The sequence below is a fragment of the Pedobacter gandavensis genome, assembly GCF_032677645.1.
Classification (GTDB): domain Bacteria; phylum Bacteroidota; class Bacteroidia; order Sphingobacteriales; family Sphingobacteriaceae; genus Pedobacter; species Pedobacter gandavensis_A.
In genome coordinates this window covers 230,686-288,356 of the sequence record NZ_JAVTSB010000001.1, presented here as the reverse complement: position 1 = coordinate 288,356, position 57,671 = coordinate 230,686, and the positions used below count along the sequence as shown (strand labels likewise).

Annotated in this window: 49 protein-coding genes and 2 tRNA genes (1 of these 51 running past the window's edge); 30 read left to right on the top strand and 21 right to left on the bottom strand. The window is 41.8% G+C overall.

Annotated elements, in window-relative coordinates; all coding sequences use genetic code 11:
• Positions 1–15: 15 nt before the first annotated feature.
• From R2Q66_RS01165 to carA, 3 genes are all read right to left on the bottom strand, one after another.
• Entirely contained in the window at positions 16–1,107 is a 1,092-nt protein-coding gene (locus tag R2Q66_RS01165; RefSeq protein WP_316746047.1) for an ABC transporter permease, read from the bottom strand.
• A gap of 9 nt (positions 1,108–1,116) precedes the next feature.
• Positions 1,117–1,887, bottom strand: coding sequence for an ABC transporter ATP-binding protein (locus tag R2Q66_RS01160; protein ID WP_316746045.1), 771 nt, complete (start codon positions 1,885–1,887; stop codon positions 1,117–1,119).
• A gap of 99 nt (positions 1,888–1,986) precedes the next feature.
• Complete coding sequence (gene carA / locus R2Q66_RS01155) at positions 1,987–3,099, bottom strand: glutamine-hydrolyzing carbamoyl-phosphate synthase small subunit (protein ID WP_316746043.1); 1,113 nt, start codon at positions 3,097–3,099, stop codon at positions 1,987–1,989.
• 243 nt (positions 3,100–3,342) lie between these two features.
• On the opposite strand from carA, the gene panB reads away from it, so the two are divergent.
• Entirely contained in the window at positions 3,343–4,158 is an 816-nt protein-coding gene (gene panB, locus R2Q66_RS01150; RefSeq protein ID WP_265840740.1) for a 3-methyl-2-oxobutanoate hydroxymethyltransferase, read from the top strand.
• Positions 4,159–4,211: 53 nt separating this feature from the next.
• Positions 4,212–4,898 carry an RluA family pseudouridine synthase gene (locus R2Q66_RS01145; protein WP_316746039.1) on the top strand — a complete coding sequence of 229 codons (687 nt, stop codon included), beginning with the start codon at positions 4,212–4,214 and terminating at the stop codon, positions 4,896–4,898.
• Between the two features lie 76 nt (positions 4,899–4,974).
• On the opposite strand, the gene R2Q66_RS01140 is transcribed toward R2Q66_RS01145, so the two are convergent.
• The 6 genes from R2Q66_RS01140 to R2Q66_RS01115 all read right to left on the bottom strand — a co-directional run bounded on the left by R2Q66_RS01140 (position 4,975) and on the right by R2Q66_RS01115 (position 15,972).
• Positions 4,975–5,463 (bottom strand): hypothetical protein, encoded by a 489-nt coding sequence (locus R2Q66_RS01140; RefSeq protein ID WP_316746037.1) that lies wholly within the window; start codon positions 5,461–5,463, stop codon positions 4,975–4,977.
• A gap of 141 nt (positions 5,464–5,604) precedes the next feature.
• A complete protein-coding gene (locus R2Q66_RS01135) occupies positions 5,605–7,032 on the bottom strand; it encodes a glycoside hydrolase family 30 protein (protein ID WP_316746035.1) in 1,428 nt (475 codons plus the stop codon).
• A gap of 18 nt (positions 7,033–7,050) precedes the next feature.
• Positions 7,051–9,351, bottom strand: coding sequence for a glycoside hydrolase family 3 N-terminal domain-containing protein (locus R2Q66_RS01130; protein ID WP_316746033.1), 2,301 nt, complete (start codon positions 9,349–9,351; stop codon positions 7,051–7,053).
• A 49-nt stretch (positions 9,352–9,400) separates the two neighbouring features.
• Positions 9,401–10,828 (bottom strand): RagB/SusD family nutrient uptake outer membrane protein, encoded by a 1,428-nt coding sequence (locus R2Q66_RS01125; protein ID WP_316746031.1) that lies wholly within the window; start codon positions 10,826–10,828, stop codon positions 9,401–9,403.
• 12 nt (positions 10,829–10,840) lie between these two features.
• Positions 10,841–13,750 carry a TonB-dependent receptor gene (locus R2Q66_RS01120; protein ID WP_316746029.1) on the bottom strand — a complete coding sequence of 970 codons (2,910 nt, stop codon included), beginning with the start codon at positions 13,748–13,750 and terminating at the stop codon, positions 10,841–10,843.
• Between the two features lie 314 nt (positions 13,751–14,064).
• Entirely contained in the window at positions 14,065–15,972 is a 1,908-nt protein-coding gene (locus R2Q66_RS01115) for a 7TM diverse intracellular signaling domain-containing protein (RefSeq protein ID WP_316746028.1), read from the bottom strand.
• A gap of 145 nt (positions 15,973–16,117) precedes the next feature.
• On the opposite strand from R2Q66_RS01115, the gene R2Q66_RS01110 reads away from it, so the two are divergent.
• The gene (locus R2Q66_RS01110; RefSeq protein ID WP_316746026.1) at positions 16,118–17,053 is read left to right on the top strand and encodes a DNA-3-methyladenine glycosylase family protein; all 936 of its coding nucleotides are present in this window, start codon (positions 16,118–16,120) and stop codon (positions 17,051–17,053) included.
• Here the strand turns inward: R2Q66_RS01110 and R2Q66_RS01105 are convergent.
• The 4 genes from R2Q66_RS01105 to R2Q66_RS01090 form a co-directional block, all read right to left on the bottom strand.
• Complete coding sequence (locus R2Q66_RS01105) at positions 17,040–17,891, bottom strand: methylated-DNA--[protein]-cysteine S-methyltransferase (RefSeq protein ID WP_316746024.1); 852 nt, start codon at positions 17,889–17,891, stop codon at positions 17,040–17,042. The two genes, R2Q66_RS01110 and R2Q66_RS01105, sit on opposite strands and share 14 nt — an antisense overlap.
• A gap of 118 nt (positions 17,892–18,009) precedes the next feature.
• Positions 18,010–18,648, bottom strand: a complete 639-nt coding sequence (locus tag R2Q66_RS01100) for a MarR family transcriptional regulator (RefSeq protein ID WP_316746022.1) — start codon at positions 18,646–18,648, stop codon at positions 18,010–18,012.
• 20 nt (positions 18,649–18,668) lie between these two features.
• Complete coding sequence (locus R2Q66_RS01095) at positions 18,669–20,984, bottom strand: hypothetical protein (RefSeq protein WP_316746020.1); 2,316 nt, start codon at positions 20,982–20,984, stop codon at positions 18,669–18,671.
• 161 nt (positions 20,985–21,145) lie between these two features.
• Complete coding sequence (locus R2Q66_RS01090) at positions 21,146–22,189, bottom strand: hypothetical protein (protein ID WP_316746018.1); 1,044 nt, start codon at positions 22,187–22,189, stop codon at positions 21,146–21,148.
• A gap of 167 nt (positions 22,190–22,356) precedes the next feature.
• On the opposite strand from R2Q66_RS01090, the gene R2Q66_RS01085 reads away from it, so the two are divergent.
• From R2Q66_RS01085 to R2Q66_RS01070, 4 genes are all read left to right on the top strand, one after another.
• Positions 22,357–22,767 (top strand): Rrf2 family transcriptional regulator, encoded by a 411-nt coding sequence (locus tag R2Q66_RS01085; RefSeq protein WP_316746016.1) that lies wholly within the window; start codon positions 22,357–22,359, stop codon positions 22,765–22,767.
• Positions 22,768–22,849: 82 nt separating this feature from the next.
• The gene (locus R2Q66_RS01080) at positions 22,850–23,500 is read left to right on the top strand and encodes an NAD(P)-dependent oxidoreductase (RefSeq protein WP_316746014.1); all 651 of its coding nucleotides are present in this window, start codon (positions 22,850–22,852) and stop codon (positions 23,498–23,500) included.
• Between the two features lie 291 nt (positions 23,501–23,791).
• The gene (locus tag R2Q66_RS01075; protein WP_316746012.1) at positions 23,792–24,379 is read left to right on the top strand and encodes an HPP family protein; all 588 of its coding nucleotides are present in this window, start codon (positions 23,792–23,794) and stop codon (positions 24,377–24,379) included.
• A 177-nt stretch (positions 24,380–24,556) separates the two neighbouring features.
• Positions 24,557–24,898 (top strand): single-stranded DNA-binding protein, encoded by a 342-nt coding sequence (locus R2Q66_RS01070; RefSeq protein WP_316746010.1) that lies wholly within the window; start codon positions 24,557–24,559, stop codon positions 24,896–24,898.
• 121 nt (positions 24,899–25,019) lie between these two features.
• On the opposite strand, the gene R2Q66_RS01065 is transcribed toward R2Q66_RS01070, so the two are convergent.
• Entirely contained in the window at positions 25,020–27,083 is a 2,064-nt protein-coding gene (locus R2Q66_RS01065) for a TonB-dependent receptor (RefSeq protein ID WP_316746007.1), read from the bottom strand.
• Positions 27,084–27,153: 70 nt separating this feature from the next.
• Between R2Q66_RS01065 and R2Q66_RS01060 the strand changes: the two genes are divergently transcribed.
• The gene (locus tag R2Q66_RS01060; RefSeq protein ID WP_316746005.1) at positions 27,154–27,576 is read left to right on the top strand and encodes a hypothetical protein; all 423 of its coding nucleotides are present in this window, start codon (positions 27,154–27,156) and stop codon (positions 27,574–27,576) included.
• On the opposite strand, the gene R2Q66_RS01055 is transcribed toward R2Q66_RS01060, so the two are convergent.
• Positions 27,554–29,431, bottom strand: coding sequence for a DNA polymerase III subunit gamma/tau (locus R2Q66_RS01055; protein ID WP_316746003.1), 1,878 nt, complete (start codon positions 29,429–29,431; stop codon positions 27,554–27,556). The two genes, R2Q66_RS01060 and R2Q66_RS01055, sit on opposite strands and share 23 nt — an antisense overlap.
• Before the next feature lie 279 nt (positions 29,432–29,710).
• On the opposite strand from R2Q66_RS01055, the gene rpsF reads away from it, so the two are divergent.
• The 5 genes from rpsF to R2Q66_RS01030 all read left to right on the top strand — a co-directional run bounded on the left by rpsF (position 29,711) and on the right by R2Q66_RS01030 (position 32,690).
• Positions 29,711–30,073 (top strand): 30S ribosomal protein S6, encoded by a 363-nt coding sequence (gene rpsF, locus R2Q66_RS01050; RefSeq protein ID WP_062550348.1) that lies wholly within the window; start codon positions 29,711–29,713, stop codon positions 30,071–30,073.
• A complete protein-coding gene (gene rpsR / locus R2Q66_RS01045) occupies positions 30,073–30,336 on the top strand; it encodes a 30S ribosomal protein S18 (RefSeq protein ID WP_008244392.1) in 264 nt (87 codons plus the stop codon). The genes rpsF and rpsR overlap by 1 nt, the downstream gene beginning before the upstream one ends.
• A gap of 10 nt (positions 30,337–30,346) precedes the next feature.
• Complete coding sequence (gene rplI / locus R2Q66_RS01040) at positions 30,347–30,790, top strand: 50S ribosomal protein L9 (RefSeq protein ID WP_265840761.1); 444 nt, start codon at positions 30,347–30,349, stop codon at positions 30,788–30,790.
• Between the two features lie 109 nt (positions 30,791–30,899).
• Entirely contained in the window at positions 30,900–31,622 is a 723-nt protein-coding gene (gene mtgA, locus R2Q66_RS01035; protein WP_316745998.1) for a monofunctional biosynthetic peptidoglycan transglycosylase, read from the top strand.
• Positions 31,623–31,661: 39 nt separating this feature from the next.
• A complete protein-coding gene (locus tag R2Q66_RS01030) occupies positions 31,662–32,690 on the top strand; it encodes an isoaspartyl peptidase/L-asparaginase (RefSeq protein WP_316745995.1) in 1,029 nt (342 codons plus the stop codon).
• A gap of 56 nt (positions 32,691–32,746) precedes the next feature.
• On the opposite strand, the gene R2Q66_RS01025 is transcribed toward R2Q66_RS01030, so the two are convergent.
• The gene (locus R2Q66_RS01025) at positions 32,747–33,226 is read right to left on the bottom strand and encodes an ABC transporter ATPase (RefSeq protein ID WP_316745993.1); all 480 of its coding nucleotides are present in this window, start codon (positions 33,224–33,226) and stop codon (positions 32,747–32,749) included.
• A gap of 48 nt (positions 33,227–33,274) precedes the next feature.
• On the opposite strand from R2Q66_RS01025, the gene R2Q66_RS01020 reads away from it, so the two are divergent.
• On the top strand, positions 33,275–33,760 hold the full coding sequence (locus R2Q66_RS01020) for a hypothetical protein (protein WP_316745991.1): 486 nt from the start codon (positions 33,275–33,277) through the stop codon (positions 33,758–33,760).
• Here the strand turns inward: R2Q66_RS01020 and R2Q66_RS01015 are convergent.
• From R2Q66_RS01015 to R2Q66_RS01005, 3 genes are read right to left on the bottom strand one after another with little or no spacing between them, the layout of a single operon-like run.
• A complete protein-coding gene (locus tag R2Q66_RS01015; RefSeq protein ID WP_316745989.1) occupies positions 33,726–34,523 on the bottom strand; it encodes an MBL fold metallo-hydrolase in 798 nt (265 codons plus the stop codon). The two genes, R2Q66_RS01020 and R2Q66_RS01015, sit on opposite strands and share 35 nt — an antisense overlap.
• The gene (locus R2Q66_RS01010) at positions 34,513–35,313 is read right to left on the bottom strand and encodes a (Fe-S)-binding protein (protein ID WP_316745987.1); all 801 of its coding nucleotides are present in this window, start codon (positions 35,311–35,313) and stop codon (positions 34,513–34,515) included. Before R2Q66_RS01010 ends, R2Q66_RS01015 begins: the two co-directional genes overlap by 11 nt.
• A gap of 30 nt (positions 35,314–35,343) precedes the next feature.
• The gene (locus R2Q66_RS01005; protein ID WP_316745986.1) at positions 35,344–36,639 is read right to left on the bottom strand and encodes a 4Fe-4S dicluster domain-containing protein; all 1,296 of its coding nucleotides are present in this window, start codon (positions 36,637–36,639) and stop codon (positions 35,344–35,346) included.
• A 176-nt stretch (positions 36,640–36,815) separates the two neighbouring features.
• Between R2Q66_RS01005 and R2Q66_RS01000 the strand changes: the two genes are divergently transcribed.
• The 4 genes from R2Q66_RS01000 to R2Q66_RS00985 all read left to right on the top strand — a co-directional run bounded on the left by R2Q66_RS01000 (position 36,816) and on the right by R2Q66_RS00985 (position 39,737).
• A tRNA-Phe gene (locus R2Q66_RS01000) sits at positions 36,816–36,888 on the top strand.
• 505 nt (positions 36,889–37,393) lie between these two features.
• Positions 37,394–37,466 (top strand) — tRNA-Phe (locus tag R2Q66_RS00995).
• A gap of 144 nt (positions 37,467–37,610) precedes the next feature.
• Positions 37,611–38,642: a LacI family DNA-binding transcriptional regulator gene (locus R2Q66_RS00990; protein ID WP_316745985.1), complete on the top strand. Its 1,032-nt coding sequence runs from the start codon at positions 37,611–37,613 to the stop codon at positions 38,640–38,642.
• 87 nt (positions 38,643–38,729) lie between these two features.
• Positions 38,730–39,737 (top strand): LLM class flavin-dependent oxidoreductase, encoded by a 1,008-nt coding sequence (locus R2Q66_RS00985; protein WP_316745984.1) that lies wholly within the window; start codon positions 38,730–38,732, stop codon positions 39,735–39,737.
• A gap of 127 nt (positions 39,738–39,864) precedes the next feature.
• Here R2Q66_RS00985 and R2Q66_RS00980 read toward each other — a convergent pair whose 3' ends face one another.
• Positions 39,865–40,845, bottom strand: coding sequence for a hypothetical protein (locus R2Q66_RS00980; protein ID WP_316745983.1), 981 nt, complete (start codon positions 40,843–40,845; stop codon positions 39,865–39,867).
• Between the two features lie 174 nt (positions 40,846–41,019).
• Here R2Q66_RS00980 and R2Q66_RS00975 point away from each other — a divergent pair, with 174 nt between their 5' ends.
• The 12 genes from R2Q66_RS00975 (at position 41,020) to R2Q66_RS00920 (ending at position 56,575) form a co-directional block, all read left to right on the top strand.
• Positions 41,020–41,472, top strand: a complete 453-nt coding sequence (locus R2Q66_RS00975; RefSeq protein WP_316745981.1) for a DsrE family protein — start codon at positions 41,020–41,022, stop codon at positions 41,470–41,472.
• Positions 41,473–41,511: 39 nt separating this feature from the next.
• Complete coding sequence (locus R2Q66_RS00970) at positions 41,512–41,949, top strand: hypothetical protein (protein ID WP_316745980.1); 438 nt, start codon at positions 41,512–41,514, stop codon at positions 41,947–41,949.
• 79 nt (positions 41,950–42,028) lie between these two features.
• Positions 42,029–43,420, top strand: a complete 1,392-nt coding sequence (locus tag R2Q66_RS00965) for a TolC family protein (RefSeq protein WP_316745978.1) — start codon at positions 42,029–42,031, stop codon at positions 43,418–43,420.
• 6 nt (positions 43,421–43,426) lie between these two features.
• A complete protein-coding gene (locus R2Q66_RS00960; RefSeq protein WP_316745976.1) occupies positions 43,427–46,603 on the top strand; it encodes an efflux RND transporter permease subunit in 3,177 nt (1,058 codons plus the stop codon).
• Positions 46,604–46,612: 9 nt separating this feature from the next.
• Positions 46,613–47,818: an efflux RND transporter periplasmic adaptor subunit gene (locus R2Q66_RS00955; protein WP_316745975.1), complete on the top strand. Its 1,206-nt coding sequence runs from the start codon at positions 46,613–46,615 to the stop codon at positions 47,816–47,818.
• A 186-nt stretch (positions 47,819–48,004) separates the two neighbouring features.
• Positions 48,005–48,589 (top strand): RNA polymerase sigma factor, encoded by a 585-nt coding sequence (locus R2Q66_RS00950; RefSeq protein ID WP_316745973.1) that lies wholly within the window; start codon positions 48,005–48,007, stop codon positions 48,587–48,589.
• Between the two features lie 150 nt (positions 48,590–48,739).
• Entirely contained in the window at positions 48,740–49,723 is a 984-nt protein-coding gene (locus R2Q66_RS00945) for a FecR family protein (protein WP_316745971.1), read from the top strand.
• A gap of 134 nt (positions 49,724–49,857) precedes the next feature.
• Positions 49,858–53,205, top strand: a complete 3,348-nt coding sequence (locus R2Q66_RS00940) for a SusC/RagA family TonB-linked outer membrane protein (RefSeq protein ID WP_316745969.1) — start codon at positions 49,858–49,860, stop codon at positions 53,203–53,205.
• 81 nt (positions 53,206–53,286) lie between these two features.
• On the top strand, positions 53,287–54,897 hold the full coding sequence (locus tag R2Q66_RS00935; protein ID WP_316745968.1) for a SusD/RagB family nutrient-binding outer membrane lipoprotein: 1,611 nt from the start codon (positions 53,287–53,289) through the stop codon (positions 54,895–54,897).
• 447 nt (positions 54,898–55,344) lie between these two features.
• Positions 55,345–55,710 (top strand): hypothetical protein, encoded by a 366-nt coding sequence (locus R2Q66_RS00930; RefSeq protein ID WP_316745967.1) that lies wholly within the window; start codon positions 55,345–55,347, stop codon positions 55,708–55,710.
• A gap of 102 nt (positions 55,711–55,812) precedes the next feature.
• A complete protein-coding gene (locus R2Q66_RS00925; RefSeq protein WP_316745965.1) occupies positions 55,813–56,340 on the top strand; it encodes a ferritin in 528 nt (175 codons plus the stop codon).
• A 94-nt stretch (positions 56,341–56,434) separates the two neighbouring features.
• Positions 56,435–56,575 carry a hypothetical protein gene (locus R2Q66_RS00920; protein WP_265840784.1) on the top strand — a complete coding sequence of 47 codons (141 nt, stop codon included), beginning with the start codon at positions 56,435–56,437 and terminating at the stop codon, positions 56,573–56,575.
• A gap of 1 nt (position 56,576) precedes the next feature.
• Here the strand turns inward: R2Q66_RS00920 and R2Q66_RS00915 are convergent, their stop codons facing one another.
• Positions 56,577–57,671, bottom strand: partial view of a two-component regulator propeller domain-containing protein gene (locus R2Q66_RS00915; protein ID WP_316745961.1) — the 3' portion only. The gene runs 3,084 nt beyond the window's last position; the window shows 1,095 of its 4,179 coding nt (coding positions 3,085–4,179); its start codon lies off the right edge, out of view; it ends in the stop codon at positions 56,577–56,579.

The window sequence follows — 57,671 nt, the reverse complement described above, 5'->3', positions numbered from 1 at the left end:
CCGGTTAAAAACCGGTTACTCCCATTTGAATACTTTAACGGCTACTGCATAAACACAGATACCCCAGATGATCATAATCATGATCTGATGTTTCACATCCCATAATCCGGCACCTTCAAAAGCAACTTTTCTCATCGCATCGTTTAGATAAGTCAGCGGTAATGCCCTGCTAATTGGCTGTAACCAGGAAGGGAAGGCATCGATAGAGAAAAATGTGCCCGACAACAAGAATTGCGGCAGGGTGATGATGTTGGAAATAGGGGGGATGGTACTTTCGCTTTTAGCAATACCAGAAACGACGAACCCAAAACCCATAAATACAATCAGCCCGATGATGGCTAATAATAACATATTGATCACGGTAATGACCCCATGAACCAAGGTAAAATGGAAAAAGAAATGACCGATTACGATAATAAACACGGCACCTAGTAAGGCAAAGCCGATTCTGGCAATTCCTTCACCGAAAACAATGCTGGATTTCCTCACCGGTGTGGCAAAGAAACGCTTAATCACTAAAGTCTGACGTAAATTGAAAAAGATAAATGCCGTTCCGAATACGCCGGTACTCAATAGCGAGAAACCAAGCTGTCCGGGTAAGATAAAATCGATGGTGCGGTAGATGCGGCCCTGAACCGTACTTTCATTTAATGCGGCCACAGTAGGCATCACATCTTTAGAATTTAAGCTGTACATCAGGTTATGAATCACCGATTTCAGGACATTCCCTTTATCCACAGAAGCGGAGGTATATTCAACATTGGCTTTGTAAGCCGGTTTTTCTTCGGTATTCTTTTGAACATTGATGAGCCCATCAATATTTCCTTTTTCCAGTCCTTTTTTGATTTCTTCGGCATCTTTATCTCTAACCAGGTGTATCACCGGGTTTTCTTCCAGAGCGATGATGATTGGATTGTGAAGGTCGGAACCCGGCGCAACAGCCAGTTCTACTTTTAATCCACCTTTACCTAAAAATCCAAAAACCAGGATAAATACCAGTGGGAAGGCCAGTGTGAACACTACGGCCGATGGGCTACGCATGATTGAACGAAAACTTGCTTTCGCAAGCGCCATGGTAGCTTTAGTATGATTGTAAGGTTTGCTCATTTGATTCTATTAATTGTCTTCGCGCCATTCTTTGCCGGTTAAATGGATGAAAACATCCTCTAAATTGGCTTTTTTAACTTCTTTTTTTCTTTCAAAACCGGTGCTGATCAGCTGGTCTATCAGGTTGTCTGGCGTGTCTACTGCAATGATTTCGCCGCGTTCTACGAAGGCTACACGGTCGCAAAGCTGCTCCGCTTCATCCATATAATGGGTGGTTAGCACTACGGTAGTCCCGTTTTTCCTGATCTCAATGATCAGGTCCCATAGGTTACGCCTGGCCTGTGGATCCAAACCGGTAGTCGGCTCATCCAGGAAGATGATTTTTGGTGCATTGATCAGGGTAGTGGCAATGGAAAAACGTTGTTTTTGTCCGCCGGAAAGCGCTTTATATTTGGCTTTCGCCTTGTCTTGCAGGTTTACTTTGCCCAGCATTTCCATCGGGTTGATGTCTACACCATAAAGACCGGAGAACAATTCCATCAATTCTACCAGGTTTAAATTCGGATAATATCCGGCAGCCTGTAATTGTACACCAATGATTCTTTTGATCTTATTGGCATCTTTATCTACATCATAACCATCTACCAGGATTTGTCCGGAAGTTTTCTCGCGAAGGGTTTCTATGATTTCTAAAGTGGTGGTTTTTCCGGCTCCATTTGGACCTAAGAGTCCAAAGATTTCGTTTTCATACACATCGAAGCTGATGCCTTGTACTGCGGTAAAGTCGTCGTATTTTTTGACGAGGTTCTTTACACTAATGATGGCATTGGTGTTGTCCATACTATAAATGTAAGAAGGTTTAGAAGAATAGTAAACCTAATCCTTCTAAACCTTCGAATATAACGGTAAAATGATGTTTTAAAGATAATTGTCCCTTAATTACCAGGCCAATTCGCCTTTGATCATTTCAATGAAATCATCAAATAAGTAACGGGAATCATGAGGGCCTGGAGAAGACTCCGGGTGATATTGTACAGAGAATGCTTTTTTACCAATCACGCGAATACCTTCAATACTTTGGTCGTTCAGGTTCAGGTGAGTAATCTCTACTTTATCAGATTTTTTAACGTCTTCGGCAATTACACCGAAACCATGGTTCTGAGAAGTTACTTCACAGTGGTTTTTGATGATATTTTTAACCGGGTGGTTTAATCCTCTGTGTCCGTTAAACATTTTCATGGTACCAATACCATTAGCTTCTGCTAATAACTGGTGACCTAAACAGATACCGAACATTGGTTTGTCGGCAGCAAGAATTTGTTTTACAGTTTCAATAGCATAAGGCATTGCCGATGGATCACCAGGACCATTAGAGATAAAGTATCCGTCAGCACCCCATTTATTCATTTCTTCGAAGCTGGTTTTAGCTGGGAATACCTGAATATAAATGTCTCTTTCGTCGAAATTGCGAAGGATATTCTTTTTAATTCCAAGGTCTAATGCAGCAAGTTTATAGGTTGCATCAGGGTTTCCATAGAAATAAGGTTCTTTAGTAGAAACCTGAGAAGATAATTCCAGACCATCCATAGAAGGAACAGCTGCTAATTTAGCTTTCAATTCTTCCAGATCAGTGATCTCAGAAGAGATGATACCGTTCATTGCACCTTTATTTCTGATGTGACGTACCAAAGCACGAGTGTCGATATCAGAAATTCCTACAATGTTTTCATCTTGAAAGTAGTCCTGAATTGACTCAGATGCTTCTTTACGGCTATAGCCTACGCTGTAGTTTTTACAAACCAGACCAGCGATTTTGATGCTGTCAGACTCAATTTCTTCTTTGTGGATTCCATAATTCCCAATATGTGCATTGGTGGTAACCATGATCTGTCCGAAGTAAGAAGGGTCAGTGAAAATTTCCTGATATCCAGTCATTCCTGTATTGAAACAGATTTCTCCGGTTGTTGTGCCGATTTTTCCCGCAGCTTTTCCGTAGTAAACGGTGCCATCAGCCAATAACAAGATAGCAGGTAACTTGGTGTAGTTAGTCATTGTGTGTATAAAAATGAGAAATTATGGTGAAAAAAGAGAAAAACGATGGATCATGCGTGATATTGATATCACTTCTGTAGTTAACAAATGTGCTGTTAAGTAACCCCTTCATTTCGGGATACAAAGATACATTTTTGAGGTTTTAAATCAAGGATTTTTTTCGATTTCTGTCACATTAACAATAAAACTCGCTTTATTTCGGATGTAAAAAGTAATTTTGCCCAAACTAAAATATAAAAAAAGATGTCTGTAAATAAAGAAGTAAAACGGATCACGACCCATATTTTGCAAGCGATGAAGCAAAATGGAGAAAAGATTGCGATGTTAACTGCTTACGACTACTCTATGGCAACCATCCTTGATGATGCTGGTTTAGATGTTTTATTGGTTGGAGATTCAGCTTCCAACGTAATGGCGGGTCATGAAACTACCTTGCCAATTACTTTAGATCAAATGATCTATCACGCGCAATCTGTGGTTAGAGGTGCTTCAAGAGCTTTAGTAGTGGTAGATCTTCCTTTTGGTTCTTACCAGGGAAATTCTAAAGAAGCCTTGATTTCTGCCATCAGAATTATGAAAGAATCCGGCGCTCATGCCGTGAAAATGGAAGGTGGAACGGAGATCGTAGAATCAGTACAAAGAATCATTACTGCAGGAATCCCTGTCATGGGACATTTGGGATTAACTCCTCAGTCGATATATAAATTTGGTACTTATACGGTAAGAGCCAAAGATGAAGCGGAAGCATTGAAATTGAAAACAGATGCACTTGCCTTACAGGAAGCCGGTTGTTTTGCAGTTGTACTGGAAAAAATCCCTGCGAAACTGGGTAAAGAGGTGTCAGAATCTCTGATTATTCCAACGATCGGAATCGGTGCAGGTCCGGATTGCGATGGACAGGTATTGGTGGTCAATGACATGATTGGTTTAACAAAAGGTTTCAAACCTCGTTTCTTACGCCAATATGTAAACCTTTACGATGGTATTTTAAATGCCGCACAGTCTTATATTAAGGATGTGAAGTCGAGTGATTTCCCGAACGAAAAAGAACAGTATTAAGTTTATCGCAGTATTTTTTATAAGCAGGGCTTTAACAAGCGCCACAACTACAGATGCCAATAACAGCAAAAGATATCCTTTATGAAGACAACCACCTGATCGCGATTTGTAAGCGTGCAGGTGATATTGTACAGGTAGATGAAACAGGGGATGAGCCTCTGGATGAAAAGGTGAAGAAATACCTGGCCAAAACCTATAATAAACCGAATACCGCGTTTTTAGGGGTAGTACACCGTTTAGACCGTCCGGTAAGTGGCGTAATTTTATTCGCAAAAACGAGTAAAGCCCTGGAACGGATGAATCTGGCTTTCAAAAATAGAGAAGTAAAGAAAACCTATTGGGCCGTGGTGAGAAACATGCCGGCTAAACCTTCAGGTACACTGGTGCATTATCTGGTCAAAAACCCACAGAAGAACGTGGTAACGCCGCATAATGTAGAAGTGCCGGGAAGTCAGCGTGCCGAATTGAGCTATCGCCTGATCGGAGAACTGAATGGTTATTACCTGATCGAAATCGACCCGCTTACGGGAAGATCGCATCAGATCAGGGTACAACTTTCTACTATGGGATGTCCGATTGTAGGAGATAATAAGTACGGTTACCCAAGAGGAAGCAGAAAAGGCAGTATTTGTCTTCATGCCCGCCGACTTCAATTCATCCACCCGGTGAAAAAAGAACCGGTAAATATTTTCGCAAAGCTTCCGGTGGATGGCTTCTGGGAGAAGTTTGAAAATATGTAAGCTGGTTTGCCAGTCATTTGAAAACCCAATAAGCGCTGTTTAACAGCATTTATTGGGTTTTTTGATATATACAGGTTTATTTACAGGGTATTGGGCTGAATACGACGTTGTGGTCGAATTTCAGGCTCCCCCTGTGCTCAAACATCACTTTTCCTTTCTCTTCTTTCACAGGGCCGTAACCTTCGTAAAACCTGCCGTCCTTTTTAAGGAGCACCAATTCCCTGACAGACCTCATTCCTTCTGAGTCAAAAGTATACTCTGCAATGAGGGTATCGCCTTTCATTTCTCCGGAAAGCGTCCCTTTATTGGCGTCTTTCTCATAAATATGATAGTCCAGGAATCCGGTTATTTCTTCCCCGTTGATGCGGAGCTGCATATTGGCAGTATCTTTATTTTTAACGTATTGATAGCAGGTGATCTCATGTTTAGGTGCCTCATTTGTCGGGCTAAAAGTAGTATCTACCGCAATCATGGAAGAATCGGTCACTTTCTTTTCTGCCTGATTACTGGTGCAGGAAGCCATGATAACGGCCATACCTGCAAATAGTAAAATATGCTTGTTCATGGTTTTAAGAATTAATTCGTCTGGAAGACTGCAATTGGCTTGCCAAAAAAAACAGGCTAAAATGAAAAAGGGTGACCATAATTAAATGATACACCCTTCCCCAAATGATTTTATAAGGCTGGTCATAGACCCGCCAAAGTATTATTTTGCTCTTGTTTTGCTGTTCCAGGTATATGTTCCGGCAGCACCTGCGGCAAGCGTAGTGCTTACCACCTGACCATTATATTTAATGTTGAACGTTTGCGTTTCAGGGCTGTTGTTCATCGTTACCAATACTAATTTTCCTTCCGGTGTTTTATAAGCCACATTCTGGATTTTGTCGTTTTGGTTCGAAGCAATGCGTACAGAACCAGAGCTTACAAATTTCGAGGTATGACCGATAGAATAGTAAGCGATATTCTTACTCCAGGTTTTACCATCAATGGTAATCGCGCCTAAACAACTTGTGCAGCCACCATCTGGTGTAAAGGGACGGTATTGTGGATCTGCTGCCAGGTTCCATTCTAATACTGTTTTAGCCCAGTTTCTTGGAGCACCAGTCATTAAAGTAGAGACATGCCATTTCAAATCATCAGCAAAATTACCAGGACCACCAACCCATTGCTCTGTGAAATACAGGTTTTTGTTAGGGAAAGCTTCATGTACTTGTGATAGCGCAGAGATTTGTCCGCCATATAAATGGAAGGCAGAACCATCAATGTATTGATTCGCTTCCGGATCATTCAGAATCGTGATCGGGTAATCCGGACGGTCTGCATTATGATCATAAATGATAATCTTGGTTTTGACATTCGCAGCTTTAAATACCGGACCTAAAGCCGTTTTGATAAAGTTGGCCTGATCTTGTGGCGTCATATACATACTTGGATTATTTCCAGGATGTAATGGCTCATTCTGAATCGTTACCGCATCAATCACAATACCATGTGCTTTCATCGCCTCAATATATTTTACAAAATATTTGGCATAAGCCTGATAATATTCAGGTTTTAAACTACCACCACGGTAAGCCTGATTGTCTTTCATCCAGGTCGGAGCCGTCCATGGAGAACCCATGATCTTGATCTTTGGATTGATCGCAATGATTTCCTTTAACATCGGAACCAGGTCTTTCATTTCTTTCTCAATAGAGAAGTTTTTCAATTCCGGGTCTGTTTGTCCGGCAGGCATTTCATTATATGTAAAAGTCTCGGCACTTAAATCCGAAGCACCAACGCTTAAACGCAGGTAACTGATGCCAATACCATTCCCTGCTGTAGAGAAAATCTCTTTTAACATCGCCTTTTTTTCTGCCGAAGGAAGTCCGTTCATCAGGCTTGCGCTACCACCGGTTAAGGTATAGCCAAAACCATCCATGGTTTGGTAAGTCTGCTGATCATCAACCACGATATTGAGGTTGTTGTTCATCGCCGTAGAAAAATGTAACGGGCTTTGCTTTTGCAACAGGGCAGAACGGTCACCTGTGGTGATCCATGATTCAACGCCTGTTGTGGCAACAGTTGCTTCTTTTTTGGAGGCACAGGAACCCAATGCCAGGGCTGCAATTACGCTTAGATTTAATAATCTCATAGAATAGTAGGGTGCTTTTTAAGGGATGTAGTTAAAGTTGATTTTCTGACCGGCAATCTCTAAGGTAAATTCACCTTCTTCCGTGATCGATTTGCTTTCTGTGTTGATGAAGGCAAGGTCTTCCGGCTGGATTTTAAAAGTTACCGTTTTAGTTTCGCCTGGTTTAAGATCGATTTTTTCAAATGCTCTCAACCGTTTCACATCCGGACTAATCAAAGTCGCGTATAAATCAGATGTGAATAGCAATACGCTTTCTTTTCCGGCTACTTTACCAGTGTTGCTAACGTTTACCGTAACCGTCAGCGTTTCTCCTTTTTTCAAAGTGTTGCTGCTCAGTTTCAATTGATCGTATTTGAAAGTGGTATAACTTAAACCAGCACCAAATACATATTGAGGGTTATAATCTGCATCATAATTATACACACCTTCTGTAGTGCCTTTATTTTCTGATGGTTTATGATAATAGGTAAATAAGGCGTTAGGGAACTGTGGATAGGTATAAGGTAGTTTTCCTGAAGGATTAACTACACCATATAACACATCTGCAAGGGCATCACCACCGAAATTTCCCGGAAGGTAAGTCTGCACTACCGCATTCATTTTCTTTTCAAATTTACTGATCACTCGAGGGCGACCTTCATTTAATACCAGGATTACCTTTTTACCGGTTGCCGCTAATTTCTGCGCCAGTTCCGTTTGTAAATCCGACAGGTATAAATCGTTCATGTTACCCGGAGATTCGGTATAAGAGTTTTCTCCAAGGCAAAGCACAATGACATCTGCATCTTTGGCTGCGGCAATGGTTTCTTCCATTTTATCCGCGTAATCCTCATAATACTTGCCATCCATTTTATAGCTGACACCAGGGAAGTAAGTCACGTTTTCTTTTCCTGCTTTCTTTTGTAAAGCTTCCAGAATCGTGTTGTACTGAGCGGCAAATTCTTCCACCTTTTCTCCCTGCCAGGAATACGTCCATGCCCCGTTTAAGGTTCTCATAGAATTTGCATTCGGACCAGTAACCAGGATTTTAGTGCCCTTAGCCAATGGCAAAATGTTATCCATGTTCTTCAATAAAGTGATCGATTCTGCTGCAGTTTGATAAGCAGCATGCTCAAATTCTTTGCTACCAAATTTCGGGTAGTCTTTAGGGTTGGTCGTTGGTTTCTCAAAAAGATTCAACTCATATTTTACCCATAAGATTCTTTTTACCGCATCGTCGATACGGGATTCTTTTACTTTTCCTTCTTTCACTAAAGCAAGTAGGTTGTCGCAGAAAGTCTCGTAGTTATAAGCGATCATCGACATATCGATACCGGCATTAATGGCCAGCATAATCGCTTCTTTGTCGTCTTTCGCAATGCGATCTCTTTTGTAAAGGTTCTCAATATCTCCCCAATCGGTAACTACTAATCCTTTGAAGTTCAATTCTTCTTTTAGTAATTCCGTTAGGATATGGTAATTGGCATGTACCGGAACACCGTTAATAAGACCAGAATTGATCATAATGGTTTTCGCACCTGCATCAATTGCCGCCTTAAAAGGAGGTAAATGATATTCTCTTAAAGCCTGGTCAGAAATGAAAGCAGGGGTTCTGTCTTTTCCTGAAACCGATACCTGGTAACCCAGGAAATGCTTGATCGAAGAAGCTACTTTCTCCGGATGAGAGACCTTGCCATCTTCCCCTTCGTAACCTTTTACTGCGGCTACACCCAGTTCTTTAATCAGGTAAGGATCTTCACCAAAACTTTCCCACTGACGCGGGAAACGCGGATCTGAACCAACGTCTAATAGCGGCGCAAAGTTCCATGGAATAGAACTTGCACGGGTTTCATAAGCAGTAATTGAAGCACTGGTTTTTACTAAATCACGGTTAAACGTTGCTGCCTGACCGATTTGCTGCGGGAACATTGTGGCACCAACCGTATAGGTTGCGCCATGGATTTCATCCACACCATAAATCACAGGGATTTTATTTGGCGTTTGTTTCATCGCCACATTTTGAATCTGGCTAATGATTTTATACCATACCTGTGGGGTTCTTGCTCTATTGTTAGAGGTATTTAAGACAGAGCCAACATGGTATTTTACCAATACTCTTTGTAATTCCTTCTCGTCTAATCCGAAAGGTTCATCGCTCTCATAGCGTCCTTTTCCTTTGCCAATTACATCGAGTGTAATTTGTGCCATTTGTCCGACTTTCTCTTCAATCGACATCTTTTTCACCATGGCTTCTGCTTTGGCCATGTTGTTATTCTGAGCGATCGCCGTACCGAAAGTGCTGGAAAGTAGCAATAGGGATAGGGTTCTTTTTAGTGTCATTGCGTGTATTTAAAAGGAAGCACCACCAAGGTCGTGCTTCCGGTAAAATCTATTTGTTGATGTTTGGATTTCTATCCGTTTCTCTCTGCGACATAGGCAATAAGATTTTGTCGGCAGTAAGGTTGTAGTTTAATGATGCGCCATTTCCGTCTTTTTGTGCGTTCATTACTGCAACAGCACGGTTTGTACGTACCAGGTCATACCAGCGGTGCCCCTCAAAAGCAAGCTCCAGACGACGTTCTTTTTCGATTGCCAAACGCATTGCCGGCTGATCTGTGGCAGGAGTAGCCCCAAGGTTTACCCTGTTTCTGATCTGCTCTACTAATGGTTTCGCTTGCGCCCATCCAGCGCCACTGATTTCATTCAAAGCTTCTGCTTTCAATAGAATGATATCTGCCAAACGAAGGATATAGATATTGGCAAGGTCGCCGGTTCTGTATTTGTTGATGTATGGGTACTGTGTTTTTGGCCAGAAAGAATCGCTCCAGCCTTCATTTGCTACATTCAGGAATTTAATACTCGAATTCTTACGAATCTGGTCACCTTCTGCGTCAAATGCCGCTGCAAGATCATTGGTTGGCGTACAGAATTTTTTCCATCCGGCACCTACAATCACACTTGGCATCCAGTTGGAGCGAAGGTTTGCACCTTTGCCACCATCAAACTGCATTTCCCAGATCGACTCAGAATTGTTTTTATTTGCACCGGTAAATAAACCATCATAGCTACCGAAAAGTGAGTATCCACCACCAATTACGGCATCCGCATATTGGTTTACTTTATTCCAGTCCGGATTAGGTTTAGTGGCATATACTTTCGCCAATAACGCATTGGCTATCCCTTTAGTGATGATCCCTTTGTTAGGAGCAGTTGTTCTGGCATTGGCCAATGAAAATTCCAGGTCTTTAATGATTTGTGCATAAACCGCATCCACACTAGACTTTGATACATGCATATCTTCCAGTTTTTCCGGAGATTTCAGTACAATTGGTACTGGTCCCCATAAGCGCACCAGGTATAAATACAGGTAAGCTCTGATCCCTGACGCTTCTGCAAGAATCTGGTTTCTTCTGTCGCCTTTATCTAATTCAGGATCCTGGATGCCCGGAACAATTTCCAACACCTCATTCGCATTTTTGATTTGCGAATACAATTCCGACCAGTCTCTTTCCAACACTTCATTGGTAGAATTTACGCGGAACTCATCCATCTGGAACATTGCCGGGTTATCACCACCAGCATAAGAGTTATCTGCGATTACATCACCGTTAAGCATGAAATCCCAGATATGGGTATTGTTATACATCCCTCCGTAAGCTCCTGAAAGTAACTTTTCTGCCCCTTTAAGGTCTACAAAAGCTTCTTCCGGCGTCACCTGGTTGAATGGGTTCTTGTCTAAAAAATCTTTCTTGCAGCTGGTCTGTAAGCCCATAGTAAGGGCTGCGGCTGCTAAAATTGAATATAATTTAATTCTCATGTCTCTTTGTTATTAAAATCCAACGTTTACACCTAAAAGGAAGCTTCTGCTTTGTGGGTAAGTACCGTAATCCACGCCCATATTAGGGCCGTTTGCGCCATACTGACTTACTTCAGGATCTAAACCTTTGTATTTGGTGAAGGTTAGAATGTTGTAACCGGTTGCAAATACCGTAAACTTGCTCATTTTCATGCGGCCTAAAAAGGCATCTCCGAAGTTGTAAGAAAGGGTAGCGGTTTTTAAACGCAGGTAAGAAGCGTTCTCTACGAATCTGCTGGAAGTACGGGTATTGTCGGTATTTCCTTTTACTGCCCTTGGGATATCTGTATTGGTGTTTTCTGGAGTCCAACGGTTCAATACTGCTGCGCTTTGGTTTTTAGAGTCATAAAGACCTTCTAAATCAATTCTCGAAGCATTGAACATCTGGTTACCCTGAACACCCTGGAAGAAGATGTTCAATCCGAAGTTACCATAGCGGAAGTTATTGGTCATTCCATAGATAAAGTCAGGTTGTGCAGAGCCGATAAAGGTTCTGTCCGTATTGTCAATTTTATTGTCACCGTTTAAGTCTGCATAAGTAGCCAATCCTGTTTTCTGATCTACACCTGTATATTCGAAGCCGTAGAAGCTACCCAATGGTCTGCCCTCTACTACGCGCACCGCTGAAGTACGGGAGTAAATACCACCGAAATCAAGTGATGGGGTAGAAGCACCTAAACTGGTTACTTTGTTTTTGTTGAAGGAGATGTTCATGTCTGTAGACCAGCTGAATTTTTCTCTTTCTACGTTTTTAGTGGATAGTGTAAATTCCATCCCTTTATTTTCCATCGAACCTACATTGTAAGCTTGTTCCGCAAATCCTGAAGATGGTGCCAACTGTACTTTGATCAATAGATCGTTGGTTTTCTTCAAATACGCATCAGCAGTGAAAGTCACTCTGTTGTTCAACATCGTTAGATCTAAACCAATATTGGTCTGGGTAGTGGTTTCCCAGCTTAAACCCGTGTTTTTAAGGTTGGTCAGGTTATAATCACCCTGTGCATTTTCTGTATAAAGTTTTCTCCAGGCATAGTCACCGATTCCTTCATCGTTACCAACCTTACCCCAGCTACCTCTGATTTTTAAATCATTAATGGTTTTACTGTCTTTCAGGAAGTTTTCACCGGAGATTCTCCATCCTGCGGAAGCAGAAGGGAAATAACCGAAACGCTGCTTATCGCTGAAACGGGAAGAACCATCGGCTCTAAAGTTTGCGCTGAACAGGTATTTGCTGTCATACGCATAAGTTACTCTGGTCAGGTAAGACTGTTTTGACCATTGTGCGCGTTGTGGTACTTTAGGTACTACTGAAGATTTATCGTTTTTAAGACCTGTTTGTGGATCATAGAACCTGTTTTCTTCATGTTCGTTCAATTGATAATCTGAAGCTTGCAGGGTATAACCACCGGTTGCTGAAAATGCATTTTTACCAACGTTTTTGGTATAGGTCAAAATGTTTTCATTTAACCATACATTGTCATTGGTAACGTTGTTTCTCATAATACCACCTTCCTGGCGACCATAAGTAGTACGGAAGGCATCAAGATCGTAGTTGTATTCGTTGTTGTTGATATTGGTACTGATGGTAGATTTGAAGATTAAGTCTTTAGTAAACTTGATTTCTCCACCCAATGAACCGATAAAACGTAGGTTTTTGGTTTTGTTTTTCGCACCAAATGCCTGAGCAATAGGGTTGTCCCATCCACCAGAGTTAGGGATAGTCGTGTAGGTGCCATCAGGATTGTAAATACCAATCGTCGAAGGCGTAGTTAATGCGGATAAAATCGTTCCTCCACGGGCAACACCTGCATTGTCACTCACATCAATAGAGTTTCTTGCGGTTACTGCACCGGTAGCAGTGAATTTTAACCAGGAAGTTGCTGCCTGTGATCCGTTAAAGTTAACGGTATATCTTTCCAGTTCTGCCGGAGCTACAATTCCTTTATCACGTTGGTATCCGGATGAAAGATAGAAGTTGCCACCATTGCCACCACCAGATAAGGATACCTGATATTGGTTTTGAGTACCTGTGCCGAAAGTTTCTTTTTGCCAGTCGGTATTGCTGCCATCGCCAAAGGTGGTATAACCCAATTCTTTCATCAGGCCAATGTATTGGTCAGCCGACAATACATCCTGCTTGCGCCAGAATTTTGAGATACCGGTAAAAGCATTGAATTCTACTTTTACTTTGCCGGAAACGCCTTTTTTAGTCGTGATTAAAACCACACCATTCGCACCGCTTGATCCGTAAATCGCTGCTGCGGATGCATCTTTTAATATAGTTAAGGATTCAATGTCATTCGGGTTTAAGAAAGCTGCACTTCTGGAAGTCACCCCGTCAATTACATACAGCGGACTGTTTGATGCGGTAATGGAAGTATTTCCACGGATGCTGATCGAAATCTCTGCACCTGGTTTACCGGATTCTGCCGTTACCTGTACACCTGCCGCTCTACCTTGTACTGCTTGTAAAGGATTTACGATAGGTTGGTTTTTCAGGTCTTTAGAAGAAATCGTCGTCACCGCTGTAGTCAGGTCTTTCTTTGTAGTCGTACCGTAACCGATCACCACTACCTCGTTCAATTCATTATTGTCTTCGGATAGATTTACGTTAACAGTAGTATTGTTGTTTACTGCCTGCTCTATAGTTTTATAACCAATAAAGGAGAAAACTAAAGTAGCATTGCCGGGAGCTGTCAGCGTGTACTTACCGTTTCCACCGGTCATTGCGCCTTTGGTACTTCCTTTGATTTTAACAGAAACACCTGGAAGTGGCAGACCTTTTTCGTCTTTCACCTCTCCCTTAACGTTAAGCTCCTGCGCCATACTCACAGAGATGCTACAGAGTAAGCTAAGGATAAAAAGAGTAAACTTTTTTCTCATAATTTTTGCTTTGTTTAATGAATTTGATGTGATAAAGTTAACGTTGATTTTATGTTAATTCCTAGTGATTGAAATAGTTTATTTTACCTAATTAACTGATAATTAGATTGTTGCGTTGGTTTTGATACGCTTTAGTACCATAGCTGTGAAATAGGCTTATGCGCTGATATACAGGGCATAGGGGTATGGAATCAGCCTCAGCGTTTAGCTGATCTGATACGGTTGAGTACCCTTGTATTAAACAAGTAAAAAAAATGTCAAATCACCGGATTGTATCCTGTGGAAGCGTGAATTTCCAGAATTATCGACTGTGTTTAGTCTAAAACCAGCTGACTCCAGCCGTTTTTGCTCGCTTTTTTGAGCTGCGATTTTCGTTCTTCCATCCGTTGTTTGATGCCCGATCCGTAAGTCCAGCAAGTGCTTTGACGGATGCCCAATACCTCGGCTAGTTTATGAGAAGAGATTTTTCCCTTGGAAGTATACACCAGGAAGATCAGGTAAAAAGCCTTCACAATCGGGATGCGGGTATTGTGGAAAATGGTGAAACTAGTCACCGATTCTTCATAGCCACATTTGCTGCACCTTCTGCTATAAGCAATATGGCCATTGTAGAAATGGTCGTTCTTACATTTCCGGCATTGATAACCGTTATTCCATTTCAGGTCGGACAGGAACAGGTTACAGCTTTCTTTATCCGGATAGATCTTGCTGAACTCTTCAAAGTCTACATCGGTAGACATCACCCGGTCGCGCGTTACCTTTTCTACATTGGTTTGTAGCTCCTGATTGTCTTGTTCCAGCAAGGTGTTCATCCTCGAAATCTCTTCCGCCTGCTGCTTTAACCGGTCGTTCACATCCAGTAATTCCGCGTTCTTGGCTTCAATAATCAGGGATTTATGATATACTTCCCTGGTACGCTCTTCTACTTTTTCTTCCAACTCCTGGTTTAAGCTGTCTTTCAGCTTCACATTTTCCGCCATCTGACGGATCATCTGCCGGTGCACAATGTCTTTCTTCTTTCTCAGGATACTCACCTTATCGCCTATGGCAAAGGACAGGAATACCATTTCCAGAATAAAACAGAAGCTGAGACTGTAATAACTGATCGCTCCAAAGTTTAAAAAGGAGAAATGAAGCATGATTAAGAACTTGAGCAGGAAGCCTAAAAACAGGAAACTGTAGCCCAATACGAAGAACCTGGCAGGTAGATAACCTTGTTTGTAGATGTATATACCGGTAAAGAAGGCCACCGATAAGGGGATAGCCTCTATAAATTTATAGCTGAACAGGCTTTGGTTAAACAGTAAACAGTAGAGAAACCAGACGGTTCTGACGGCAATGACGCCTAAAATGAGGCGGTTTAATTTGGGTGCTTTCGCCTTTACAAATAACAGTTCCCGGGTAAAGAGCAAGGCGAAAATACTGACGGCATATAGGGCCACAGCATAGGCAATCTGGTTCCACCCGGGCTGGTTAGGCCATAAATATTGATAGGCGATGCCATCCGTACTCATTTCAAAGAAGCCGACACTCAGGTTGTAAAGTACATAGTATAAGTACTGCTTCTGGCGCATAGCGATAAACATGATCAGGTTGTAAAAGCTGAACACGAGGATCATTCCATAGAAAATACCGAAGTAAAAGTACTCGTCGAGGGCATAGGAAATGAACCAGTTTACAGAACGCAACACGATAATCGCATCGCCAATCTGGGAGGACTGGATCTTGAAATAATAGGTTTGTACTTCGTCGTTATCGTTGGATAGCTCTAGTTCGAAGTTTTTATGTTGTAAGATCCGGTTTTGGAAGGGGTAGGTATCGCCAAATTCTTTGGCTTCATAACTGCCGTCTTTCTGCGGGATGTAAGCGGTAACATGGTCTAAGGTCTGGTCGAAAAACTCCAGTAAAAAGTGTTTCTCTGCCTTGCTGTTGTTTTTAATATTGATCCTGAACCAGTAAATTCCGTTTATTTTAGTGGTTTGAGGGGTGCTGGTTTTACTCGGTTTAAACTGCTCTGAAATAGCTTTACTACGGATCTGTTCAAAATTTAACTTTCCGGAAGTGTCGGGAAGAATATCAATCTGTTTAAAAGAAAAAATATGCTGGTCAATGCTGTCGTTTATCTCTACAACTTCCTGAGCCCTCAAATTATTGCTGATCGAAAAAGTGAGAACGGTAATCAGGAAAATCGCTTTGTATAGAAATAAGAGTTTTGAAGACATGGTTAAGGACCGCAAATTAAATTATGCCGCAAAGGTCGGGTTAATAATCTTAACCCACAAGAAGAGTCCTGTTGTACTCAGGCTCAGGAGGTTGATTTAGCAAGAATCGGGTTTAATTTTATAGTCAAATGACTATTTTTGTATAATGCTGCCTTGCCCTTTCATCCTTGCTGTTCCCGCTGATTTTAACTTCGGAGAGTGTCTTTGGTTTTTAGACCGGGGCTTTGACGATTGCCTGTATCAAGTGGATAAAGATAAGGTGTGCAAAGCGATTCGGTTGAAAGAAGGAATAGCACTGGTTCAGATTGAAAAGGGTGTTAGTGGGATAGGTAATAATATGGCTTCTGTTGCTCCTCATTTAATGGTTTCTGTTTTGAACAGATCATTAGCCCCCGCAGAAGAAACAGAACTGAGAATTTATCTCGACGAGTGGTTTGACCTCCAACTGGATCTTAATCCTTTTTATACCCTGATTACGCAGAACCCCCGCTTGTCTTTTATGAAAGAAGACTACTATGGCCTTCGGATGATCGGTATCCCTGATTTATTTGAGGCGATTTGCTGGGCAATCATCGGACAACAGATCAACTTAACCTTCGCTTATAAGCTAAAAAGGAAACTGGTAGAACGCTACGGCGAAACTTTAGATTTTCAGGGGAATCGCTATTTCTTATTCCCTGATCCTGCTGTTTTGGCAAAAGCAGCACCGGAAGATTTACAAGCAATGCAGTTTTCTCGAAGTAAGGCCAGTTATGTGTTGGAAATCGCAAAAGCTTTTGCTAACCAGCAACTCAGTAAAGCCGGATTGCGCGGAATGCCAGATCTTGCTGCCCGTCAAAAAGCGCTGGTCAGTGTAAAAGGGGTAGGAATCTGGACAGCAAACTATGCCTTAATGAAAAGCCTGAAGGAGCGTTCCTGTATTCCTCATGGCGATGCAGGGCTGTTGAATGCCTTGATCAATCTGGACCTGATTCAGGATAAAAAGGATGTTGCCGGTATAGCGGCCTTCTTTAATGACTATCCCGAATGGGAAAGTTATCTGGTATTTTACCTCTGGAGAACCCTTTCTAAGCGAGTTTAACCTCGTTCTTTGCCGCTTCCCAACCAATCATGGCTGTTTTTCGGGCAGCTCCCCAATGGTATTGGCCCAGCTCACCTGTAGATTTGATTACCCGGTGACAAGGGATCAGAAATGCAATCGGATTGCTACCCACTGCCGTTCCTACTGCACGATTGGCCTTTGGATTTCCGATGGTATTGGCAAGCTCAGCGTAAGTCGCCAGCTCCCCTGAAGGTACTTTTAAGAGGGTTTCCCATACTTTGATCTGAAAATCCGTACCCTTTAAATGGAGTTTTACCTCGGATAACCTGCTCCAGTCTGTACTGAATATATAAAGTGCGTTTTGTTGTAACTGATCCAATAGCTGCTGATACTGAGCATTGGGGAAGCGCTGTTGCAGTTCAGAAAATGCCAGGTCAGAATCATCAGAAAAGGCCATATAGCAGATGCCTTTAGCGGTAGAAGCGACCAATAAGGGGCCAAAAGGACTTTCAGCATAACTGTAATTGATCTGTAATTGCTGACCTCCGTTTTTGAATTCTCCGGGTGTCATTCCCTCAATTTTGATGAAAAGGTCATGTAACCTGCTGGTGCCCGATAAACCGGTCTCGTACGCTGCTTCAGCTAAATTGCCGCTTTGTTTTCTTAAAATACCCTTTGCATATTCTATGCTCAGGTATTGAAGAAACTGTTTCGGACTCACACCCGCCCATGTGCTAAACATCCGCTGAAAGTGAAAAGGACTTAAATGAACGTGTTCGGCAATTTCTTCTAAGGAAGGCTGTTGTTTAAAATTAGTCTTTAGGTATTCAATCGCCTTTTCAATTCTCTGGTAATCTATTTGATTGGATGTTTCCATGGTTTTAAAGTCTAATGTTCTCCTGGTTTGAAAATCTGAGCTCCGCTGTTTACTATTTACACCTCAAAATTAAGGGAGATAGCAGGAGGATAAAACCCGAAACTTGCGCAATCAGAAATTATTCCGCTTCCGGAACCGTATTACTTAAGCCTTCCAGTTGTTTATGTCTGTTTTCAGAAATCAGGATCTGGTGTTTCTGCTGCGTATCAGTCAATAGATTAATCAGGAGTTTCTTATTAGATGCAGAAAGCTCATGGAATAACAATTGATCTGCTTTGAATAAACTTTGATGTAACAGTTGCAAAAGCTTTTCACCTTTAGTACTCAACTTGATCAGCTTGGCTCTTTTATCCGCGGGATCACTTCTTTCGATCAGTAGACCTGCTTTTTTAATTCTGTTGAGGATGTCAATACCAGTAGATTGTTCAAAAAACACGGCTGCAATGACATCCGATTTTCTTGCTTCTTTGTGCCTGTCTATAGCCTTCATAAAGTAAAACCATTCCAGTTCAATGCCCGGATATTCCTTCAGTACGGCTTTGGCATAAATGACATGAATGGAGTTTAACTGACCGATAAGGCCGGCCAGTTCCTGATCTACGTCTTTATCTTGTAGCGTAACCGGTGTTTTATCCGATATATTCTGCCCTTTATGGTCCATCAAAAAATGACTGCAGAATTCCGCTGCATTGGCAGCGGGATTCTTGCTTTCATAATCGGCCCATGCCGTAATCAGTTCAACAATTGGTTTCATCATCCTGAATTCCTTTACTAAATTTAGTTTAGCGAGTTTAAATACTGACGGAAATATCCGCATTCTTCTATCGCTTCCTTATAAAACCGCGTGTCAGCGTATTGTTTTGCCAGTAAGGAGAAGTTCTGTCCAAAATACATCGGATGGATTTCTACACTCCAGGCATTGGCCCCTTTATTTTCAGGAAGATCAAATGATCTGTTATAACTCTCATTACGCTCGCATTTGCTGGCCATAAAAGTACAACGTGCCTGTTGTTCCTTGTTTTTTGTCGCCGCTCTGGCCATCAGGTAATACTTTTCAGCAAGTTTTCCGGAAAGGTATAACGGCCTGAATGGTGCCGGAACACTGAAAGCACTGCTGCCATAAGTATCGGTTAGGCTGGATACGTAAAAGTAGCGGTTATTGCCATAATAGCTGATGTTGTAATAGGCATTGGCTAACAGATAAGCGTTGTTGTATACATTTCTGCCGGCTTTAAGCTCTGCTTTCATATTTTTCATCATCCGGAGTAACTCCATGGAATTGAATTTTTTAGACTGTGCCATCTGCTGATCGCAATCGTGACAATCATTTAAACGCATATTAAATGGATTGGCCTGCAAAGTATCTTTCTGACGACTGGTTTTTGCTAAAAGCGGAATGGCCGCCTCCGGCTGATCCTGAAAAACAAGCGCTGTAGCCTGATAGAAATAAATATCGTCTAACTGGTAAGGGTAATAACGCAGCATGGCTTGTTCAAAAGCGGTTTGATTGTTATTCAACATCAGACTTTTCAATTGCTCAATCTGTTGGTTTTTGGTGTAAAACTCATTGTAACTTCTGAAAATAGTGGCCTTAACCGGGTTCCCTTGTTTTTTATATAAATCAGAAATTACGCCCAGACTTTCATTGAGCGACTGATAAAACCTAAGGTCAGGGATGGTGTCTTTTCCTTCTTTAAGATTGGCAAACCAGTTTAGTGGTTCTATCATTTTCGCCTCTGCTGCGGCATCAATCTTTTTCAATTGACGAACATATAATCCCCAGTCCAGAATTTTATATTGAGCCATTAACAGCTCATTGTCTGCCGGTAATTGTGTTTTTGCTGTTTTGTAAAACTTCGCTGCGGTGCTATAGTTTTTATCCAGGAAGTTTAAATATCCTGCGGCAAGGTTCCAGATATAAGGTTTTCCGGTGTTATTGGCCAGGGCAATTCCGCTGATTAATGCCGTGTTTTTCTTTAAGGTGGAGGTAGAATCTTCTTTTCCACCATAATAATTGCGGAAAGCGGATTCTGTAATGTTAATCGCCCTGCTCAGTAATAAGTCCAGCTTTTCTGATTTAGGATCTAAAGCAATGATTTCAGGAATCGCCCTTTCTGTATCGTAATAGATGCCCATTAAATGCCACAGGGTGATTTTCTCTTCTTTTGTCTTAGCCATCTCCAGACTTTGTTTCCAATCCGCATCTGCATCTGGACGGAAAGACCATTTTGCAGGAATCTTCATCTCATTTGAATAGTCGTAGCAAAGACTGAACAGGTAATTGGAAGTTGCATAATCACCTGCATAATAATGTCGTCCCGCTACATAACCCAACGTTCTGTAGTACATCATATTCTTAGGGAAGACGTCTTTGTATAGGTTAAAAGCAGCAATAGTTGAGGCATCTTTTAAGGGTTTTACACCGGCAGCTCTTTCCGAGAAATAGTAATAACGAACCAGTTGAAACCATAGTCTTTGCTTAATAAACGGGTCTTTTGCTTTTTTTAATGCCAATAGTAAGTCCGCCTCAAAAGCCTCAGGTGCGCTGAACTCCTGTTTCTCATCCCAATAGTAATAAGATTTATAGCCGGCTGCATAGGTTTCGCTTTTCTTGGCCAGACTCAGGTAGTCGAAGAAAGCATTCAATTGCTTTTTATTTATTTTCAGCTTCCTCAATTGAGGGAGACTATCCGGAAGGACTTCTAATTTCCCTTTGTAGTTCTGATATACGGAATCAATGCCTTTTTCACTGGCACGTAATAACAGATATTGAAGGTCAGTTTTGCTTAGTTTTTGTCCGAAATAATCAGACCATTCCTTTACAATTTGATCGTTGAAACGTGTATTGGAGTTATCATTGTCATAATTATAGTCCTTTACGTAGTACGCAGAAAAATCAGAGTAGAAAAAAGGAGTGTATTCTTTGGCCACAAAGGCTTCCGGACTGAAGCTCGAATAATCGTCGTCATAACCATAGTCGGCACAGGCCCAAACCACCCCGGCAAGGGATAGCGTAGATAGGCCGAGAATGATCAAAAACTTTTCCGGAACGTAACGTTTTAATAATTTAGCTGTTGAATTTAGCAGTTTCATAGGAGGTAGGGGAGTATGCTTTAGTGTTTTATATGGGTGTTTTTCGATGTTCAATGTTTTGCTGATTGGATGTATGATGAACGGTTAGTGTTTGTAAGCTTCGCCGATTAATCCTTTCCGTATTTAATAAGGTAAAGGTACGAATGGATAAGAATTTGCCCCTAAAATCTGCTGGAAATTTCCTGAAGAGCTTTGGCTTTAAACACCGCTGGGTCGAGGTTTCCAATTTCATAATAGATAATAGTTCTGTGCTCATCTTTGCTCAAATGTCTGGCCAGTTGTGTTGCAGCCTGGTCTAAAAGTTCCTGATCTGTTTCTTCCAATTTGAAAATGTCATCCGTTTTGACATAAACGCCTGCAATGAAAAAACTTCTGCAGGCTTTAAAGATATTTTTATGGACAGTAGTCCGGAAGTTCTTTTGATCCGACAAGATAGATTTGCCAATTTTACCATATACCTGAATAACTTTACCGTTTCTTATCTGGATAGACCAGGAGAATAGCGGCAAGGCAATATCTAGTGGTAAAAGGTATTTTGGGAGGTAGCTGATATAAGTTTCTGCATCTTTTTCATTATAAATGGAATTCGGATCAGTAGGATTGGCGGAGATCTTGCCCATATTGTAAAACATCAGGACGCCGCGGTCTACGGGAGGAACGCCGGTTTTGATTTGATATTTGACCTGATGTAATCTGATAGTGGCCTCCAGTTGTTTATTGCTGATGGCTTTGAAGGTCTTTAGAAAATGAAAGTACTTGTCTTTTGTACTCAGACTCCAGTCGCAATCAAATTGAACCCGATCATATTGGAGTTTTTGGCTGCCCGCCAGCTTTGCGATTAATTTGTGGCTGTGCATCGCCAGACTATCTACACCCGGTAGGCTCAGTTTTTCAAAGGTTTGATTGGTAATGAAAATCACCGGAATCAGCTTTGTACTTATCTTTTGCTTAAAGTTAATGACTGCCTCCGGATAAGCACGCTGCGCTTTTTTATCCCATTTTATGTCAAAGAAACGAAGGTAAAGCTGATGGCTGGCTACTTTTTCCAGCATTTCGTGTTGTGGCTTATCGAGGGAGAAGGTTTGTTTCCAATAATAAAAAGCAGTATCGGCCTTGCCCGGCCCTTGGCAAGCAGCCAGCACAGACAGACTGAGCAAGAGTAAAAAGAGACGTAAAAGATATAAGGAAGAAAAAGGGTGTTTCATTGTTTATCAAAAGTGTTTCAGTATTTATTCCGGTAGCTGCCGCAAAGTTAACCTTCTGTATGGTTCCATACTTAGGTATGACGCCAAACTTAGCTAAGATTCCAAAATATTTTTTGGAAATCACAATTATTCATCTACCTTTGTACTGTAATAAAAATAATTACAGAATGAACAACGCAAGATTCGCCATTTCTTTACACATCCTCACTTTGCTCGAAAAAGCGAAAGGGGAGTTGTTGTCTTCGGATTATATCGCGGGAAGCATCAATATCAACCCTGTTCTGGTCAGAAAGGAATTGATTAACCTTAGGAATCAGGGTTTTGTAGAAAGTAAAGAAGGTAAAAACGGGGGTAGTTTCCTGGCTAAATCAGCAGAAAGCATTACCTTAGATCAGGTTTATACCGCTGTAAGGCAAAATAATCTGTTAGGAACCTCTAAAAATGATCCTAATCCACAATGTCCGGTAGGTAAACAGATAAACCATCATTTAAATGCATTATACGATAGTACCGAGCAGGTTTTAATTCAGGAATTGTCTAAGAAAACTTTGGCTGATTTCAGCAACAAGTTCAGTTGATTTTTTTTAACCATAACTGTAACAAATAATATTACAATATAGAACTAAGATTAACATTACCTAATTAAATAAAATAGAAAATATGAAAGTATCATTAATTGGAGCGAGTGGTTTTGTAGGCTCACATTTATTAACAGAATTGTTAAACCGTGGTCACCAGGTGACGGGAATCGTAAGAACAGCAGCTCATGTAAAAGAAAAGAATGCACAGCTAACCGTAAAAGAAGTTGATGTATTAAACACAGTGGAATTATCGGAAGCGATTAAAGGATCTGATGCGGTAATCAGTGCTTTTAATGCAGGTTGGACCAATCCAAATCTTTACGTTGATTTTATTGCGGGAGCTGAAGCGATTCAGAAAGCAGTAAAAGATGCTGGTATACCCCGTTTAATTGTAATTGGTGGTGCCGGAAGTTTGTTTATTAACGACCAGCAACTGGTTGATGGTCCGGATTTTCCAGCTGATTATAAAGCAGGAGCAACCGCTGCCAGGGATTATCTGAATATCATCAAACAAGAAACGGAACTGGATTGGACGTTTTTTAGTCCGGCGATAGAAATGCATCCTGGGATTACAAGCGGACGTACCGGCCAATATCGTTTAGGCAGCGAAAACCCGGTATTTGATGAAGCCGGAAGATGCTCGCTTTCTGTACAGGATCTGGCAGTAGTTATTGTTGATGAACTGGAACAAGCCAAACATCTGAAACAAAGATTTACCGCAGGGTACTAATCAAAAGATTCAGGAAGGTCGCAGCACCTTGTAAATAAGCAGCCTGTAAATAAGCAACCTGTAAATTAGGGCCTTGTAAAAAAGTCTTGTAATTACCTGGCTTATAAATAAGTACCTGGTAGATAACAACCTTTCTCTGGATTTTAGCTCAGACTAGAATCCAGAGAAAGGTTTTTTTTATCAAACTAATCCAGCTTCTTTCTGCGAATACGCTATTATTGAAATCATGACGATCCGATTACTGGATTTTCAAATGAGATTGTGGTACTTTTGTCGCGAATAAAGATTGAGATGCCAGGAAAAATCATAAGAAAACATTACCGGAGAGCGAGATATGTATTGTATCGGGAAACTTTAATTGATGCAAAAGAGCATGTACTGACTTTTATCGGATCCTTTATAGGAATTGGTTTAATTGGATTATTAAACAGTCAATATATGGTTGCAAATGACAATCTATTTATGATTGGTTCATTTGGCGCTTCTTCCGTATTGATTTATGGAATTATCAACAGCCCGCTGGCACAGCCAAGGAACCTGATTGGTGGCCATGTCATCTGCGCAATCATAGGCGTAACCGTCTTAAAAGTAATTCCCAATGAAGTCTGGATTGCAGGTGCATTAGCAGTTTCTCTGTCTATTGTAGCCATGCAGATCACCAAAACGCTACATCCTCCGGGTGGAGCCACAGCGTTAATCGCGGTAACTGGTGGCGCCAAAATCAAGGAAATGGGTTATTTATATGTCTTATCGCCGGTATTCACTGGAGTCATGATCCTGTTTCTGGTCGCTTTAGTTTTCAATAATATGAGACATCGTCATTATCCGGCAAAACCGCTGTTTAGAAAAAGAAAACATCCTAAACACCCTGCCGCTTAAAGGAATATTTTCTTGATGCCCATGGAATAATGTTTTAGTATGGATTGGTCTGTTGTGGAGAAATAATACTATAAATATTAGTAATATAAATTGGTAGTCTTCAAAATAATACGGTAGTTCGTTGTGTCGGTAATCAGAGCGGTTACTGTTCATTAATCAATGACTAATCTGATGAAGATGAATAATTTTAGAAACAGTGTTTCCCTAACCGGGCTCGCAGGAGCAGATCCCATAGTTGTTAATTTTGCCGGAGAGCGAAAAGTGGCAAGGGTGAGAATGGGCATTAATGAGTTTTATAAGAACCATAATGGAGAGGCCGTTTGCAAGACGCAATGGGTTAGCCTGGTGTTTTGGAATAAGAAAGCAGAACTGGCAGAACTACTAATTAAGAAAGGAGTAGCCCTTAGTATTGAAGGAAGTCTAAAAGTGCAAAACTATGTTGATAAGCAGGGAGATCAACGATCCAGTACCGAGATCTTTGTGAATCACCTGGAGCTGGTCACGCAAACAGACGCCTGATAAAGCACGCCTGGGAAACAACTGCGTAGGATCGCACGCTTCACCTGGCATTACTGAAACCCAGCACTTAAAAAGCAGCGCTTTATAGATAAGATACATTTCGGGCAATGGCTCGAAATGTTTAGTTTCTTTTCAGCTGCAAGGAAAGGCCAGCATAATAATTTCTACCTGCTGCGGCATTATAATAACGCCCGCCCATGGCATTTAAGTCGTTTCCAAGGCTGTATTTGGTGTTTAAAAGATTGTCTGCTCCCGCAAATATTGCGATGGGGAAATTGCCGGCTTTTAAGGCTTTCCAGCTTAGTCTGGCCTGAATCAGGTGGTACTTTTTCGCATAAACGGTATTGGCATCATTTAAAGGGATGCTGGAAGTGTAATTGTGTTGTGCAAATAAAGACCATTTCCCGGGAAACTGAAGATCGATGCTGTTGATCAGCACCTGCTTTGGAACACCTGTTAATTGATTCCCCGAATAATCAGCAGTTTTATCTGTATAATGGTCAAACTTGAAATCACTTAGGGTAAAAGCATTATAGAACTGTAAACCACGGACGAATTTAGAAGGGTTGACCGGAATAATCCATAAAGAAAAGGAACTTTCCAGCCCCCATTGTTTGGTTCCCCCGGCATTGACAAAGTACTCGTTTTCCTGTTGATCTAAGCGTCTCACAATGGCATTTTGAAGGCGGTAATAAAATCCAGTCAGGTCAATGTGAAACCGCTGATCAGGACTTTGATAACGGATGCCTATTTCATGATTCCATCCGGATTCGGGTTGTAAGTCTACATTGATCACCTGGTTTGAAGCCCTGATTTCTGCTATGGTTGGTGGAGAATAGCCTTTACTCAGCGCAGCGCGCAAAGAAAGCTGCGGACTGAGTAAATACGATAAAGCGATCCTTGGCATCAGCTGAAAATCAAAGCGGTTGGTCTTTTTATCGCTGACTACAGGAGCAATGCTTTGGTAAGTATATTGGTAGAAATTACCACTTGCGGATAATTCCAATAGCCATTTGTGTAGGAAGTCAATGTTCAGGTGGACAAACCCAAAATTGGTAGCGGCTTTTAATTCGTCACTGGCCTTAAGTTCTGCCGGATTGCCCAGGTTATTATTGTAATTCACAATATCAGTGGAAGTTTGCGCACTTTCCAGTCCGATGTTGAACCGGTAATTGAAATGGGTAGTTTGCTCCTGATATTCCAGATAAGAGCGCAGACCAAAAGTCAGCTCTTTCCTTTTTTCGTAATTGGTGATGAAAGGATTTTTGAAGTCAGTATAAGAAGAGAAGATGGAAACAACATGCTTAAAATGATCATTAATGACCCAGTCGTTGGATAACCCGGTAAACAAGGTATTGCTGTAAATTCCTGCCTTTTGCTCAATGGCGCTTTTTATTGGGCCGGCAGCCGGTCTGGAAGCGGTTGGGCGCTCCAGATATTGTGCCTCATTTAAGCCTCCTGGCGTATCGTAATGTAAATCCGAATAGAAAATCAGTGCTTTTAGCTGGTTTCGCTTACTGTAATCCAGTTGTTGTGTAACCTGAAAATATTTGCGGTCCATCGCACTATGGTCGCGGTAACCATCGCTGCGCTGGTAGGCCTGAGTTAGGTTAATACTGTATTTTTTGAGCTGTTGTCCGACAGACACGCTTTGGCGAAAGCCACCATAGGAGCCGGTTTCTAATCTTAATGTCGCAGGGATGCTATCTGTGGCTGGTTGTTGCGATTCAATCAGAACCACTCCTCCGGAGTTGGCACCAAACAGACTTCCCTGTGGTCCTTTCAGAATCTGGATGCGGTTTAGGGCAGCAACATCTAAGGCATTCAGGTAACTATTTCCTCCGGCATCTGTTAAGGGAAATTCATCAAAATAGATCTTTACATTTCTGATCCCGAAAGGAGAGCGGAGTAAACTTCCGCGGATGGATAAACGGTAGCTACCCGGAGAACGTTCCTCCATCCGTATGCCGGGAACCGTGTTCATGGCAGATACTAATGAGCCTCCGGCTTGCTTTTCAAGCATAGAACGGTCAATCAAACCGATAGCCCCGGTGGCTCTTAATAAAGGTTGCGTAGAAAAATAAGGCTTAATCTCTACTTCTTTTAACCTGTTTATCGTATCCCGCTGCTGTGACACAGCGGAAAAAGAAAGTAATACCAGCGACACCGCTAAAAATGTTCTCATCGTAAACAAAGCTAATAATCCAAAAACAATTAAAGATTTTATAACGTTATGATGTTATAATTAGATCATTATGAGTACCGAAAAAAAGGATAAACTTCATCCGACAGACCTGGGAGAGACTAAAGATTTTGACAATTTGTCTTACGATAAAAACAAAAATAGCTTTGTATATGATGTAAGGGGGGAAGAAAAGGATTACGACCATCCATTACCATATGACACTTCCGCGCCAAATGGCGAGGATAGTAATTCTACCTATGATGAGGCAAATCCTTATATCGGATCTGAGTACAATGATGACGAACAAATCGGAGAAAACCTGGAAGAAGCAGGTATGCACATCGATTATGGCGAGATTGTTGCCCTGGCTGCCGAAGATGAATTACTGGCAAGAACTCCTGAAGACGAACGGGAAGACCTGGACGAAGAAGGTTACCCCATCAACGATACTCCGGAAACGACAAAGAAAGTTAAGGGTTTACGTCAAGGTTAAACTTACGGCGGAGCTCATCTAATTTAGGATTCTTCTCTAACAGAAACTGATATTTCTCGGTGCTGGTATACAGTCTGTTTACCACTTCGCGTGCCGCCTGAATCGTTTTCACAGAAACGCTAAAGTTTTTCAGTCTGGGTCTGATGAAATTCATCAGATCTACCATTTCTTCCTGTAACAGGGCTTCCTGAAGCTTATGTTCTACCTTAGCAATGATCACTTCTGTGCCTTCCAGCTGAGGTTCTGCACCAATCATCAGGGTGTAGATATTGATCTTCCCTGCTGTTTTTGCATCTTCCGCATACTGATTCCATAAGCTCAATAGCTGTTCTTCCGAAAAGGAATCTCTGGAATCTCCGCTGATATATTTTGGCTCATCGCTATCCACACCACCAGGTTTAGCATTCAAATCCGTTAAAGAAGGGATAAGTGTTCCTGTAGTATTGTTACCGTTCAGACTGATCTTTTGAGTTAAAGCAATTTTTGCAGTAGGGGCAGTTACCGATTTTACCGGCGCACTTACCGCTGCTGCGGGAATAGGTTTTGGCGCAGATTCAGTAGCAACAGTTGAACTATCTACCGTTGGAGCTGCAAGTGCCGAAGAAGAAGTAGCGACCGTAGATGATAACGACGGCGACGCTTGCGCTGAAACTGCTGCGGCAGAAGCAGGAGCTGCTGCGGGCGGACTTACATTAGTTTTTTTTTTAATCTGATTTTGATCAGTTGCAGCGTTTTGAAAAGGTTGTTGTGCAAGTTGCAGGACTGATGGAATGTGACACATTTTGATCAGTGCCAGTTCAACCTGAAGTCGCTGGTTCTTGCTGTTCTTGTAAATCAGGTCGCACTGATTGGCAAGATTTAAGGCGGTAAGGACAAAAGAAACAGGCGTCTGCTGACTTTGGCTGATATACTTTTGTTTAATATTTTCACTGACCTCGAGTAATTTCGTGGTCTGTGGGTCTTTGGCTACCAGTAGATTTCTAAGGTGACTGGCCAGTCCGTTAATGAAGTTATTCCCGTCAAAACCATTGTTCAGGATTTCATCAAAAAGGATCAGCGCATTGCTCACATCAGCGGTTAGCAAATATTGAGTCAGTTTAAAATAGTAATCATAATCCAGGATGTTCAGGTTATCGATTACCGATTTATAAGTTACATTCTTATTGGTATAACTCACAATCTGGTCAAACATGGAAAGGGCATCCCTTAAACCACCGTCTGCCTTTTGCGCAATAATATGAAGGCCATCTGCTTCTACACTGATACTTTCACGTTCTGCAATTTTATTCAGTAAGGTAGAAATATCATCAACCTGAATCCTGTTGAAGTCAAAAATCTGACAACGGGAAAGGATCGTTGGAAGGATCTTATGTTTTTCTGTAGTCGCTAATATAAATATAGCATAAGATGGTGGTTCCTCTAATGTTTTCAGGAACGCATTAAATGCATTCGCCGAAAGCATATGCACCTCATCAATGATATAGATCTTATATTTTCCGGCTTGTGGCGGAATACGAACCTGTTCAATCAGACTACGGATATCATCCACAGAATTATTGGAAGCCGCATCTAATTCATGAAAGTTAAAAGAATGACCGGTTTGAAATGAAACGCAGGAATCACAAGTACCACAGGCTTCCTGTTCAGAAGTCAGATTGGTACAATTGATTGTTTTGGCAAGAATCCTTGCACAAGTTGTTTTTCCTACTCCCCTCGGCCCACAGAATAAAAAGGCCTGAGCCAGTTGATTATTCTTGATGGCATTTTTAAGCGTACCTGTAATGTGATGTTGACCAACAACGGTTTCAAATGTTGCCGGACGGTATTTACGGGCTGAAACGATAAAATTCTCCATTCGACAACGAAATTATAAATTTTTTATGGAGGAGAAGGGATTTGTTGGAAAATAAAATGAATAGATTATGATATTATGCGTTTTTTGACTTTTATCAGTGTGCAATTAGTCTATTTACCTCGATACACTCTTTTAGATTTCCCCTGAGCAGACAGCATATCCACTGAGGTCTCAACTATCTATTTGGTAAACACTAAGATGATTTGATTTTTAATAATTTATTGCTACATTTGCGTCCCCGTATTTAATGCGGGAAATAAACATAAATTAATCATAACAATGAATCAGTACGAAACTGTTATCGTTCTAACCCCGTTGTTATCAGAAGAGGTTGCTAAAGAGGCATTAGCCAAATTCAGCAAAATCATCACTGATAGCGGAGCCGAGATTGTTCAAGAGGACAATTGGGGTTTGAGAAAATTAGCGTATCCGATTGAAAAGAAAGCAAGCGGATTCTTCCACCTTACAGAATACAAATCTTCAGGTGAATTAGTAAGTAAATTGGAATTAGAACTAAAACGTGATGAGCGTGTTCTACGTTTCCTTACCATTAGATTAGATCGTCATGCGGTTGCGTATAATGAGAAGAAACGCAGTGGTGCTTTTAACAAAAAACCTAAGAAAGAGGAGGTTGCAGGATAATGGCTAAAGATCAAATACAATATGTTACTGCTCCAAAAGTGGACGATAACAGAAAAAAATATTGCCGTTTCAAAAAGAACGGAATTAAATATATTGATTACAAAGACGCAAACTTTTTGTTAAAGTTCATCAATGATCAAGGTAAAATTTTACCTCGCCGTTTAACCGGTACTTCATTGAAATTCCAACGCAAAGTGGCACAAGCGGTAAAACGCTCACGTCATATTGGTTTGTTACCTTTTGTTGCTGACCAATTAAAATAGGAGCTGAGAAATGGAAATTATTTTAAAACAAGATATCAAATCCCTAGGGGAGAAAGACGATATCGTTAATGTAAAGCCAGGATACGGTCGTAACTACTTAATCCCACAAGGATTCGGTCAGTTGGCTACTCCTTCAGCGAAAAAAGTATTAGCAGAAAACTTGAAACAAGCTGCTTTTAAACAAGATAAAATTAAGAAAGATGCTGATGGTATCGCTGCACGTTTAGTAGATGTGAAGTTAACTATCGGTGCTAAAGCTGGTGAAACAGGAAAGATTTTTGGTGCAGTAAACACGATCATGATTTCTGACGCATTAAAACAACAAGGTTTTGATGTTGACCGTCGCCGTATTACTTTCGAAACTGAACCTAAATTTGTTGGTGAATATATCGCTAACTTAAACTTACACAAAGAAGTGAAAGTTAAAGTTCCTTTCGCAGTAGTAGCTGAGTAATCTTATCTACACGATATAAAAAAGGGTTCTGATTCATCAGAGCCCTTTTTTTATGCCTTTTTTGCCGCCCAACAGATAGGGAATTCCCCAATCTTCTTACCTTTGGATAATGGCAACCAAGAAACGCAATCCTCGAAGCACTAAAAGCCCTTTATTTAAAAAGATAACCAGCATCGTCACCAAGGTATTCCTTTGGTTTTTGATGGTCTCTGTACTGTGGGTGCTGTTTTACCGTTTTGTGAATCCGCCAATCACCTTATTGATGATCCAAAGGAATATCGAGCGTAAAGCCGACGGTAAACCTTATAAAATGGAGAAGAAATGGGTGCCCTTTGACGAGATTTCCGACAATATGAAAAGAGCTGCGGTATCTGCCGAAGATCAGCTTTTCCTGAAACATATCGGTTTTGATGTCAAAGCCATAGAAAAAGCTTTTGCTGGTAATCAGAAAGGTAAAAAGATCAAAGGAGGAAGTACCATTTCCCAGCAAACCGCTAAAAATGTATTCCTATGGCCTGGCCGTTCCTGGATTCGTAAAGGTTTTGAAGCTTACTTCACTTTGCTTATTGAAATTTTCTGGAGTAAAGAGCGGATTCTGGAAGTTTATCTCAACGTAATAGAGATGGGGGACGGGATTTATGGCGCAGAAGCTGCCTCACAGGCTTACTACGGAAAGTCCTGCCGGAAGTTGAGCAGAGCCCAGGCCGCATTAATCGCAGCTTGCTTCCCCAATCCAATCCGCTGGTCTCCTAAACATGCAACGCCTTATATTCGCCATAGACAATACCTGATCATGAAAAACATGCGCAGGTTAGGTCCGCTTGATTTTTAATAATTACCAGGCTAATCTGCCATTAAAAACGTTAATAAGATGATGAGATTTAAAATAAACTACCTTCTGTCTGGATTACTGCTCTTTTTTTGCAGTACAGTTTACGGACAACAGAAATATGTGATGGTGATTCATGGCGGTGCCGGAACCATCCTGAAAAAGAACATGACTCCTGAAAAGGAAGCTGCTTATGTGGCCGGTTTAACCAAATCACTACAGGCCGGTTATGAAGCCATTAAATCGGGTAAATCGAGTCTGGATGCCGTAGAAGCAGCCATCCATGTGATGGAAGACTCACCCTTATTCAATGCAGGAAAAGGCGCTGTGTTTACCCATGACGGCAGGAATGAAATGGATGCCGCCATAATGGATGGTAAAACATTGATGGCCGGTGCTGTTGCCGGGGTAACGGTAATTAAAAACCCGATCAGCGCGGCAAGGGCTGTGATGGAGAAATCTGAGCATGTCATGATGGTAGGGCCAGGTGCCGAAGCTTTCGCGAAACAAGCGAAACTGGAAATTGTAGATCCTAAATATTTCTTTACTCAGGAACGTTGGGACGGTCTGCAAAAAGCGATTCAACAAGATTCTGTGAAAACAGTACTAGACCATGGTAGTAAGAAAACAGAGAAATTAGGCACTCTCAATAGAGACTATAAATTCGGTACCGTTGGTGCCGTAGCCTTAGATAAAGCCGGAAATCTGGCAGCAGGAACCTCTACTGGTGGCATGACCAATAAAAAATACGGCAGGGTAGGAGACGCTCCGATTATAGGTGCTGGTACTTATGCAAACAATGCAACCGCAGGAATTTCATGCACCGGCTGGGGAGAGTTTTACATCAGAAATGTAGTTGCTTATGATATTTCTGCCATGATGGAATATAAAAAGATGACCGTAGCCGAAGCCTCAAAAGCCGCCATAGAAAAGGTTGGTAAAATGGGTGGTGACGGTGGTTTAATTGCGATGGATCAGCAAGGACATGTTGCTATGCCCTTCAATACCGCAGGCATGTACCGTGGTACCGTTACTGCAGATGGAAAAATCGAAGTACTCATCTATAAATAAAAAAACCACCCGTTATTTAATGGATGGTTTTTATAAAATATCATATTAGGAGTTGGTTATAGCAAGTGTGCAAACACTTTGCTATGCCAGCTTTGTTCAAAAGGAACTTCCCATTTCGTTTGGAATTCTTCCAGCGTCTGTACCATATTGTTGAAAACAATCGTCTCCGGAGTTACTTTTTTAATACTCACCAGGGTTTCAAAATCTTCTTTATTGGTCACAATGATCTGTCCGTCGATCATATAGGCCATATTGAACCTGTTGAAAAGATCAACTCCATATTCCTGTTCAATTTCTTTGATTACCCTTACGGAAGCGTCAATAGAACACCCCGTTGCGCCTGCACTGGCTTCATCTACTGTAATGACAATAAAGAAGTTGTAAAGTATGGATGCTTTGGCAGCTAACTGATGGCCATGCGCTTTCCATTGTGCCGTAAAATCATTCAGTTTTTGCTGAATGGCATTGGCTTCAGTTTCCGTAAATGCACGGTTGCTTTGGTATACCCAAACTTTTGATTGTGGAGAAAAAGACATACTTCAAATTTAGTAATTTATTTAAATTGATTTCTCTAAAACGTGATCATGATGAAAAAGTTTACATTAAACTTGAAAATATGCCTCTGGGTATTGTCATGCCTGATTTTTATGGCTTTCAAGGTGCAATCCTTTCTGGATGAGGAACTTGTTTATCTTCAGAAAAGGCTGACTGAACTCTACGACCATACTGCAGAAAATCATGAAGTCGAGCGTTACGAACTTAATGTTACCAACAGTGGGTTCTGCCGTTACAAGCGTTTTTTTTCCAACGGAAAAGTAGAGTATTTCTCCTTTAACCTGATGAAGTTTAAAGGTTTAGACTATGCGGGGACAGATACTACGGGACGGTTGTTTTTCCTCACCAAAGGTGAGGATGTCATCGTGCAAACGTATAATGATAAAAAGGATGGAGATGTAGATAGCATGGCTTCTTTTATGGTGATCCCTACCAAAAAAATTGAAGCAAAAGATTTGTCTGAACTCTCTGGAAGGCTGATTAAAATGAACCAGCAGCTACAGGTTCAGAAATAGTATATACCTCGGTTTCTACATATCTGGAAGCCACAATGATTTCTGTCTCCCCGGCATGTTCCTTAAACAGGTTGGCCACCAGATCCGGACAGTTGTTGTCTTTGGAAAGGTGAGAAAGGAGCAAGTGACTCATAAAAGCGGGTTTATGTGCTGTAAAGAGTTCCAATGCCAGCTTGTTAGACAAGTGACCTCTTCCTCCGCTGATTCTTTGCTTTAGGAAATAAGGATAAGCGCTTTTACTCAGCAAATCATCGTCGTAATTAGCTTCCAGGAAAGCAGCATGACACTGCTTAAAATAATGCGTCAGCTGTTCGCAAACAGCTCCCAGATCCGTAAAGACACCAATATTAGTCTCCCCATAGGAAACCATAAAGCTATAAGGTTCCGAAGCGTCATGTATTTTAGGGAAACCAGTGATCGACAGGTTTCCCACCATAATCGCCTGATGCGCTGGTAATGCCCGGATTAAATCAGATCTAAGATCAAACTTGCAGCCGTTTAAAGTACCATTGGTAATGTACACCGGTAAATTGAACTTTTTAGAAAGCACAGACAGTCCTTTGATGTGGTCTGTATGTTCATGAGAAATAAAAATCGCCCGCACCTTATCCATACTCAAACCTAATCTTGACATTCTCTTTTCAGTCTCGCGACAGGATAGTCCGGCATCCACAAGGATGGCATCCTCATCATTGCCCACATAATAGCAATTGCCGTTACTACCCGAATTTAAAGAGGCAATAGAAAGTTGATTATAAGCCATTCGCTCTGGCCGTAATTTCTGCAATGTCTAACACCTGTACATTTTTCTCCTGATCTTTCATTTTCACACCATCACTAAGCATGGTCATGCAGAAAGGACAAGAAGCCGCAATTACCTGTGGCTGGGTTTCTAAAGCTTCTTCAATTCTTTCGATATTGATGTCTTTATTTCCTTTTTCAGGCTCTTTGAACATCTGTGCGCCACCGGCACCGCAGCATAATCCATTAGATTTACAGCGTTTCATCTCTACCAACTGTGCATCAAGCACCTCTAATGCTTTACGTGGAGCCTCATAAACGTCGTTTCCGCGACCTAAATAGCAGGGATCATGGTAAGTGATCTTTTTACCTTTGAAACTCTCTCCGCCTTCTGCTTTGAGTTTTCCATCGTTGATCAGATCCTGTATCAATTGAGTATGGTGAATCACTTCATAACTGCCACCTAATCCCGGATATTCGTTTTTAATGGTATTGAAGCAATGCGGGCATCCGGTTACAATCTTTTTAATGTTGTAGCCATTCAGGACCTCAATATTGGTCATGGCCTGCATCTGGAACAGGAATTCATTTCCTGCACGTTTTGCCGGATCTCCGGTACAACTTTCTTCCGTTCCGAGAACGGCATATTTGATACCTACATGATGTAGGATTTTACATATATCACGAGTGGTTTTTTGTGCTCTTTCATCATAACTACCGGCACAACCTACCCAAAAAAGGATTTCCGGTTCTTCGCCTCTCGCTATCATTTGTGCCATTGTAGGCACCTCAAAATTTAGTTGCTCGCTCATCTTAGCTCGATATCAGATTTAATATTTTGATTAACTTTCTTTTGCCCAGTTCAACCTGTCGGCCGGAGAGTACTTCCATGGGGCGCCATTATTCTCAATGTTACCCAGCATCGCATTGATACTGGCCGGAGCCTGCGACTCTTCCATCACTGCATATCTTCTCAGTTCGGTAATGATAGACAAGGGGTCAATGTTGATTGGACAAGCTTGTGTACAGGCATTACAGCTGGTACAAGCCCATATTTCTTCTCTGCTGATGTAAGAGTCTATTAATGACTTTCCATCATCAAATCCGTTTCCGATTTTATCAATGTTTTTCCCTACTTCCTCTAAACGGTCGCGGGTATCCATCATGATTTTTCTTGGAGACAATAGCTTTCCAGTGATGTTTGCCGGACATACCGAGGTACATCTGCCACACTCAGTACAGGTGTAGGCATTCATCAGGTTCACCCAGCTCAGGTCGTTCACATCTTTAGCGCCAAATTTACCAGCTTCTGCTTCCGGAGGTGTAAATGAAGGATCAAGCATCGCTTTTACCTCATTGGTTACACTCTGCATATTGGTAAATTCTCCCTTAGGCTCCAGATTGGAGAAATAAGTATTTGGAAAGGCAAACAGGATATGGAAATGTTTCGAGTAGGGCAGGTAGTTCAGGAAGGCTAAAATACCGATGATGTGGAACCACCAGCAGCCTCTTTCTATCGCAATAAGGGCTCCTTCTGAATTTGGTAAGAGGTTAGACAGGAATTGACTCACCGGAAAAGATCCGGCTACGGTATAGTGTGAGGCACCCATGGCCTGTAATTTTGCATCTGCTGCGTTCATCAGTAAGAAGGCAGTCATCAGTAAGATCTCGGTGATCAGGATGTAGTTGGCATCAGATTTAGGCCAGGTAGTCATTTCGACGCCACTGAACCTTTTTAATTTAAGTACATTCCTTCGGATCAGGAATACCGCACAGCCCAGCCACACGCCTAAAGCCAGAATTTCGAAAGAACCAATTAAGAAGTTGTAGATAGGGCCGAGGCCGCCAAAAATCCGGTGTGTACCGAAAACACCATCGATCATAATCTCTAATACTTCGATATTGATGATGATAAAGCCTGCGTAAACCACTAAATGCAGTAATGCAGGAACCGGACGGAAAAACATTTTCGTTTGTCCGAGCGCTACTTTGACCATCGTCATGAACCTTTTTTGAGGTTGATCAGTTCGGTCGGCCGCTTTTCCGATACGGATGTTGCGGATAACTTTCTTTAAATTATAACTGAACAAGGCTATTGCTGCCAGCGTAATTGCTATAAATAGGATTTGTAACACCATTTTTCTGATTCTGATTATAGTGTTGCTAAGTTAAAAGAAATCCCGTAAAACAAATTACTATGCAAGCATAAAAACAAGGTTAATTTTATTTTTAAATAAAAAAAGAAGATTTATATTTGATTTACAAAAAATGTTGCTACATTTGCAATCCCAAATAAGGGACAAGATTTTTAAAAGGTGCGGTAGCTCAGTCGGTAGAGCAAAGGACTGAAAATCCTTGTGTCGCCGGTTCGATCCCGGCCCACACCACTTCAAAAGCTTCAGAGAAATCTGGAGCTTTCTTGTTTTCTAAGCTTTTCCTATTCCAGGTTCTGCTATTTCAGGATACTCAAAAATCGCAATCATGAGTCAGCCTTTCCTCGGGATGAGCTCGACATGCGCTCGGGATGTCCTTCAGTTTTCTTAATCCTTGATAGGTGGTTGGTTAATGGTTGATAGGTCCTTGATAGGTCTAATGGTCCTTTCAACGATGGTGTAAGGACCTTGCAAATATGGAGAAATCCTAAGCGCATCCCGAGTACAGGTAGAACACAGATCGAATTCATGTATCAGGAAAGATTAGAGGTACATCAGTATTTATTCTATTTTTTTTTGAAAAAATATTTTCCAACGGATTCCGCTAGTTTATAAATGGTTAGGCTCATTTTTTTAATCTAACGCCTATACTTTGTTAAGTATTTTCAAAAAATATTTTGTTTTTCAAAAAAAGACCCTACATTTGCAATCCCAAACAACGGGACAAGATTTTAAAAAAGGTGCGGTAGCTCAGTCGGTAGAGCAAAGGACTGAAAATCCTTGTGTCGCCGGTTCGATCCCGGCCCACACCACTTCAAAAGCTTCAGAGAAATCTGGAGCTTTCTTGTTTTATAGATTTTTTCACGTTATTTATCATAGCCTTAACGTTTATCATGCTGTTCATCCATAGAAATGTCTCATGATGAAAATTACCAGGGGTTTTAATGAAAAATACGATGAGCAAAAAGGTTTCTATTAAAGACATCGCAAAACTGACTAACACTTCCATTACTACGGTTTCCTTTGTTTTAAACGGCAAAGGGCATATCAGTAAAGAGATCAGCAAGAAAATTCTGGATACAGCCAAAGAGATCGGCTATGAACCCAATCGGATGGCTATTGGTTTGCGAACCGGTGTGTCTAAAGTGATCGGTTTGGTGGTAGAAAATATCGGAGGTCCTTTTTTCGCTGAAATGAGTAAGGTCATTGAAGCGGAAGCCGAGAAATCCGGCTACCGGATTATTTATTGCAGCACAGACAATAATGTTCAGAAGGGCAAGGATGTGATTCGGATGCTGACCCAACAACTGGTAGATGGCTATATCATTACTCCTTTAAAAGGGCTGGAAGAAGAGGTACAGAAGCTTATTGACCAGGGAAAGCCTGTGGTGCTGGTGGATGGCTATTTCCCTGAGCTGAACATCCCTCATGTATTGGTTGATAATTACAACAGTGTCGATAAAGCAGTAAGCTGTTTTATTGCCGGGGGCTATAGAAACATAGGTTTTGTAACCTCAGACCTGAATTTGGTGCAATTGGATGAACGCTTAATGGGTTATCAGGGCGCATTGAGAAGAAATGGAATCAAAGAAGACCAGAAATTAATATTTAAAGTCCCTTATCTGGCGGATAAACAAGAGGGGATTCAGCAAATTAAAACGTTTATAGCCGCACACCCAACCATGGACGCGATTCTGTTTACGACCAATTATCTGGGTGTAATGGGCCTCATCAGCATTAAAGAGCTGGGCTTGCAGATTCCTGAGGACCTGGCCTTGATCAGTTTCGATGATACGGAAATCTTCAGTCTTTATCCCCCTGGAATCACCACCATTCAACAGCCGGTCTATCAAATTGCCAAATATGGGATTGATCTTTTATTGTCGCAGATCAAAGGAAATCCACAGGATATGGTCTCCGCAACGAAATTGCAGATTTCCTCAAATCTTATAGAAAGGGGCTCTACGCTCGCAAAAGTTCAGGCTTAATCCCGACTTGTGAATTGAAAGTCATAACACACAGGACGGCTGACATTGGACGTAATTTGGTCGTACTTTTGTGATTATTTAACTCACATGAAGAAAGAACTGACTTCCATTCCATATTCAGTATTGGATCTGGCTACTGTTATAGAGGGGAAAACTCCTGCTGATACTTTTAAAAATAGTGCAGACCTTGCGCAACATGCGGAAAGCTGGGGCTATAACCGCTACTGGTTAGCCGAACATCACAACATGATTAGTGTAGCAAGTTCTGCCACTTCTGTCGTGATCGGACATATTGCCGGTGCAACTAAGACGATTAGAGTGGGTTCGGGTGGGATTATGCTACCTAACCATTCCCCATTAGTGATTGCAGAACAGTTTGGTACGCTTGAATCTTTATACCCGGGAAGAATTGACCTCGGATTAGGAAGAGCACCAGGTACTGATCAGGTAACTGCAATGGCGATTCGTGGCGAAAGAATGAATGCTGCCAATAGCTTTCCTCAGGATGTACTAAAACTTCAGGCGTATTTTTCTGCGGAAAACTGCCATAGTAGTGTCAGGGCCATTCCTGGTGAAGGTTTAGATATTCCGATATGGATTCTTGGTTCCAGTACAGATAGTGCGCGTTTAGCCGCCGCTCTGGGCTTACCTTATGCTTTTGCAAGTCATTTTGCACCTGCACAGTTTATGGCAGCCATTCAGATTTACAGACAAAACTTTAAACCTTCGGATACTTTAAAAGCACCTTACGTATTGGCTTGCGTCAATGTGGTGGCTGCGGATACTGATGCAGAAGCGAATAAGATTGCCACTTCTTTATACCAGCTGTTCAGAGGGATTGTAACGGGTAAACGTATGCTTTTACAACCTCCTGTTGATAGTATGGATGAGGTTTGGACGGAATACGAAGAGGAACAGGCTGGTCAGATGCTGGCTTGTACTTTTACCGGGACTAAAGAGACGATTGCTCATGATCTTCAGCAGTTTCTGGATCAGACCCAGGTTGACGAGATTATGGCAACTTCTCATATTTATTATCACCAGGCAAGATTGACTTCTTATAAATTGCTTTCAGAAGTGTTTAAAGGGATTTAATTCGGGAATAAGGACTGGTTACCGCGATCCTCAAGAGGCCTGTTAACACCCTTCCTCAAAAGAGGTAGGAACCACTCCAGACTGGACTATTTTAATGCTCCCTTCGAAGGAGAGCATTAAAATCCTCCTATGCTTTGTCCTGGCCTATCCTCTTTTGAGTCGGGTTTCCGCTGAAAAAGTAAAGCGTAGAAAATGCTTTTCCAGGTAACTGATAAAGGAGTAAAGGCTGTCCGGCGAAATCTATTTTTTTAATTTGCGGGGCCAGATTTTCATTTGGATAGCTGATTTTAAAGTCGACCGTTCCGTTATTTAGTTTTAGCTGGTAGTAGAATAGGGGTTCTTTTTGAATCCATCCGCGTAGGGTTTTTTCTGAAGGTTTGAGTACCTGATCAGAGCCATTGTCGGCGGCACTATATTCTGAGATAGATTCTGCAGCGTTGAATTTACCTTCACAATAGGAGCAGTCTTTGAAAAAAAACTGATAGGTCTTTCCAGATTTTTTGAGGAAATAAAAGCTTCCTTTATGGTCTTTTCGCTGGAAACTAAGCAGGGTATCGCCTATCTGATTCATCTGCTCAAAGGTTTTCATATCCTGAATGAGGTAATTATTGTTTTTTTCTGGTTGAGGAATGGATGGCGTGTTGGGCTGAACCTTTGTCTGATCCTCAGGCTTGTCAGTAACCAGCAACTGCTGGATTGGTCGGTATTGAAAAGTACCGTATTCAAAATAGCCTTTACCGGCATAAATATTTTCCTGGTCATCCTGACCAAATAAGCCATCTAATTCTGGCGCTGTGATTTCTTTAATCAGGTTAAGCTGCTCATCATAAACTCTGAAATGATAGTTATTTAGCACAGTATTTTGGGCTGGTTTTACAATCAGAATCAATCGTTTTTTATCTCTGGAAACATAGACCCGCCGCACATCTTCGCCTTCTTTACTGAGCTGTTTCAATTGTATATTGGCATTTGAAGCATTAAATTCAGGAAAGTATTTTATCTCCGGATGTTTATCCTGTTGGTCTTTGTTGCTGCAGGAAATGAAGAACAGCAGAAAGCAGGAGAAAAGAAGTAAAATAGAAGGGCTGCTGAGTCTTTTTGCTGGCATATCAGGTTCGTGTATTAGGGGGTAGGTACTTCTGGGGGATGGCATTTTAGGTGTCACAGGTCCGTTGGTTTTGTGTCTAACAGGTCAAAGATATAAAATCTCCTTCGCTCTGGATTTTGATCGGGGCCATTAAAAAACATATATTGCGATTCTAAATACTTAACCAAATTTAACATGAGAAATCTCCTTCTGATCCTGTCCCTATTTGTATGTAGCGCGTTTTTTAGTCCTGTAATGGCACAGGAAAGCCCGGTTTTTACGGGTGCAAAAGCGACAAAAAAGCATTATAAAGCCTTGTATGTTTTAAATAATGGAGAAGAAAAAAGGATAAATGGCTGTTTACGTAACATAAAAAATGCATTGGAAGATCCCCGTCTGAAAGGTAAATTAGAGGTGGAGCTGATTGTGTTTGGTGATGGCGTAGCGGTTTACAATAAAAACAACAGTTATGAAGCCACATTAAAGGCTTTGCAAGCTAAAGGAGTGGTATTAGCACAATGTGAGAATACACTAAGAGAGCGCAAAATCGAAAAATCTGAGCTGTTTGACTTCATCAGTTTCGTGCCTTCCGGTAATGGCGAGATTATCATCCGTCAGGCAGAAGGCTGGGCAATTGTTCACCCTTAACTTTTTTTCTAAGCCTAAAAAAGGCTATGTTTGCAGCACATGCATAAATTAATAAAACCCATAATCGATCAAAATGCCGGCAAAGGTAAGTCTTTGCTGCTATTTGTCCTGATGGGCTGTTTTCTACTTTCTGCGTGTGCTGTGAGAAAAGGCCTTCAATCTTTTTTTACGGAAGTTAGCCCCGTTAGTCATACGGTGTTGAAGCTCAATAAAATCTTGTCTTCAAGAGATGTACTGAGCACAGATGTCGCTTTTTCTTGTGCGGTGGCTTTACCTTCCGAAGATGGGAAAACCATTTTCAAGCAGAGCATGATCCAGAAGTCGTCATCGGCCCTGATGTTATTTTTTCTGTTACCAGCCTTCCTGTTGTCCGTATTGTCTCTTAAGAAAGACAAACTTTCAAGAGTACCTTCAGGCTTGGTTCCTTCCGGTTCTCCGGTTCCCCTGTTCCTCAAAAACAGGCTTTTACTCCTATAGAATCCCGCTGTTCATCTGGCAGGTGTAACTCAAACTGAGCTACGCCCAATTACTCTATTTCTACAAATTTTAATTACTGATGATGAAGAAGACCCCTCTTTATTTGACGGGTATGTTGCTGATGCTAACCAGTATCAGCGGATATTCGCAAGCGCATAAAGAACTTTCTCTTTCCCGATTGTGGGAATTGACAGCGGATCAATACCCATCGCTAGCTGAAAAGCAGGCAAAGATTGGGGAATCCGAATACCGGAAAAAGGAATTGCGCAATGCCGCAATCCCAACGGTTCAATTACAATTACAAAACTCCTTAGGCACCTTTGAAGGTACTAGTGGTGCTTTCTTTCCCGTTCCAGGCGTATTTAATGTGAGTGGAACAGGCGGAAACGGTCAGCAGGGAGCCGGCACGACTACCATGAATAGCTTTGGTTCTGTGCTGATGGACTGGAAAATCTCCCAGTTTGGCAAGCAGCAGAAGCAAATTGAAGCTGCGGGTTATGAAGTTCAGGAGGCACAAAGTAATTACGATGCTTCCAAACTATCGCTTCGTGCTAAAACCACCCGCCGTTATCTGGATCTGCTGTATACCAGTTCTGGTAGGGACTGGGCAGATAAAAATGCGGTTCGTGTCAAGGAAATTCTGGACTTGTCGGTGAGTCTGGCAGAGGCTGGATTAAAGCCTGGTGCGGATACCGCATTGGCTGCTGCGGCTTTTTTGCAGGCTCAGGCACAACAGGAAGATTGGAACGGCAAGTATCAGGCCGGACAAGTAAACATCAAAGAACTTGCCCCTACCTTGGTTGGCGAGCAGATTGTGCCGCTTCAACAGTATATGGGGAAGGTATTTACCTTAGAAAGTACAGATTCTGTTGTTGCAACGCATCCTTTTCTGCAAACCCTGGACAAACAACTTATGGTTCAGCAGTTGCAAAAAGAGGTGATTGGCAAGAAACAATTGCCTTCGATTTCCTTGCTGGCAGGATATTCTGCACGTGGCACCGGAATTAATGCTGACGGGACAGTTCAAAATAACTATGCTTCCGGCTTTAATAACGGAGCGCAAAACTACCTGGTTGGTGTTGGATTAAGCTGGAACCTAACCGGCCTTTATACCGGTTCGGTAGAAAAGAAACGTGCTCAAAAGCAAATTGATGCTGCACAATCCAGGTATCAGCTACAGAAACTTCAAATGAATACCAGTCTTCAAGCCCTGTCTTCCAGGATACAGGCACAGGTGAAGCAGGTGGCGAAAACAGAATCGGCAGTTCATAAAACCACGGATGCCTATGATCTTTATTTGTCGAGGTATGAGGCCGGCTTAATTAACCTGACGGATCTCCTGCAAATTCAATCTTTACTACAGCAGGTAGAGAAAAGCAATATCGAAGTTCATCAGGAGCTATGGACTCAGCTCAACACGAAAGCAGAACTGAGCGGTGATTACAGTTTTCTGTTCAACCAACTTAAATAAGACACTATGAATATGATCAGGTTTGCGCTAAAAAAACCTTTAACAATAATGGTCGCCGTACTGGCGATTGCCTATTTTTCCTTTACTGCCATCAAGAATATCAATGTAGATATTTTTCCAAAGGTGGAGTTGCCGGTGATTTATATCGCCATGCCTTATGGCGGATTAACTCCTGCTTACATGGACGGCTTTATGGCCAATGAGTTTCAAAAGGTCCTCATTTTTGTATCCGGAGTAAAAGGAATTGACTTTAAAAGTGTGCAGGGATTTACCCTGATGAAGCTGACTTTTTATCCGGGAACGGATATGGCCCAGGCATCAGGAGAGCTTGCCGCGCAGGTGGCCAGGGCCATGGGTTTCTTACCGCCAGGGGCAGTACCTCCGCAGGTGGTCCGCTTTGATGGTAGTTCACTGCCCATCGGACAATTGGTGTTCGAAAGTACGCAGCGCTCTATTACCGAGTTGCAGACGCTGGCACTAACTAAAATCAGACCGATGTTTGTGACCATTCCAGGCGTAACCGCACCAGCACCTTTTGGTGGAAATGCGCGTACGATGGTGGTTAAAGTAAATCCGGAGCTCATGCTTTCTTACGGTTTATCCGCAGAAGAGGTGACGATGGCCATTGCAAAGAATAACTTTCCTGCACCTGCCGGAAATATAAGAATCGGGGATCAGAACCTGATGAGTCCTTCAAATACCATGGCTACCGGACCGGAAGAGTTTTTAAATATTCCGATTAGAACAGGCTCAGGCACGAACGTATTTGTGAAAGATATCGGTAGTGTAGAGGATGCGGCAGATGTAACCACGGGCTATGCAGTCATTAATGGCAAGCGCTCCGTTTACCTTCCTGTCATTAAAAAAGCGGATGCTTCTACGATTAAAGTGGTAGAAAACCTAAAAGCTTCTATCCCTAAACTGAAAGCAGCATTACCGGAAGATGTAGATGTGAAATATGTATTTGACCAATCGGGTTATATCGAACGCTCTTTAGAAAACCTGATTCATGAAGGGGTTTTAGGAGCGATATTGACCGGATTAATGGTGTTCCTGTTTCTTGGAGATTCCAGAGGTGCCTTGATTGTGGTACTGACGATCCCGATTGCGATCCTTTCGGCAGTGATTATGCTCTATATGTTTGGGCAGACCATCAATGTAATGACGCTGAGTGGACTGGCCCTGGCCATCGGAATTCTGGTGGATGAAGCCACGGTAACCATAGAAAATATACACCAGCATTTTGAAATGGAGAAGCCCAGGCAAAGGGCCATTCTGGATGCTTTATTAGAGATTTCTATTCCTAAAATCTTAATCCTTTTCTGTATCCTGGCGGTATTGATCCCTTCTTTTATGATGACGGGAATTCCAAGGGATATGTTTATGCCATTGTCGCTGGCCGTTGCTTTTGCGATGATTGCTTCCTTTATCGCTTCGCAGACTTTTGTGCCTATTCTGGCAAACTGGTTGATGAAGCCGGAGCTTTTTCAACACCATAAGATCAGCCTCCACCGAAAGAAACTGACAAGATTTGAAAAGTTTAAGCGCCGTTACCTGATCTTGATTCGTGGCGGACAGCAGCGGATGGTTCTGGTGATTGGGGTGTACGCTTTGCTGGTTTTAGTGATGATTGGAATTTCCGGTAAACAGATTGGTACGGACATTATGCCGGCTAGTAATAGCGGGGATATTCAGATCCGTATGCTGGCTCCGGAAGGGAGCAGACTGGAGATTACCGAAGATTATCTGGCAAAACTGACGAATATCGTGAAGGCACAGATGCCCGAAGGTTCCGTTAAAATCAGCTCCGCATTTGTGGGAATGCAGCCTTCTGCGATGGCTATTAACCCGATTTTCCTCTTCACCAGTGCTTCTCATGAAGCTGTATTGCAATTGTCAGTGGATCAAAAGATCTATGACAAGGCGATTGCCGGATTGAAAGAACAGATTAGAACAGAAGTGAGTAAACAACTGCCGGAGCTTCGCATCAGTTTCGAGCCGATGGAGTTGGTGGAGAAAATTATGAGCCAGGGGGCGATGAATCCTGTGCAGATTAAAGTAGCTGCCGGACAAGTCAAAGGGGCAGAGAAATATGCGCGGAAGATTGAGAAAGAATTGAAAACTATTCCTTTCTTAAGAGATGTACGGATTGCGGAACCGCTAAATTACCCGAGTGTACAGGTTAAAGTAAACCGGGAATTGGCTGCGCAGTTTGGTCTGAGCATGGATGATGTGAGTAAAGCATTGACTATGGCGACTTCCTCGACCAGGTTTACCAATAAAAATCTTTGGGTAGATCCGAAGTCGGGTTTGGTATTCCAGGTGCAGGTGCAGGTGCCGGAACCTGATATGGAATCTTTAGATAAGCTGCGTTCTTTGCCGCTTAAATCTGGACAACCGCGTCCGGTACTGGAAGATGTGGCCACATTGGAGATGGTGAAATTACCCGCACAAGTGAACCGTGAGGGGCCAAACAGGTATGTGACTGTGTTGGCGAATATGCATGATGCAGATTTAGGAGCTGCCTCTAAAGCAGTAGCCGACGTTTTAAAGAAGGTAGGAGACGCGCCAAGAGGAGTGATTGTGAGTTCAGAAGGGATGATGCCATTATTGGAGGAAACTTTATCTGGATTACAAACCGGATTGGCAGTCGCAATTGTGGTGATCTTCCTGATGTTAACCGCTTATTATCAGTCTTTCGCTTTGTCGGGATTGATCCTGGCGGTGGTTCCAGCGGTGATTGGTGGTAGTTTGCTGATGTTGCTGGCTTCGGGAAGTACGCTGAATCTTCAATCTTATATGGGGATTATTATGTCGGTTGGGGTATCTGTATCTAATGCGGTACTGATGATCAACCAGGCAGAAGTAAACCGGCTTAAACACGGCATGACCGTAAGACAGGCTGCAATATTGGCTGCATCTTCGCGTTTACGCCCGATCATTATGACCACGATGGCGATGATTGCCGGAATGGTGCCTATGGCGATTGGTATGGGAGAAGGTGGCGAGCAGATTGCCCCGCTGGGACAAGCTGTAATCGGTGGCTTAATCTTATCTACCTGTACTGCATTGCTGGTTTTACCGCAGCTTTTTGTACTGGTTATGAAAAATAAAAGCACAGATAGTCTCAGCCTTGATCCTGATGATCCAATGAATAAAAACGTATTAACTTCTTCTTTATAATTCTCAATCATGAAAAGTATTTCTTTAAAAAACTATAAATATACCCTGTTGTTGTGCATCCCTATGGCATTAACAGCCTGTTCTACCGGACAATCAAAGGAGAACACAGAGGGGAAGGCCGGCACTGAAAAATCAGGCGCTGATCAGGGAGGTGATTCCGCAGGTAAAGCTGATGGCACAGGAAATGGTCCCGCTACAGGGAGTACTGATGGTACTGGAAAAGGTGCTGATGCAGGTAAGGAAGCAGAAACAGGTTTTGTAAAACCTGTTTTAGAACAACCGGTTTATCAGCTTTCGCTACCGGGAGAACTGAAACCTTACGAAGAGGTGTTGGTGTATCCAAAAGTAAAAGGCTTTGTGAAGAAAATCTTCGTAGACCGTGGTACAAAGGTGAAAAAAGGGCAGTTACTGGCGGTGCTGGAAGCACCGGAAATCGCCCAGCGTTACCAATCGGCTAAATCTGATGAACGAAAATCTTATGAAGATTATTTGTACAGTCGCCAGAGTTACGACCGTTTAAAGAAAGCGGCAGGCAAATCCGGTGCAGTGGCAGCTATTGAATTGGATAAAGCCTTTAGTAAGCTCAGAAGCGATAGTGCAGCCTATGCGGCAATCAAATCTAATACCCGCATCTCTGATCAGTTGCAGCAATATCTAAACTTAAGAGCCCCTTTTGACGGTACCGTAATGGATAAAAACGTATCTGTGGGTGCCTTGGTAGGGGAGAATAGTACCACACCTTTGTTCTCGATTGTTCAGAATGACCGCCTCAGGTTAACAATCGCGATTCCGGAGAAACACAGTCGCGCGATTTCTAAAGACACCAAAGCTACTTTTACGGTGAGTGCTTTGCCAGGCAAGGTGTTCCATGCTTCCTTATCCAGAAACGCGGCTTTTTTACAGCAAAAACTGAGGTCGGTGACGGCAGAATTTGATGTGGCCAACAAAGACGGACAACTGGGTGGCGGCGAGTATGCACAGGTAAATCTGGACATGCGCAGGCCGGAAGCTACGTTCTGGTTACCGGCTTCGGCAGTGGTACAGGCACAATCAGGAGTGTTTGTCCTGAAACTGGAAGACCAGTTGGTGAAAAGAGTTCCGGTCATGGTAGGCACGCGTAAAGGCGCATTAGTGGAAGTTTTTGGCGACTTAAACATCAAAGATCAGATCTTTAAAAAAGGTAGCGAAGAACTGAAAGAAGGAGAGAAACCTTGAGTTTTTGTTTAAATATTTCATTAAATCGTGGGGAAACCCACGATTTAATTGATCCCGTCTAAAATTTGTTGCACATACTTTGTAATTTATTATACATAACACAAAATATTTATTCCTTAACTACACTTTTTGTGATTTTTATGCTAGATTCGTTTTTCAACAACTAACCAAATTTCTAACAAGACTGTGAACGCTAACCATTCAACTTCGGACGATGGACTTATGCTGCGCCTTAGGCAAGGCGATGAGCTGGCTTTTACAGAAATTTACAATCGGTACTGGGACAAACTCTACTATATTGCGCATAAGCTTTTAAAAGATCAGGAAGCGGCAGAAGGAATTGTTCAGGATGTTTTCCTGATGATCTGGAAAAAAAGAGCAGGTTTGAATATGGATTGTATTCCCTCTTATCTTGCTGCGATGACCCGTTACGCAGTGTTCCGTTACCTCTCTAAAGAGAAACGCTCCAAACAACAGGAAAATATTGTTGGCCTGTTAACTGCCAATGCCACCTCAGAAATTGATATCGACCACAAAATACTTTTAGAGATCATTACCCAACTGTCTAATAAGCTACCCGAAAAATGCCGCCTGGTATTTCAATACAATAAATTGCAGGATCAATCTCTTGCCGAGGTTGCTGCTCAACTCAACATGTCTCAAAAAACCGCAGAGGCACATTTAACCAAAGCCCTTCGTATCATCAGGTCTAATGTTGGCGATGTCCTTCATTTCCTTGTTGTGTTGTACACGATGATCATGTTCCGCTAATTACCGGATAACAGCCTAAGCTCCCTTAAATACCTTCCTTTCCCTGTAATCAGAACAAAGCAAATCCTTTCTTAAAATATATTTTTTTTAGACTAAGGGTCTTTTGTTTCCAGCAGACTCTATAAGAGAAATGAGGGTTATTAAATTCAGATGAATAGAAACGAACTGAAAATATTGGCACAAAAATATCTTGCTGGCGAGGCTAGTGCTGAAGAAAAGGCGCTACTGGATCAGTGGTATGATGCTGCTGATCATGGCTGGTTGGAAGTTGTCCATACTAAAACACCGGAGAGCGAAGAAGAAGTGAAACAAAGACTTTTTGAGAACCTGAAAAGTAAGGGTTTTCTACAGGTGGAGCCCATAGAAGCTCCTGTTAAAAAAGGTTTTGCTATCCGTAAGTTGCTGTTCAGAATAACTTCTGCCGCTGCGGTACTGGCGCTGGTCTTCTTTGGCTGGCAGTTTGGTACGGAGCAGTTTGACCGCGCGAACCCTAAAATGGTCAATGTACCGGGCAATAAAATCATGGAGCTTGTTTTACCGGATGGCTCTAAAGTGTGGCTCAATGCAGGATCAGTATTCAAATACCCGAAAAAATTCAGTAAAACCAACCGCACCGTAGAACTGATCGACGGTCGCGCGTTCTTCGAAGTAAAACACGAAAACAACCACCCCTTTATTGTAAAAACCAGTAGCCTCAATGTAGTCGTATTCGGTACTTCATTTGATGTGCGTGCGTATAAAAAGGAAGGCAGCACCAAAGTAAGTGTGGTGACTGGAAAAGTGGGGATCACCTTGAAAGGTCCGGAAGAAAAACCGGCAGTAATGCTACTTCCTAAACAACAGGTGGTACTGACTGACCTGAAAAACCACCTGATTAAAGCAAAAGCACCTGAAATCGCTGTCAATGCCTGGTGTAACAGTAAGCTTGTTTTTGAACAGGAAACGTTGGCCAATGTATTCAGCGTCTTAGAGAAAAAGTATAAAACCAAAATAATTGCAGAAGACCCATCGCTGCTGGAGGAGCGGATTTCTATCACTTTAGGAGATCAGCATTTATCAGAGATCATGTTTATGCTGGGATTCACAAAACATTTCAAATATCATATCGCCAATGATCGGATAACCATAAAGTAAGCGATTCCTGCTTAGTAGCTAAGAAAGGAAAAACCGGGAACATAAGAATGTCCCCGGAATAAGGTAGCCACTGTGTACATGCTTGAGACCCATAGACAGTAGGCTGTAGTCTAAAAAATTAAACCAAAACAAATATGATAAATTTTTACGGCAAAGTATTGCCTATACTCCGAAAATGCATGCGCATTTCTACAATTATTATTGGCATACAGGTGTGTTTTTCCACACTATTGATGGCTAGCCCTACAAAAGCACAGGAAATGAGCTTTAAAGTGGTTAAAGCCAGTGTTAAACAAATCTTTAAAAAGATTGAACAACAGGCAAATGTGACCTTCGTATACGACGAAGAAGTCCTTGGAAGCCTTCCAAACCTTACCCTTAATTTTAAGAACGAACAACTGGCTGATGTTTTAGCGACGCTAAAAGATAAAACCCAGCTGGAGTTTCGCATGGTTGGAAACTATGTTGGCGTAGCAGAGAATATCGCAAGCATGCCAAATCTGAGCATGTCTACGGCAGCAAACAGCAACCGTCTTAAGATCAGTGGGGTGGTAAGAGATGCAACCGGCCAGCCTTTAATCGGCGTGAGTATTTTATTGAAAGGAACAAAAACCGGCGCAAGCACCAATCCTAATGGTCAGTTTGTGATCGATGCAAATATAGGTGATGTATTGGTAGTTAGTTACTTAGGTTACATCACTAAACAAGTGACGATTACCAGTCCGGCGGCATTAAACATTCTTCTGGATGAAGATTCTAAAGCACTGAGTGAAGTGGTGGTCACTGCACTGGGTATTAAGAAAGAAAAAAGAGCTTTAGGTTATGCGGTTACGGAGGTAAAAGGCGATGAGCTGACGCAGGCCAGAGAAAATAACGTGATCAACTCTTTGGTGGGTAAAGTTGCCGGACTAAACGTAAACTCTATTGCGGGTGGTGTTGGTGCTTCTTCCAATGTATTGATCCGTGGGGTATCAAGTATTTCTCAAACCAATCAACCTTTATATGTGGTGAATGGTATTCCAATGGAAAATAAACCAAACAGTGCCGCAGGAAATCAATATGATAACGTTCCTGATCTTGGGGATGCGATTGGTAACATCAATCCTGATGATATTGAAACGATTTCTGTACTGAAAGGTGCAGCGGCTTCAGCCTTATACGGCTCCAGAGGTAAAGCGGGTGTGATCCTGATTACGACTAAAAGCGGTAAAGGAAACTCGATAGAATTTAATTCCAACTATGTATTAGAAACGGTAAATGACCAGACCGATTGGCAATATGTTTATGGAAATGGTGGCAATGGTGTTAAACCAGCTACCGGAGCAGATGCTTTTCAATATGGACAATCCAGTTGGGGAGGTAAATTAGACGGTAGCAGTGTGCCTCAGTTTGATGGTGTATCACGTCCTTATGTGGCACAAAAAAATAATCTGGAGAACTTCTACAGAACCGGAAGAACAGCAACAAACACGCTGGCTTTTAATAAAAGCTTTGAAGGTGGATCTATCCGCTTTTCGGGAAGTGACCTGACTAATAAAGCCATTACTCCGGGATCAGGATTAAACAGACAATCTTTTAACCTGAATGGAAATTACAACATCAATAAAAACCTGACGGTAGACGCCAGAGCGAATTATATCCTGGAACAAGCTAAAAACCGTCCTTTCTTAAGTGATGGTGCTGGTAATGCCAGTTACAACGTTACTTTATTGCCAAGCAGTTTAGATGTATTGACCTTAAAGCCTGCTGTTAAAGCCAATGGTTCAGAGTTAGGTTATGCAGCCAATGCATTTGCAACAAACCCTTACTTTGCCGCTACAAAATTCATCAACAATACCAGCAGAGAACGTTTATTATCTTCGGTAAGTCTTCGTTACAACTTCGATAATGGCGCTTTCCTACAGGGACGTGCTGGTCGTGATGCTTATACAGACCGTTATACTTCAGTAGTGCCTACCGGAACATCTTATCGCCCGAATGGCTCTATTTTAGAATCAACAACTAAGTTTTCCGATATCAATATTGACATGTTAACCGGTAAAACTTTCCAGGTGAATGATTTCACGATTACGCCGAATATTGGTGGAAGTTACAGAAGATCAAAATCTGAGCAGTTTATATTGAATGGTAATGATTTTATCATTCCTTTTCAATATGTGATCAACAATGCAAAAATACAACTGGCTCCAACCTACAGACCTAGTGAATCCGAAGTGGCTTCCATCTATGGTACTTTAGATTTAAGCTATAAAAACTTCCTTTATTTAAGTGGATCGATCCGTAATGACTGGTTCTCTACTTTAGCTACACCAGGCAAAAGCAACCCGCTAAATGCCCTGTATCCTTCCGTAAACGGATCATTTGTGTTCTCGGAATTTGTTAAAAACGACTGGTTGAGCTTCGGTAAACTTCGTGTAGGTTTTGCACAGGTTGGACAAGCAACAGATCCATACCAGACACAGCTGGCTTACAGCTTTAACAATGCAACCCTTAACGGACGTCCATTGGGATTGATTTCTAACATGTATGTTCCAAATGAAAACCTGGTTGCTTCTATTGCTTCTGAGTTTGAGATTGGTACAGATGTGAGAATGTTTAACAACCGTCTGAATGTCGATTTTACCTGGTACACCAAAACATCGAAAGATGAGATTGTACAGGCTCCTGCTTCACTGGCCTCTGGTTATGGTGGTGCAATCCTGAATATCGGAGAGTTGAGAAACAGAGGTATTGAGGCTTTAATCACGGGTATTCCGGTACAAACAAAGAATTTCCGCTGGACTACCTCGATCAACGGATCGATCAATGACAATACGGTGGTGGCATTGGCTCCGGGACAAACTACGTTGCCTGGTGCAACTTCCCGTACAGGTGCTGCCTTTACACAACAAATTGTTGGCAAACCATTCGGTCAGATCATGGCATTTGATTATAAATATGATGGAGCAGGAAATATTGTAATCGGTGCTGATGGTGTTCCTGCAAGAGGTGAACTGAAAGCTTACGGTTCTGCTTATGCTAAATATGTAGGTGGATGGAACAATGAGTTCAACTACAAAGGCTTTAACTTCTCTTTCATGATCGATGGTAAGTTTGGAGGAAAAATCTATTCTGCAACAGATTCTTACGCTTATACTTTAGGATTACACAAAGGAACTTTGCCTAATCGTGAGGCATTGGGTGAGTCGGTAGATAACTACTATGCTACGCTGGCAGATAACGTATCTGGCATTTTTGTTCAGAAAGCGGACTTTATCAAATTCCGTCAGGTGATGATGGGCTATACTTTCCCAGGTAAAATGTTCAATAATGTGATCAAAGGAGCAACGTTGAGTTTTGTTGGCCGTAACTTATTTTACATCAGCAAGAAAACGGATAACATAGATCCTGAATCAGATTATACCAATAATGCGAAAGGATTAGAATTGGGTGGGGTACCAGCCAGCAGAACTTATGGTTTAAACCTGAGTGTGAAATTCTAAAATTAGCTTACAAATAACAAAATTCTATATGGGGCCTGCCTCAACCGGGTAGGTTTCATGAACGATATAAAAAAGATTCTGATGAAAAAGATAGTTAAATACAGCGCAATGGCAGCGATCTGCCTGGTAGTTGCCTCTGGTTGCAGAAAAGAATACAATGAGATCAATACTGATCCTTCTACTTATAATCCAAAAACCTTTAACCCTAATTTTGTCCTGACCAGCGCACAGCTTGGTTATTCGGGCAGTGTGGATCTGGGTTATGATACCTGGAGAGCCAACCTGATTTATTGTTCTACGATGATGCAGGGACTTTCTTCTGTGATCAGCTACTGGGCAGGAGATAAATACAACTTAAATCCGGGCTATACCGCTGCTTACTGGGGTTTCTCGGCCAATACCATTACCAGTGGTGATGGTGCTTATCCGGAGCAGGTGCGTTTAATTGTGGATTTAGTAGCCAATACTAAAGGCAAGCCGGAATACAAAAATTTACACCAGATTTCAAGAATCATGAGGGCATTGATTTTTCAACGCCTAACGGATCTTTATGGGGATGTTCCTTATTCTGAAGCAGGTCTTGGCTTCCTGGAGAAGAACTATACGCCAAAATACGACAAGCAAAAGGACATGTATGTGGATATGATCAAAGAGGTGACGGAAGCGGTTGCAGCATTAGATGCAAACGGAGATAAGCCTTCTGCTGATGTGTTTTACAACGGTAATCCTGAAAAATGGAAACGTTTTGGAAACTCTTTAATCCTGAGAATGGGAATGCGTTTAAGTAAAGTTGATCCAGCTGCGGCACAGGTTTATGTACAACAGGTTTTGGGTAAAACGATGACCAGCAATGAAGACAATGCTTTTATTATGGGAGATTTAAGTGGTGGTAGAACAACGATGAACAGAAATAGTCAGGTGTTGGCAGGAGATGGTGGAGAAGAGCAGTTTTATATCAAATGGTCGAAAACCTTTATTGATTTCCTTAAAACGAACAATGACCCTCGTTTAGGTGTGATTGCGGTAACGAATCTGTTTGTAAATAAGGACTCGAAAGCTCAGAACCCAGATGCAAATACAAATCCTGCGGTGCAAAAAGGTATGCCTAACGGAAAGGACCAGAGTGTGATTCCCGGCCTGTCTATTACACTTGATCCTTCTTTCTCAGGATATGTCAATTATTCTTCTCCAAGTCCGGCATTGATTAAGAAAAACGGACCTACGTTCGTGTTGACTTACGGAGAATCAGAATTGTTGCTGGCAGATGCTGCGCAACGTTTTGGTGTGGGCGGAAGCGCTGCAGATCATTACCGCAAAGGGGTAGTGGCAAGTATTACTTACCTGCAACAGTATGATCCGGCTGCGGTCATTACTGAAACTGTTGCCAATGCTTATGCAGATGCACATCCTTATAATGCAGCAAATGGTTTGGAAATGATCAATACACAATATTGGGCTTTAAACAATACCAAGCTTGATTTTTATGAGTCATGGGCAAACTGGAGAAGAACAGGATTCCCGGTATTGACGCCGGTAGTTTACCCTGGTAATGCGACAAACGGGACTATTCCAAGACGTTTTCCTTATCCTGTAGCGGAAGCGGCTTCTAATGCGACCAATTATAATGCGGCAATTGCTGGTATTCCTGGTGGTGATTTACTGACTTCCCGAGTATGGTGGGATAAGCTTTAAGCTAAAAAGATTGTGTTCTCTGGTATTTATAGGAAATCCCTGCTTCGGCGGGGATTTTTTTGTTTGCAGCTATGGCGGGATTAGGCCTGCTGGTTAGAAAAGCCTTTAAAAAAGGAAAACGGGAGCAAGTCCTCCGACTTACCCCCGTTTAAATTAACGCTCTCAAGGACAAATGTAGAAATAATTCTGGTCTTAGGAAACCTGAATTTAAATTATTGAATTAAGATTACAATTTGAAGACGAGGTACATAGCCTAAAAAGTTGTGCTAAAGCTTGTAATGTGGCTTTAATGCTTAGAAATGAGGTTTTTGACAAAAACGCTTATCTTTATGACAATTGCATAAACTTTTTTAATGGGCTGATTAAGGACATATATTTTTTTTTAACTATTCATTTGGATTAAATCTAAATAATAACAACCTTTGTATTATCAACAAGGTTCACTACATGCAAAAGATAGCTATAGCATCTCCAATCCATTTTGAAGAAGTATTTAGTACCACTAAAGGTTCCATTTATCAATCAGACAGTGAATACTGCTGGTATGTAGATTTTGCCGGAAAACTTGCCCGTTTTGATTACCGCAATCTTTTAAAATTACAGAAGGCCGTTTACGCGATTGACATTGAAAACATCTTGTTAACGAGTGATAAGTCGGCAGATGTAGAAATTATCTTTATCTGTGCCTGCGACCACTGCTATGTATTGTCTTTAATCGAGATCATCGCTTTAAAGGAATTGTTGCAGGGAGCTTTTGTGATGCTGGAACTTAACCACATCATCCAGGACCGTCTATTTAGGCTAGCAGCCTGATCTAATTAGAATTAGAATCTTTCCATATTGCCTTTAAATGCAGTATTGTACATTTTTAGCCTTAAATTTGTTATCAACAATAGGAATTAAATCTACAATATTATGAAAGATATCATGCGCGTAAAAAGTTCAATCTCCACAGATGTAGAGACACTTTTAAACCAACAGATTAAAAAAGAAGCCCTTTCCTCTTCAATCTATCTTTCTATGGCATCATGGTGTGCCCGCAATGGATACGACAATTCAGCTGATTATTTCTTTAAGCAAGCTGAAGAAGAAAGAATGCACCAGCTAAAATTTTACAAATACGTTCTTGATATGGGTGGAATGGCAGTTTCACCTGAAGTTACCAATATCAAGTTAGAATATAACTCTTTCCGTGAAGTGTTTGAAGAAGCATTAGAGCAGGAAATCAGCGTAACGCAATCGATTAAAAACATTGCTGCACGTTGCCATAAAGAACATGATTATGTGACTTTAGAGTTCTTAAACTGGTTCTTCAAAGAACAACGTGAAGAAGAATTTAAAGCAAGACGTGCGGTAGAATTGTTCGACGTTATTGGCGAAGAAGGTACAGGAAGATGGCAGATCGACAAAAACGTTGGTCAGATCGTTTACACAGAAGGATAATCCGTAGCTGATTAGCTTCGAAATAAATTTATAAAGCACATGCGGATGTTAAAACATCGCATGTGCTTTTTTGTTGTCATATAAAATCCAGGGGATGTCAAAGAAGGGAAAAAACAAGAAAAAGGGCGATAAGAAAGACAAGCACGACAAACACGATAAAAAAGACAAGAAGAAAAAGGAATGCTGCGAGAAATACCTGAAAGGGAACCGCTGCAAAAACTGTCCTAATGGCTAGATTATTTGTTTTCGGCAGGGGATGCCCCTTCATCGGCAGCCCCGCTTTTTGAGCCGATATATTCAGAAGGAGTCTTAGAAAATTGCTTTTTAAACTCCCTGCTGAAATACTTACGGTCGGAAAATCCGACCATATAACCCACCTCGTATACCGTATACCTGTTTTGTAACAGCAGCTGCGCCGCCTTTTTTAGGCGGATCGTCTTTGCAAAATCATTTACGGATAAGTCTGTCAGTGCTTTCAGCTTTTTGTACAGCACAGATTGGCTCATGCCTATCTTTTCGGCCATGAGCTCTACCCCGAAATCTTCCTGCTCCATATGTTCCTCTATGATCCCTGTTAAGCGGGATAAAAACAACTCATCTTTAGGATCAGCCATCAGTGGAATATACTCCAACACTAATTCTTTACTATATTTTTTGCGCATCTGCTCCCTTGCGGCCAAAAAGTTGCGCACCTGTAGTTGCAGGATTTTAGTGCTGAATGGTTTGCTCAGGTAAAGATCTGCCCCCAGACTGAGTCCGCTGATCTGGTCGCTCTGGCTGCTTTTGGCGGTAAGCAGGAACACAGGGATATGATTGGTCCGTTCGTCAGTTTTCAATTGACTACATAGCGTAAAACCGTCCATTTCGGGCATCATAACATCGCTAATGATTAAGTCAGGGATTTCTTCAGTCGCTTTTTCCCATCCTATCCTGCCATTTTCTGCTAAAATCACCTGATAACTGTCCTGCAATGCTTCTTTAATGAGGTTGCGGAGTTCGGCATGGTCTTCTACCACAAGGATGGTTGCCTTCTTTTCCTGCTCAGGAGTAGCCATATCAGCTGTTTCCGGTTTTGCAGTTGCTAAAGACGCTGCGGATTCCTGTACAGGCTGCGGTTGTACTAATTGTTGTCCCGTTTGTAGCAAGCGCAGTTCCGGCTGTGCTGATACGGACTGCTGCCCCTGTTGCAGTCCGGGAAAATGTGCCTTGCCCAATAACAAGGACAGTTCAAAGCAGGTGAAGCCCGGTTTGTTTACTGCTCCCTGCTCGCTACTGACTTCGATATTCCCTTGATGCAGTTCTACAATATGCTTGGAGAGTGCGAGACCGAT

Coding starts and splice junctions, on each gene's coding strand:
- R2Q66_RS01165 (WP_316746047.1), bottom strand. CDS start 1,107: ATGAGCAAACCTTACAATCATACTAAAGCTACCATGGCGCTTGCGAAA.
- R2Q66_RS01160 (WP_316746045.1), bottom strand. CDS start 1,887: ATGGACAACACCAATGCCATCATTAGTGTAAAGAACCTCGTCAAAAAA.
- carA (WP_316746043.1), bottom strand. CDS start 3,099: ATGACTAACTACACCAAGTTACCTGCTATCTTGTTATTGGCTGATGGC.
- panB (WP_265840740.1), top strand. CDS start 3,343: ATGTCTGTAAATAAAGAAGTAAAACGGATCACGACCCATATTTTGCAA.
- R2Q66_RS01145 (WP_316746039.1), top strand. CDS start 4,212: ATGCCAATAACAGCAAAAGATATCCTTTATGAAGACAACCACCTGATC.
- R2Q66_RS01140 (WP_316746037.1), bottom strand. CDS start 5,463: ATGAACAAGCATATTTTACTATTTGCAGGTATGGCCGTTATCATGGCT.
- R2Q66_RS01135 (WP_316746035.1), bottom strand. CDS start 7,032: ATGAGATTATTAAATCTAAGCGTAATTGCAGCCCTGGCATTGGGTTCC.
- R2Q66_RS01130 (WP_316746033.1), bottom strand. CDS start 9,351: ATGACACTAAAAAGAACCCTATCCCTATTGCTACTTTCCAGCACTTTC.
- R2Q66_RS01125 (WP_316746031.1), bottom strand. CDS start 10,828: ATGAGAATTAAATTATATTCAATTTTAGCAGCCGCAGCCCTTACTATG.
- R2Q66_RS01120 (WP_316746029.1), bottom strand. CDS start 13,750: ATGAGAAAAAAGTTTACTCTTTTTATCCTTAGCTTACTCTGTAGCATC.
- R2Q66_RS01115 (WP_316746028.1), bottom strand. CDS start 15,972: ATGTCTTCAAAACTCTTATTTCTATACAAAGCGATTTTCCTGATTACC.
- R2Q66_RS01110 (WP_316746026.1), top strand. CDS start 16,118: ATGCTGCCTTGCCCTTTCATCCTTGCTGTTCCCGCTGATTTTAACTTC.
- R2Q66_RS01105 (WP_316746024.1), bottom strand. CDS start 17,891: ATGGAAACATCCAATCAAATAGATTACCAGAGAATTGAAAAGGCGATT.
- R2Q66_RS01100 (WP_316746022.1), bottom strand. CDS start 18,648: ATGATGAAACCAATTGTTGAACTGATTACGGCATGGGCCGATTATGAA.
- R2Q66_RS01095 (WP_316746020.1), bottom strand. CDS start 20,984: ATGAAACTGCTAAATTCAACAGCTAAATTATTAAAACGTTACGTTCCG.
- R2Q66_RS01090 (WP_316746018.1), bottom strand. CDS start 22,189: ATGAAACACCCTTTTTCTTCCTTATATCTTTTACGTCTCTTTTTACTC.
- R2Q66_RS01085 (WP_316746016.1), top strand. CDS start 22,357: ATGAACAACGCAAGATTCGCCATTTCTTTACACATCCTCACTTTGCTC.
- R2Q66_RS01080 (WP_316746014.1), top strand. CDS start 22,850: ATGAAAGTATCATTAATTGGAGCGAGTGGTTTTGTAGGCTCACATTTA.
- R2Q66_RS01075 (WP_316746012.1), top strand. CDS start 23,792: ATGCCAGGAAAAATCATAAGAAAACATTACCGGAGAGCGAGATATGTA.
- R2Q66_RS01070 (WP_316746010.1), top strand. CDS start 24,557: ATGAATAATTTTAGAAACAGTGTTTCCCTAACCGGGCTCGCAGGAGCA.
- R2Q66_RS01065 (WP_316746007.1), bottom strand. CDS start 27,083: ATGAGAACATTTTTAGCGGTGTCGCTGGTATTACTTTCTTTTTCCGCT.
- R2Q66_RS01060 (WP_316746005.1), top strand. CDS start 27,154: ATGAGTACCGAAAAAAAGGATAAACTTCATCCGACAGACCTGGGAGAG.
- R2Q66_RS01055 (WP_316746003.1), bottom strand. CDS start 29,431: ATGGAGAATTTTATCGTTTCAGCCCGTAAATACCGTCCGGCAACATTT.
- rpsF (WP_062550348.1), top strand. CDS start 29,711: ATGAATCAGTACGAAACTGTTATCGTTCTAACCCCGTTGTTATCAGAA.
- rpsR (WP_008244392.1), top strand. CDS start 30,073: ATGGCTAAAGATCAAATACAATATGTTACTGCTCCAAAAGTGGACGAT.
- rplI (WP_265840761.1), top strand. CDS start 30,347: ATGGAAATTATTTTAAAACAAGATATCAAATCCCTAGGGGAGAAAGAC.
- mtgA (WP_316745998.1), top strand. CDS start 30,900: ATGGCAACCAAGAAACGCAATCCTCGAAGCACTAAAAGCCCTTTATTT.
- R2Q66_RS01030 (WP_316745995.1), top strand. CDS start 31,662: ATGATGAGATTTAAAATAAACTACCTTCTGTCTGGATTACTGCTCTTT.
- R2Q66_RS01025 (WP_316745993.1), bottom strand. CDS start 33,226: ATGTCTTTTTCTCCACAATCAAAAGTTTGGGTATACCAAAGCAACCGT.
- R2Q66_RS01020 (WP_316745991.1), top strand. CDS start 33,275: ATGATGAAAAAGTTTACATTAAACTTGAAAATATGCCTCTGGGTATTG.
- R2Q66_RS01015 (WP_316745989.1), bottom strand. CDS start 34,523: ATGGCTTATAATCAACTTTCTATTGCCTCTTTAAATTCGGGTAGTAAC.
- R2Q66_RS01010 (WP_316745987.1), bottom strand. CDS start 35,313: ATGAGCGAGCAACTAAATTTTGAGGTGCCTACAATGGCACAAATGATA.
- R2Q66_RS01005 (WP_316745986.1), bottom strand. CDS start 36,639: ATGGTGTTACAAATCCTATTTATAGCAATTACGCTGGCAGCAATAGCC.
- R2Q66_RS00990 (WP_316745985.1), top strand. CDS start 37,611: ATGAGCAAAAAGGTTTCTATTAAAGACATCGCAAAACTGACTAACACT.
- R2Q66_RS00985 (WP_316745984.1), top strand. CDS start 38,730: ATGAAGAAAGAACTGACTTCCATTCCATATTCAGTATTGGATCTGGCT.
- R2Q66_RS00980 (WP_316745983.1), bottom strand. CDS start 40,845: ATGCCAGCAAAAAGACTCAGCAGCCCTTCTATTTTACTTCTTTTCTCC.
- R2Q66_RS00975 (WP_316745981.1), top strand. CDS start 41,020: ATGAGAAATCTCCTTCTGATCCTGTCCCTATTTGTATGTAGCGCGTTT.
- R2Q66_RS00970 (WP_316745980.1), top strand. CDS start 41,512: ATGCATAAATTAATAAAACCCATAATCGATCAAAATGCCGGCAAAGGT.
- R2Q66_RS00965 (WP_316745978.1), top strand. CDS start 42,029: ATGATGAAGAAGACCCCTCTTTATTTGACGGGTATGTTGCTGATGCTA.
- R2Q66_RS00960 (WP_316745976.1), top strand. CDS start 43,427: ATGAATATGATCAGGTTTGCGCTAAAAAAACCTTTAACAATAATGGTC.
- R2Q66_RS00955 (WP_316745975.1), top strand. CDS start 46,613: ATGAAAAGTATTTCTTTAAAAAACTATAAATATACCCTGTTGTTGTGC.
- R2Q66_RS00945 (WP_316745971.1), top strand. CDS start 48,740: ATGAATAGAAACGAACTGAAAATATTGGCACAAAAATATCTTGCTGGC.
- R2Q66_RS00940 (WP_316745969.1), top strand. CDS start 49,858: ATGATAAATTTTTACGGCAAAGTATTGCCTATACTCCGAAAATGCATG.
- R2Q66_RS00935 (WP_316745968.1), top strand. CDS start 53,287: ATGAAAAAGATAGTTAAATACAGCGCAATGGCAGCGATCTGCCTGGTA.
- R2Q66_RS00930 (WP_316745967.1), top strand. CDS start 55,345: ATGCAAAAGATAGCTATAGCATCTCCAATCCATTTTGAAGAAGTATTT.
- R2Q66_RS00925 (WP_316745965.1), top strand. CDS start 55,813: ATGAAAGATATCATGCGCGTAAAAAGTTCAATCTCCACAGATGTAGAG.
- R2Q66_RS00920 (WP_265840784.1), top strand. CDS start 56,435: ATGTCAAAGAAGGGAAAAAACAAGAAAAAGGGCGATAAGAAAGACAAG.